This window comes from Shewanella sp. K8 (assembly GCF_028823715.1).
GTDB classification, from domain to species: domain Bacteria; phylum Pseudomonadota; class Gammaproteobacteria; order Enterobacterales; family Shewanellaceae; genus Shewanella; species Shewanella algae.
This window is the reverse complement of sequence record NZ_JAPEHY010000005.1, coordinates 57,672-115,342: the sequence shown is the minus strand read 5'-3', so window position 1 is coordinate 115,342 and position 57,671 is coordinate 57,672. Positions and strand designations below refer to the sequence as shown.

52 protein-coding genes (2 of these 52 cut by a window edge) are annotated in these 57,671 nt (G+C 52.1%); 22 read left to right on the top strand and 30 right to left on the bottom strand.

Features of this window, described 5'->3' with window-relative positions:
- The 6 genes from ON072_RS04490 to ON072_RS04465 all read left to right on the top strand — a co-directional run.
- A protein-coding gene (locus ON072_RS04490) for a VRR-NUC domain-containing protein (RefSeq protein ID WP_261752544.1) crosses the window boundary here: on the top strand, positions 1-735 show its 3' portion. It extends 1,149 nt beyond the left edge of the window; 735 of the gene's 1,884 nt are visible here — the last part of the coding sequence; its start codon lies beyond the left edge, outside the window; it ends in the stop codon at positions 733-735.
- A 165-nt stretch (positions 736-900) separates the two neighbouring features.
- Positions 901-1,434 carry a PepSY-associated TM helix domain-containing protein gene (locus ON072_RS04485; protein ID WP_371873716.1) on the top strand — a complete coding sequence of 178 codons (534 nt, stop codon included), beginning with the start codon at positions 901-903 and terminating at the stop codon, positions 1,432-1,434.
- A gap of 70 nt (positions 1,435-1,504) precedes the next feature.
- Positions 1,505-2,038 (top strand): DUF2271 domain-containing protein, encoded by a 534-nt coding sequence (locus ON072_RS04480; RefSeq protein ID WP_025010275.1) that lies wholly within the window; start codon positions 1,505-1,507, stop codon positions 2,036-2,038.
- Positions 2,039-2,041: 3 nt separating this feature from the next.
- Positions 2,042-2,866 carry a DUF4198 domain-containing protein gene (locus ON072_RS04475; RefSeq protein WP_261752542.1) on the top strand — a complete coding sequence of 275 codons (825 nt, stop codon included), beginning with the start codon at positions 2,042-2,044 and terminating at the stop codon, positions 2,864-2,866.
- A 192-nt stretch (positions 2,867-3,058) separates the two neighbouring features.
- Positions 3,059-4,132, top strand: coding sequence for a hypothetical protein (locus ON072_RS04470; protein ID WP_261752541.1), 1,074 nt, complete (start codon positions 3,059-3,061; stop codon positions 4,130-4,132).
- 190 nt (positions 4,133-4,322) lie between these two features.
- Positions 4,323-4,634, top strand: a complete 312-nt coding sequence (locus tag ON072_RS04465) for a hypothetical protein (protein ID WP_025887295.1) — start codon at positions 4,323-4,325, stop codon at positions 4,632-4,634.
- Positions 4,635-4,754: 120 nt separating this feature from the next.
- Here the strand turns inward: ON072_RS04465 and ON072_RS04460 are convergent, their stop codons facing one another.
- The 18 genes from ON072_RS04460 to hyaA all read right to left on the bottom strand — a co-directional run bounded on the left by ON072_RS04460 (position 4,755) and on the right by hyaA (position 24,058).
- The gene (locus ON072_RS04460) at positions 4,755-5,219 is read right to left on the bottom strand and encodes a hypothetical protein (protein WP_025887297.1); all 465 of its coding nucleotides are present in this window, start codon (positions 5,217-5,219) and stop codon (positions 4,755-4,757) included.
- A gap of 89 nt (positions 5,220-5,308) precedes the next feature.
- Positions 5,309-6,160: a hypothetical protein gene (locus tag ON072_RS04455; protein ID WP_261752538.1), complete on the bottom strand. Its 852-nt coding sequence runs from the start codon at positions 6,158-6,160 to the stop codon at positions 5,309-5,311.
- 301 nt (positions 6,161-6,461) lie between these two features.
- Positions 6,462-7,475: a suppressor of fused domain protein gene (locus ON072_RS04450; RefSeq protein WP_051472707.1), complete on the bottom strand. Its 1,014-nt coding sequence runs from the start codon at positions 7,473-7,475 to the stop codon at positions 6,462-6,464.
- 379 nt (positions 7,476-7,854) lie between these two features.
- On the bottom strand, positions 7,855-8,298 hold the full coding sequence (locus ON072_RS04445; RefSeq protein ID WP_261752537.1) for a DUF2000 domain-containing protein: 444 nt from the start codon (positions 8,296-8,298) through the stop codon (positions 7,855-7,857).
- A gap of 36 nt (positions 8,299-8,334) precedes the next feature.
- Positions 8,335-8,850: an SF0329 family protein gene (locus tag ON072_RS04440; RefSeq protein ID WP_261752536.1), complete on the bottom strand. Its 516-nt coding sequence runs from the start codon at positions 8,848-8,850 to the stop codon at positions 8,335-8,337.
- Positions 8,851-9,208: 358 nt separating this feature from the next.
- The gene (locus ON072_RS04435) at positions 9,209-9,586 is read right to left on the bottom strand and encodes a hypothetical protein (RefSeq protein WP_071238206.1); all 378 of its coding nucleotides are present in this window, start codon (positions 9,584-9,586) and stop codon (positions 9,209-9,211) included.
- A 323-nt stretch (positions 9,587-9,909) separates the two neighbouring features.
- Positions 9,910-10,776 (bottom strand): hypothetical protein, encoded by an 867-nt coding sequence (locus ON072_RS04430; protein ID WP_107004866.1) that lies wholly within the window; start codon positions 10,774-10,776, stop codon positions 9,910-9,912.
- 1,148 nt (positions 10,777-11,924) lie between these two features.
- Positions 11,925-12,272, bottom strand: a complete 348-nt coding sequence (gene hypA, locus ON072_RS04425) for a hydrogenase maturation nickel metallochaperone HypA (RefSeq protein ID WP_025010284.1) — start codon at positions 12,270-12,272, stop codon at positions 11,925-11,927.
- Positions 12,272-13,276: a hydrogenase expression/formation protein HypE gene (gene hypE, locus ON072_RS04420; RefSeq protein WP_096141919.1), complete on the bottom strand. Its 1,005-nt coding sequence runs from the start codon at positions 13,274-13,276 to the stop codon at positions 12,272-12,274. Before hypE ends, hypA begins: the two co-directional genes overlap by 1 nt.
- A complete protein-coding gene (gene hypD / locus ON072_RS04415) occupies positions 13,276-14,400 on the bottom strand; it encodes a hydrogenase formation protein HypD (RefSeq protein ID WP_261752534.1) in 1,125 nt (374 codons plus the stop codon). Before hypD ends, hypE begins: the two co-directional genes overlap by 1 nt.
- A complete protein-coding gene (locus ON072_RS04410; protein WP_025010286.1) occupies positions 14,387-14,635 on the bottom strand; it encodes a HypC/HybG/HupF family hydrogenase formation chaperone in 249 nt (82 codons plus the stop codon). Before ON072_RS04410 ends, hypD begins: the two co-directional genes overlap by 14 nt.
- Positions 14,635-15,510: a hydrogenase nickel incorporation protein HypB gene (gene hypB, locus ON072_RS04405; RefSeq protein WP_274625977.1), complete on the bottom strand. Its 876-nt coding sequence runs from the start codon at positions 15,508-15,510 to the stop codon at positions 14,635-14,637. Before hypB ends, ON072_RS04410 begins: the two co-directional genes overlap by 1 nt.
- A gap of 75 nt (positions 15,511-15,585) precedes the next feature.
- Positions 15,586-18,054: a carbamoyltransferase HypF gene (hypF, locus tag ON072_RS04400; RefSeq protein WP_261752531.1), complete on the bottom strand. Its 2,469-nt coding sequence runs from the start codon at positions 18,052-18,054 to the stop codon at positions 15,586-15,588.
- The gene (locus tag ON072_RS04395) at positions 18,054-19,937 is read right to left on the bottom strand and encodes a NiFe hydrogenase (protein WP_261752530.1); all 1,884 of its coding nucleotides are present in this window, start codon (positions 19,935-19,937) and stop codon (positions 18,054-18,056) included. Before ON072_RS04395 ends, hypF begins: the two co-directional genes overlap by 1 nt.
- Positions 19,924-20,523, bottom strand: a complete 600-nt coding sequence (locus ON072_RS04390) for a HyaD/HybD family hydrogenase maturation endopeptidase (protein ID WP_025887315.1) — start codon at positions 20,521-20,523, stop codon at positions 19,924-19,926. The genes ON072_RS04395 and ON072_RS04390 overlap by 14 nt, the downstream gene beginning before the upstream one ends.
- Positions 20,524-20,530: 7 nt before the next feature.
- Positions 20,531-21,202 carry a Ni/Fe-hydrogenase, b-type cytochrome subunit gene (gene cybH / locus ON072_RS04385; RefSeq protein WP_044734539.1) on the bottom strand — a complete coding sequence of 224 codons (672 nt, stop codon included), beginning with the start codon at positions 21,200-21,202 and terminating at the stop codon, positions 20,531-20,533.
- A gap of 12 nt (positions 21,203-21,214) precedes the next feature.
- Positions 21,215-22,918: a nickel-dependent hydrogenase large subunit gene (gene hyaB / locus ON072_RS04380; RefSeq protein ID WP_044734538.1), complete on the bottom strand. Its 1,704-nt coding sequence runs from the start codon at positions 22,916-22,918 to the stop codon at positions 21,215-21,217.
- A 3-nt stretch (positions 22,919-22,921) separates the two neighbouring features.
- A complete protein-coding gene (gene hyaA / locus ON072_RS04375; protein WP_062793451.1) occupies positions 22,922-24,058 on the bottom strand; it encodes a nickel-dependent hydrogenase small subunit in 1,137 nt (378 codons plus the stop codon).
- A 320-nt stretch (positions 24,059-24,378) separates the two neighbouring features.
- On the opposite strand from hyaA, the gene ON072_RS04370 reads away from it, so the two are divergent.
- The 6 genes from ON072_RS04370 to ON072_RS04345 all read left to right on the top strand — a co-directional run bounded on the left by ON072_RS04370 (position 24,379) and on the right by ON072_RS04345 (position 29,646).
- The gene (locus ON072_RS04370; protein WP_261752529.1) at positions 24,379-24,876 is read left to right on the top strand and encodes a TlpA disulfide reductase family protein; all 498 of its coding nucleotides are present in this window, start codon (positions 24,379-24,381) and stop codon (positions 24,874-24,876) included.
- A gap of 3 nt (positions 24,877-24,879) precedes the next feature.
- Positions 24,880-25,104: a DUF4266 domain-containing protein gene (locus ON072_RS04365; protein WP_037436894.1), complete on the top strand. Its 225-nt coding sequence runs from the start codon at positions 24,880-24,882 to the stop codon at positions 25,102-25,104.
- Positions 25,095-26,444 (top strand): DUF3570 domain-containing protein, encoded by a 1,350-nt coding sequence (locus ON072_RS04360; protein ID WP_261752527.1) that lies wholly within the window; start codon positions 25,095-25,097, stop codon positions 26,442-26,444. The genes ON072_RS04365 and ON072_RS04360 overlap by 10 nt, the downstream gene beginning before the upstream one ends.
- A 57-nt stretch (positions 26,445-26,501) precedes the next feature.
- Entirely contained in the window at positions 26,502-27,434 is a 933-nt protein-coding gene (locus tag ON072_RS04355) for an FAD:protein FMN transferase (RefSeq protein ID WP_243881632.1), read from the top strand.
- A 164-nt stretch (positions 27,435-27,598) separates the two neighbouring features.
- Positions 27,599-28,258 (top strand): response regulator, encoded by a 660-nt coding sequence (locus tag ON072_RS04350; RefSeq protein ID WP_025887320.1) that lies wholly within the window; start codon positions 27,599-27,601, stop codon positions 28,256-28,258.
- The gene (locus ON072_RS04345) at positions 28,255-29,646 is read left to right on the top strand and encodes an ATP-binding protein (protein ID WP_071238197.1); all 1,392 of its coding nucleotides are present in this window, start codon (positions 28,255-28,257) and stop codon (positions 29,644-29,646) included. Before ON072_RS04350 ends, ON072_RS04345 begins: the two co-directional genes overlap by 4 nt.
- 95 nt (positions 29,647-29,741) lie before the next feature.
- Here the strand turns inward: ON072_RS04345 and ON072_RS04340 are convergent, their stop codons facing one another.
- The 3 genes from ON072_RS04340 to ON072_RS04330 form a co-directional block, all read right to left on the bottom strand.
- Positions 29,742-31,691: a TonB-dependent receptor plug domain-containing protein gene (locus tag ON072_RS04340; RefSeq protein WP_082813096.1), complete on the bottom strand. Its 1,950-nt coding sequence runs from the start codon at positions 31,689-31,691 to the stop codon at positions 29,742-29,744.
- Between the two features lie 385 nt (positions 31,692-32,076).
- On the bottom strand, positions 32,077-32,487 hold the full coding sequence (gene nikR / locus ON072_RS04335; RefSeq protein WP_025010297.1) for a nickel-responsive transcriptional regulator NikR: 411 nt from the start codon (positions 32,485-32,487) through the stop codon (positions 32,077-32,079).
- Positions 32,488-32,514: 27 nt separating this feature from the next.
- Positions 32,515-32,826 carry a hypothetical protein gene (locus ON072_RS04330; RefSeq protein WP_025010298.1) on the bottom strand — a complete coding sequence of 104 codons (312 nt, stop codon included), beginning with the start codon at positions 32,824-32,826 and terminating at the stop codon, positions 32,515-32,517.
- A 306-nt stretch (positions 32,827-33,132) separates the two neighbouring features.
- Between ON072_RS04330 and ON072_RS04325 the strand changes: the two genes are divergently transcribed.
- Genes ON072_RS04325 through ON072_RS04310 form a run of 4 tightly spaced genes read left to right on the top strand, consistent with a single transcriptional unit; the run spans position 33,133 to position 38,271 of the window.
- Entirely contained in the window at positions 33,133-34,677 is a 1,545-nt protein-coding gene (locus ON072_RS04325) for an ABC transporter substrate-binding protein (protein ID WP_238336453.1), read from the top strand.
- Entirely contained in the window at positions 34,668-35,729 is a 1,062-nt protein-coding gene (locus ON072_RS04320; protein ID WP_146507669.1) for an ABC transporter permease, read from the top strand. Before ON072_RS04325 ends, ON072_RS04320 begins: the two co-directional genes overlap by 10 nt.
- Complete coding sequence (locus tag ON072_RS04315; RefSeq protein WP_261752523.1) at positions 35,726-37,567, top strand: ATP-binding cassette domain-containing protein; 1,842 nt, start codon at positions 35,726-35,728, stop codon at positions 37,565-37,567. The genes ON072_RS04320 and ON072_RS04315 overlap by 4 nt, the downstream gene beginning before the upstream one ends.
- Complete coding sequence (locus ON072_RS04310; RefSeq protein WP_245003262.1) at positions 37,564-38,271, top strand: ATP-binding cassette domain-containing protein; 708 nt, start codon at positions 37,564-37,566, stop codon at positions 38,269-38,271. Before ON072_RS04315 ends, ON072_RS04310 begins: the two co-directional genes overlap by 4 nt.
- A gap of 72 nt (positions 38,272-38,343) precedes the next feature.
- On the opposite strand, the gene asnS is transcribed toward ON072_RS04310, so the two are convergent.
- Complete coding sequence (gene asnS, locus ON072_RS04305) at positions 38,344-39,744, bottom strand: asparagine--tRNA ligase (RefSeq protein ID WP_025010304.1); 1,401 nt, start codon at positions 39,742-39,744, stop codon at positions 38,344-38,346.
- Positions 39,745-39,945: 201 nt separating this feature from the next.
- Between asnS and ON072_RS04300 the strand changes: the two genes are divergently transcribed.
- Positions 39,946-40,281: a hypothetical protein gene (locus ON072_RS04300; RefSeq protein WP_025010305.1), complete on the top strand. Its 336-nt coding sequence runs from the start codon at positions 39,946-39,948 to the stop codon at positions 40,279-40,281.
- 17 nt (positions 40,282-40,298) lie between these two features.
- Here the strand turns inward: ON072_RS04300 and ON072_RS04295 are convergent, their stop codons facing one another.
- Both ON072_RS04295 and pabB read right to left on the bottom strand, forming a co-directional pair.
- Positions 40,299-40,868 carry a CoA pyrophosphatase gene (locus ON072_RS04295; RefSeq protein WP_025010306.1) on the bottom strand — a complete coding sequence of 190 codons (570 nt, stop codon included), beginning with the start codon at positions 40,866-40,868 and terminating at the stop codon, positions 40,299-40,301.
- A gap of 96 nt (positions 40,869-40,964) precedes the next feature.
- The gene (gene pabB, locus ON072_RS04290) at positions 40,965-42,374 is read right to left on the bottom strand and encodes an aminodeoxychorismate synthase component 1 (RefSeq protein WP_025887331.1); all 1,410 of its coding nucleotides are present in this window, start codon (positions 42,372-42,374) and stop codon (positions 40,965-40,967) included.
- Positions 42,375-42,629: 255 nt separating this feature from the next.
- On the opposite strand from pabB, the gene ON072_RS04285 reads away from it, so the two are divergent.
- The 3 genes from ON072_RS04285 (at position 42,630) to ON072_RS04275 (ending at position 48,253) form a co-directional block, all read left to right on the top strand.
- Entirely contained in the window at positions 42,630-44,147 is a 1,518-nt protein-coding gene (locus ON072_RS04285) for a fumarate hydratase (protein WP_144224240.1), read from the top strand.
- A 66-nt stretch (positions 44,148-44,213) separates the two neighbouring features.
- Positions 44,214-46,259 carry a dipeptidyl-peptidase 5 gene (locus ON072_RS04280; protein ID WP_054744402.1) on the top strand — a complete coding sequence of 682 codons (2,046 nt, stop codon included), beginning with the start codon at positions 44,214-44,216 and terminating at the stop codon, positions 46,257-46,259.
- A gap of 224 nt (positions 46,260-46,483) precedes the next feature.
- Positions 46,484-48,253: an acyl-CoA dehydrogenase family protein gene (locus ON072_RS04275; RefSeq protein WP_144224238.1), complete on the top strand. Its 1,770-nt coding sequence runs from the start codon at positions 46,484-46,486 to the stop codon at positions 48,251-48,253.
- Positions 48,254-48,357: 104 nt separating this feature from the next.
- Here ON072_RS04275 and dacB read toward each other — a convergent pair whose 3' ends face one another.
- Together dacB and ON072_RS04265 are read right to left on the bottom strand one after the other, a co-directional pair.
- Positions 48,358-49,896 carry a D-alanyl-D-alanine carboxypeptidase/D-alanyl-D-alanine endopeptidase gene (gene dacB, locus ON072_RS04270; RefSeq protein WP_144224236.1) on the bottom strand — a complete coding sequence of 513 codons (1,539 nt, stop codon included), beginning with the start codon at positions 49,894-49,896 and terminating at the stop codon, positions 48,358-48,360.
- A 51-nt stretch (positions 49,897-49,947) separates the two neighbouring features.
- Positions 49,948-50,112, bottom strand: coding sequence for a hypothetical protein (locus ON072_RS04265; protein ID WP_093982798.1), 165 nt, complete (start codon positions 50,110-50,112; stop codon positions 49,948-49,950).
- 349 nt (positions 50,113-50,461) lie between these two features.
- Here ON072_RS04265 and pssA point away from each other — a divergent pair, with 349 nt between their 5' ends.
- Both pssA and ON072_RS04255 read left to right on the top strand, forming a co-directional pair.
- A complete protein-coding gene (gene pssA, locus ON072_RS04260; RefSeq protein ID WP_144224234.1) occupies positions 50,462-51,775 on the top strand; it encodes a CDP-diacylglycerol--serine O-phosphatidyltransferase in 1,314 nt (437 codons plus the stop codon).
- Positions 51,776-51,895: 120 nt separating this feature from the next.
- Positions 51,896-52,831, top strand: coding sequence for a LysR family transcriptional regulator (locus ON072_RS04255; protein ID WP_144224232.1), 936 nt, complete (start codon positions 51,896-51,898; stop codon positions 52,829-52,831).
- Here the strand turns inward: ON072_RS04255 and ON072_RS04250 are convergent.
- The 4 genes from ON072_RS04250 to ON072_RS04235 form a co-directional block, all read right to left on the bottom strand.
- Positions 52,818-53,888 carry a YjjW family glycine radical enzyme activase gene (locus tag ON072_RS04250; RefSeq protein ID WP_315903424.1) on the bottom strand — a complete coding sequence of 357 codons (1,071 nt, stop codon included), beginning with the start codon at positions 53,886-53,888 and terminating at the stop codon, positions 52,818-52,820. The two genes, ON072_RS04255 and ON072_RS04250, sit on opposite strands and share 14 nt — an antisense overlap.
- A gap of 11 nt (positions 53,889-53,899) precedes the next feature.
- Positions 53,900-55,450 (bottom strand): YjjI family glycine radical enzyme, encoded by a 1,551-nt coding sequence (locus tag ON072_RS04245; RefSeq protein ID WP_208124752.1) that lies wholly within the window; start codon positions 55,448-55,450, stop codon positions 53,900-53,902.
- A gap of 328 nt (positions 55,451-55,778) precedes the next feature.
- Positions 55,779-56,789: a type I glyceraldehyde-3-phosphate dehydrogenase gene (gene gap / locus ON072_RS04240; RefSeq protein WP_025010313.1), complete on the bottom strand. Its 1,011-nt coding sequence runs from the start codon at positions 56,787-56,789 to the stop codon at positions 55,779-55,781.
- Positions 56,790-57,000: 211 nt separating this feature from the next.
- Positions 57,001-57,671, bottom strand: the 3' portion of a protein-coding gene (locus ON072_RS04235; RefSeq protein WP_082050296.1) for a DUF2989 domain-containing protein. Its footprint extends 277 nt past the window's final position; only the last 671 of its 948 coding nucleotides appear in the window; its start codon lies beyond the right edge, outside the window — the gene reads right to left on this strand; it ends in the stop codon at positions 57,001-57,003.

Below are 57,671 nucleotides of genomic sequence, written 5' to 3'. Positions count from 1 at the left end.
AAGTTTGCCTCACCATCATGCCATAGTGAAGCGCCTGATTCCTTGGCGCTTGATTCTTTGATGTTAAGACTGCAAGCGCTGAAAGAAAATGTACCGGGTAGACTGGGTGCGCCGCCAGCGATAGCTCTGCAACTCACTCCCAATGGTGAACGAGTTGAATTGCGTGTCGCTGCGCACTTTGAAGCGCTCGGTTACCGGGCGTTTTTTCTCGAGAATGCCTTGCTTTGTGGCCTCTTTGGACTCGCCTTTTGGGACATTATTTTTGCCCCCGTTAAGGCGGTATTCGATAATCCATTTCAGCGCAGCCCACGGGATATGTTCACCGAGGAGTTTGTTAGTCGGCGTCAAGAGGCCATCACGGCGCGTCTTGATGAAATCGCTCGGGAGCCTGGCGCTGTTATTTGGCGCCATTTTCAGCAAAAGCAAGGACTGGCAAATGATTGGGTTTACTGGGAAAACCTGCCGCAACAGGCGCTGGAACTGACGCTGGCGGCACTTTCCGGCGCCAGGCTCGCTCAGGTATTTGAACGTATGCTTGGCGATCTCAAGCATTACCGCAGTGGCCATCCGGATCTTGTGTTATTTGACGCCGAAGGGCGCATTAGTTGGCTTGAAGTGAAAGGCCCGGGCGATAAGCTGGCCGATCATCAAATATACTGGCTCAACTTCCTCAGTGACTTGGGAGAGGCACGGGTTTGCTATGTCGACTGGGCAACAGCCGGCGAGTGTAAATAAGGTAAATAGCATTAAGGCAAGAATGATTGTTATTTAGTATTGGCCAATAACAGTCAATTAACAGGCAGCCCACTGGCGGCCTGCGCTATGTGGAAACCTTAATTGAAGTTCAGAGTCAGCAAGTCATCGCTCCATTTCGCCCGCGTCGTTCATATCTATGTTTCCATGGCACTGCTGCTGTTGATGCTGTTCTTTGCCTTTACCGGTATTACTCTCAATCATCCGGATTGGTTTATCCGCCAGGGCGGAGAAAGCCTGGCATCGGAAGAAGCCCTGCCGGGATTTTTGTTGCCGGTGAATAGTGAAGACCCGGATTGGCGCGAAGCCACTGCGCATTGGCTCAGTAGCCACTGGGGAGTGGATGGTCACAGTGCCGAGTTCAGTGAAGATGAAGTGGCGCTGGTGCACAAGGGGCCGGGGCGCTATCAGAGCATTACCCTGGATCTGCTGGACGGGAAAGCCTATGTCGAGCAGATAGATTATGGTCTTATCGCAGTACTCAATGATCTGCATAAGGGGCGTAACAGTGGCACCCTGTGGGTCTGGCTGCTGGATCTTTGTTCAATTCTCATCATCCTGTTTTCCCTGACCGGTGCTTTCCTGCTGTTGCCTCAGAGCCGTAGATTGAAAAAATCCTTACTGGCCATGGCCGGTGTCAGCAGTGCCTGTGCCCTTATCTATCTGCTGTTTGTTCCTTGAGTTCAAAGTGACAGACGGCAAAGCATGAACTAGTACCCCCTACCTTTGGTGTGTTGTGAATGGAGAATGTATGAGTGGCAAACCTTTGAAAACCAGATTGTCTCTGTCCTTGGCGGTATTACTGAGTAGCAGCTTAACCCTGGGGCAGGCCCAAGCCGATTCGCTGGAGATTAATCTGACGCTGCCGGAAATCACCACGGGCCAATACCACAGGCCTTACACAGCCGTGTGGGTGGAGGATGCCAAAGGGCAGAGCGTGCGAACTTTGAGCCTTTGGGTCATGCAGGAAGGCGAGGGGTACAAGTGGCTGAAAGACATTCGTCGCTGGTGGCGCAAGGCCGGGCGGGATGACATGAACTTTGTCGATGCCATTGCATCGGCAACAAGGCCTGCGGGCAAATATCCCATCAGCTGGGACCTCAAAGATGACCAAGGGGGCCAGGTTGCCAACGGCAAATATACCTTGCTGGTGGAAGTGGTACGTGAGCACGGTGGCCGGGATTTGGTACGACACAAATTTCAGCTCGACGGCAAGCCTTTCAAAGCTGAAATAGCGCCCACCATAGAAACCGGCACGATTAGCCTTCAATACCTAGTGGAGTAAAAGATGATGAAAACAAGCAAACTCTTGTTGGCCCTGGGGGCCTGTCTGTTGGCACAAACGGCGCAGGCCCATGACAGATTTATACTGCCCAGCCAGTTCAATGTCTCTGCCGATCCCGGCAAAGGTATGTGGATCACTTCAGATGTCAGCGCCAGTAACGAAGTATTCCTGTTTGACAAACCTTTTGGCTCTGAAGATGTGCAAATCATCACGCCGTCCGGCACCAAGGAGCGACCATCCTCGAGCTACCGCGGCAGCCGTAAGTCTGTGTTTGACTATCGCCTGACCGAAGACGGTACCTACAGATTCGAGAAAGAGACCCAGCCAAGATATATGTCGCGCTATAAGCTCAAGGGCCAGCAAGACAGCGTCCGTAGCCGTACTGACAAGCAAACCACCAAGGCGATGATGCCAAAAGGGGCGTATGATCTCGAAGGGGCGCTGTATTTCTCACGGGTCGAGTCCTATGTCACTCTCAACAAGCCAAGTGACAAGGCTTTTGAAGTGAAAGGAGAATACCTTGAACTCAAACCCTTGACCCATCCGGCTGACATAGTCGAGCAGGAACCCACTGAGCTGCAATTCTATTTCCAGGGTAAGGTGATTGCCGGTGTGGAAGTCGCGATTGTGAAGGAAGGCACGCTTTACCGTAACCAGAAACAGGAATTGACGCTGACCTCAGACAAAGAAGGTAAGGTGAGTTTTGAACTGCCGAGCGCCGGCCGCTATATGTTGCATGCATCATTCGAGCAACCTAACGCCGACACTCGTCTTGCGGATAAGACCGTCAGTGAAATTTTCCTCACTTTCGAGGCCGGTCTGCAATAACCTAAATAGTCCGAAGCAGGCACTTTCAAGGCCTATCACCTTGTGAGTGCCTGTCAGCACGGGGAGTTAAGCCCAAGCGTGCGCCGCTTGCCCTGGTTCGCATTTTGCTTGAATGCCAGGTGCAAGCCATTGCTTTTCATCGAATCATCACCTAGGCTGCCAGCTTTCGATCATCAGGATAAGGAAACAGGGATGGCAGTCAAAACCTTTGTTTATGCTTCTGCGTTGTTAATGGCCAGCACCTGCGCCTATGCCAGTCAAGATGGCATGACCAAGCAAGAAAGCAGGCTTATGGCCGGTGTATGGCAGGGCACTTTGGGAAAGACGCAGATCCGCGCCTGCATTAACGAATATGGCGATTCAGGTAGCTATTATTATTTGAAATACTTGACGCCTATCAGCCTGGAATTCAAAGACAACCATTTCCAGGAGCAAGATGACAGCGGTCGTTGGCGACTCTCTCTTCAAGATGATCAGTTACGGGGTACTTGGTATCTGGCGCAAAGGGATAAAACCTTACCTATCAACCTCAGCCGAGTCACTGCCGCCGATGGCGCAACAGACTGCAGCAGCGAAGCCTATAATCAGGCCTTGGAAACCCGGCCCCAAATAAAGCGCGGTGCCTGGCAAAGTTTCAATAACGCCTTGGAATTTCGTGAGCTTACCTACGGTGGTGAGGTGGGGCTTGAGCTTCGGGGCGCGCAAGCCGGGCTGAATAAAATCAATCATTGGCTTAAACAACGCCTTACCAGCGCTGAGTTGCTTGAACTCTATTACGAAACTCGCAGAGACTTTCTCGGGCGCATGGGCACAGCTTTCAGCGACGAAACCGGTGTAGAGCTGAGTTTTGCTAACGACACCTGGCTCAGTGTCAGATTCTACCGTTGGGCCGCAGGGCATGGCGCCAGCGGAATATCGATTAACTTTACCAATTTTGATCTTAATACAGGTGAGCGTTTTCACCCTTGGCAATGGTTTTACGATACTGACCCCGATAAGCAGACACATCAGTTGCCATCTGGGCTGCAGGCCAAATGGTTCCCAACTGGTGAACAAGAGGAAGATCCCGAGTTCGATTGTGGTAGTACAGAATATGGTGCAAAGGGCTATTACCACTTAACTCTGGAAACCCAGGATGGACTGGATGGGCTCAGATTCTGGGAATATCCTCGCGGTAACGGCTGCGAAAATGAATTCTTTTTACCTTTGAGTGACGTGGCGCCTTATCTCAATCAAACTGGTCGCCAGCAACTGGGATTGAAGTAACTGCGTGAGTCAAAGCGTAATTTCTCTGATGTTTTTTCAGGTATTGTTCAGACCAGCTTTTCCATAGGCGGGCAAACTGTGCTGAGGTTTAACGTCGTCACTCACCTTGACTCTCACCATAAGGGATAGATAAAAAATAGTAAAGGTTTACGGGTAGGGAAGCCATTTCATCGAAAACAAGGAGAGTGTGATGCAAGGATTAAAGGGATTTTTATTATCTTCTCTGTTGGCATTGCTGGTGGGTTGCAGTTGGGCTGCCTTGGCGGGCATTGTTGGATTACTCCTGTTGCCTTCCATGTTTCCATCCAAGGGTTGGTTGGATCTGACCTATATGGTGGTGGGGACTATTTTAATGCTACAAGCACTGATAGCCGGTTGCTGGGCAGGTTGGCTGAGGGGGAGTGGTGTACTGATTAGGCACACTCTTGCCAAAGACTCGTTCTGGAAAACCAATCTATTTAGTGCCGGAGCTATATTATTGTTGTTCCTGGTGTTGCATTAGAAGAGGTTAGAATCTCAGCAGCAATAGGTTGGCTTGATAGGATAGCTAGTAAGCACAACCTTTGACTTGATTTATCTTTATTAACTTACTGTTACGGCCAAAGAAACCCTGAAAGCAGGGTTATTGCCAGACGCAAGTATCGTCCAACTGGGATTCAGGGTCCATGTTGAATTCATAAACCTTATTTTTATTTTTCGGTTTATATTCAAAACGGTAAAAATTTGCCCCTTGAACAACAATGGTATAGTTTCCAGATGTCATTCCATCGACCTTTTCCAGGTATTTATAGGTATATTCATAGGGTCTCCCTTCGGTGATTTCTATGCCTTCAAGACTCGTTTGCTCAAGCTTGATGACATCTGAGCCATTTTTATACCAAACCAGGGACTCTTTGCTCTCTTCATCGCCAAAGGAAAAAGCCAAGTATATTGGATGGGCTTCATCTTGAGACACGAAGCAATACCAATCAGTGGCATGTGCTTTGGTACAGAGAGTCGATATAAGGAGCATAAAAGGAACTAGCAGCTTCAGACCTTTGGGGAAACCATTGCACTTGCTCGCTGGAGCTCTATACTTGTTGTTCATGTTGAGTTCGTTTCCAAGATGGATCTAATTGAGCCAAATAAACAATGGCTCTCTGCTTACTGATATGAACGCGCTTCTTTGACAATTGTCTAATGAGAAAATATTTGCGCCGCAGCCGGCATGTTCAAATCGATGAATATAGCTTGCATCTGCTCAAAATCTATATCCAGGTTACTGTTTTTTATATCATCAAGAGCTGCAAGGTAGAGGCTTTCATAGTCTTCATCTTCCAGGTAGTTTTCAGAGATATATTCCCAATACTCTTGATCATAAAGAATTGCTATATCAAAATCATCAGTGTAGAAGTATTTAGCTGCAGGAGGAACATTTTCGAAGCACTCTTGATATAACCAATCATGGTCGGAGGTTCCTGGTAGATTGCAATTTACATTCAACATTTCTAGCAGGTACTTTATCAAGTAAATTTGAGTTGCATCTGTGCTGGATTCACCCAAAGAATCTGAGTTTATGATCTGATCTAGCGCTTGCTCCAAGGTCTCATCAGTTACAGTAAAATGCTGAGTAATAAATTCTAGATACTCTTTCTGATTATTTCGGCAGCCCATAAGTAGGAACATGTTGTGATCTAGCGGAAATTTATTCTCAACGAGATTTTTGAAAACATAAAAACTGTTCTCATACTGTGTTATTGTGAATATCCCTTCAGGGAAATCAACTTTGAGCTGTTCAGGGGGGAAATGATTCAGGAATGCTATAATGCAGTCTTCCTTTAAATAATGTTCTATATCACTCATCAATAGTTGAAGAAAGATAACCTTCTTTTCTTCATTGTTTTTAAACGGGTAGTTGTTTAGTAAATACTCAAAGTCAGCTGGTATTTGCGTGGAAATAACATCGTACCACATGTCATCATAGCTATAGCACTTTAATTTATCAGCTTCTTTATTTCTTATAGCGTTAATTAATTGTTCGTTATTCATGGTTTTTCTTTCTGAGATATGGATAGTGAAATATAGCAGCGTCTTTAACTTGGCAACTATTGGTGGCAATGCTAAATTATTCTAACTTTGGATTTCAATGATACAGTCATCTGTGCTTCTGAAAGCGCCTCGGGGCTCAAGGCTCAAGCTTCATTCGCGGTAGGTACACTGACAACAAGCACAGGCTGTTAATAAGGTGTCCTCAATGCATCTCAATGAGAACACCTTAATTACTTTCAGTGCGGGTAGCTGTGCTGTTAACCGACTTGTGTCAAGAGTCAAATAAAGCCAGAGCTACCTATTACCACACTTCAATTCTAGTTGATATCCCGGCTTCGCCATCAGCTACAATGTCGATACTTTCCGGTATAAAACTATCTGCTTGATAATTCGGTGAGGCCGAGTAGTTACTTATGTTTCCTTGCTGGGCCAGTTCCATGACCTGTTGATCGAACACTTTTTTGCTCAGTGAGGCCGTCTTTGGTAGATAGACCACATTCATTGGATCGTCCTGACCACCAAACTCCAATGGGAAGAGATAGGTTTTTCGTAACATACCTTGAGCTGCGAGCTCTTCTGCCTGTTCTCGATTGTCGATGTCCGAGTAGTTAATGGAAGCGGGATTTAACACCGAAGGTCTGTTAATGACACTGACTTGCTTATCGTTCGATGCAAGGAGTTTGGCTAACAGCTTGTCTCGACCGTTTTTCATTGACCAGGCCATCTCATCGTCAGTAATCACAGTCGCTATCAGTAGTTGGCCTTCACCATTAGGTAATGTGAAGCTACCTGGCAGCGGACTGTGTGCCTGGGTAATAAGTACATTGACGTAATCGCCGTCTCCCACCATGACATCTTCAATAGTTAGGCCGTTGTACTTTTTGACTCTTCCCAAAAGGTCTGCATCGTTAAGCATTTCCGCATTGACGGCCCATTGCAACAAACCTAGTGGCCAATCTGCCTCACCTTGGGTAAGTACTATAATTTCGTATCCATAACCCGGCCGCTCAGGATAGACAGGAACTGTTTCTTTCTTTGTCAGAGTCAGCTCAATGTTACCATCTGTTTGATTAATGTTTTGGGGCAAGTACTGGGTTGGCATATCCGGATTGGTTAAACCAAAAGTGGTGTAAAGCCATAGGTCGTCACCCAATTCGCTGGCTTTAGACTTAAACAAGCCACCACCTGGCCATACACCTGTCATATGACCCAGTTTAAGGATCTCATCTGGGAACAGGCCAAATTTCTTTTCGAATACAGCCGTTCTAGCATCATATACGTTATCCCATAATATCTCTTGGTTTACTTCTGTCACTATATTACTTCCTTTTAATAAATTTGGACTTGATTCGCTATCGAAAATATCAGTCCAAAAAATGTTTTTACTATTAGATTTTCAAATGGTTGTTTATATCTAACCTGCCATCTGAATTTGAACATCGATTTGCAATCGATTACTATCCAAAATGGTTCAATCGGGTTGTGGGGGGTGAAGGCTCATCTCTTAGATGCAATACTAAACTTAGCAGAAATATATTGCTTTTTGTTTTCAATGCTCTCGCTTGCGGCCTCATATAGGGCAATCCAAACACAGTATTCCCGATGAAAGTTGCCCTCGTTGTCGGCTAATTCATTGATTTTATCTGCCTCAGAATCTGAAGATTGTAGTATAGCGCTCCGTATCTGCTGTCCTACTATTTGAATAAACTGAACTTACCGGTAAACTCTTTAAGCACAGTCGTATCGCCGAACATACAAATACCAAAATATTCCAGATCTTGCTCGGATGTCTCAGCCGTTGCTTTTACCTGCTCGGCGGATGTTCCTACTATCATGGTGTTTGTAAAGTCAGTGAATGGGATATTTCGTTGCAGGAGTTCTTCACGGACTTTTCTGATCTTGTTCGAATTGTCAGCTTTAAGAACAATAAATGGATAATGGGATATTGATGGATGAATACCTTCTTCCTTATCCCGATATTGCAGAAAACAGAGTCTGTCTAAGTCATTTACTTCAGCGACCAGTCCGGCCGTCATATGACCCAGGGTATTGTACAGGCGCCCCATATCAACTTTTTTATTTAGTACGGCGACAAATCGTTTTGTGTTTTCATCTGGTAGAGAGGTGAAATCTATCATGAAATTTCCTGGTTTTTAAGGGCGGTATCTAGCTTGTTATCGGGAAATGGTTTTAAATTTTTGGGAAAGGTCAGCTGCCTCTGCCTTTATACGAAAATCTGCAAAGTAAACAACCATTGGATGAGGGTCATTTAGCATTTCATTGACCTTAGCCTTACCTAGTTTACGATGAAGAACACCTATGACACGCAATAGCGGATGTTCAGATTTAATACAATCATGAGCGGATAGGCTCAATGACTCGAAACATATAATTTTGAAGTCATAACTGCTGAACTCACCAGCTTCATATAAACTCCTTACAGTTCTTTCTGAGCCATCTACTGATTTATGTTTCAGGCAATCTGTTGGGGTTAACTCATGAAAATATGCCCCTTGTTCCGACCAAGACTCATAATCAGTAAGACTTATGCCTTGCTTGCCATCAATGACAACCCAACTTCGAGCAACTTCACCTTGTCGTCGATAAGAAGTTGTAAATATTTCAATTCTGCCTTTGATGGATTCAGCAAAATTTTCTTCAACTCGCTTTTTAAGTTTTGACCATTGCATAATTTCTACTTTTGGCAGTTGAAAGGTGTATACGCGCTTTAAATATATTGTTTGCTAATTCAGTAAATAACGGTTTTAAGGTGTCGACTATATACTCAAAAATTTCCTTAATAGCAATAAATATAATGATTCCCTATGAAAGCAAGTGTCGGTTGCCGTGTTTCTCACGGATGAATTAAGTCAGAGTCATACTATTTGTTGACCCAATAGGCGAACAATTATAGGAGGCCGACATGTCTAAAGCTAACACGCTTTCTTATCGAGTTTTACGTACAGAAGGATATTATAATCACGCTGTTAAAAAATAAACACTTAGAAACACCGGCGGCTAGAACCTTCATTCTGCTATTGATGAGATTTAGCTATCGTTTGGAACTACTACAAGCTGAATGTTGTCACTATAAATAATCTTACCAGGTTTAATTGACAGTCTAATCGTTACAGTTATACCATACTTTTTAAGTAACTCGGCTACTTCATTTGATTTTTCAAGGTACAGTGAAGGGACGTTAAAAAACCAACTTTGTGCAACGAATCGTACATCAGGCGCTATCGGTTCTTTAAAACATTTCGGATTTTCCAAATTGTTGTTAAACCAAGCTGCTGTAGATTTATACCAATAGTATTCCTGTTCTGACATTACCTTCATGCGTTTAAGGTCACCCATAGCTGCAAAAATACCTTTCCTGTGCTGAGTACCACGAAACGTAAGGTTAGTTTCATATCGTACGAACATATTTTAGCCTAATTGCTGTATAGTGCGCATGTGCGACTCTCAAAACTCTTATTTACCTGAACTTGCTTAAAAGCATGATTTAATTGTTTTCTTACGCTAAAATGATAAGAAAAATTAATGTCATGGTCTTAAATTCGGGGGAAAGGTCAGCATAGTGCAAACTGATGAGTAGTTTCTTAATGGTTTTTTAAGACAGTGTGAGGTTGGGTAGCGACAATGTCTACCCATAGTTCGACTTGAACAAACCAACATGCTGACATCAAGTTACAGAAACCATATGATATCAGTACTTAAATGTCATAAAGTCACATAAAAAATTAAAATCAAACAGATATATTTTCAACAGACTCAGCAAAGTCTTCTTCATCTTTATCTCTTAAGAATGTAGCGATTTCTTGCAGGGGTAACTCATAACCTTTTTGAATTAAAGACCGAATAGCCTCCACATGTTCTTCATTTATATCATGTTCAAAAATTATAAATTCCCAAGGAAAGTCGGATATAGTACTTTGCGACGGAGTACCATCCAACCAAGAAATAAAAATAATGGGTTGCTCTGAAAAAACAAGACTCAGTAAAGAGTCATATTCGGAAAGCTCACTTTCATTTGAAAATTTTTGATTGATATCCAAGCCTTTATCTACAATCTTTTTAAATGCAGCTTTACCCAACTCTTCTTCATAGTGCTCGTTGTATACAAGCCATGCAGCCGCCTCGGATAAAGCAGAAGAATCAAAATCAAAATTACCAAGCAAATAATCAAAGATCTTATATTCCTCTTTATAGCCAGAAAAAGCACTAGTCAAGAACTTATTTTGATCTATTTTACCGCCGACATCCAAAATCCCCTTTATAAAATTAAAATGAGCATCAAGACATAAGTAATGAATTTCACTTTGATCAGATATCAATAAAGTTCCATCAGAACCTTGCTCTGCAATAAGTTTAAACAATGGATTTTCAGATTGTAAAGGGTTAAATGAGCTTATTTTATAGTATGCAAGCTTATACAAATCATAATCAGAAATGATTTTTTGACTTCTAAGAGAACGTAATCTCTCTATATTGTCCTTATCATTCCATATTTTTCTGATGTAATGGTCCTTGTTTTTAAAAAACAAGGAATTTATATCGTCGGTAGCTTTACCATGCACTAAAGAATCAATATCTTCGTAAGTTAATAAACTCATGTTAAACCTTATATTCAATATCTACTATGTCAGAACTATCTATTTTTCTTGAAAAATTTATTTTTAAATACATAAAGCCCCATGGTTATAGAACGATAATGGCAATTTGCTTTTATTGCCCATATCAATCAAATCAAACCTTCAGTATGCGTACAAAGAAAAGACAAAAAATTATCATCAGATGATTTATATAATCCACATCGGCTAAAAATTAACAAATTCTCCAAAAACACTTTTATATAAATCTAATCTTATAAAGACTCTCGGTATAACAAGAGTAAAGTCTATAACTAGGTCCAGTTTCACACCAATTAACTTGTGAGCTAGTTTTTCAGGCGCTGGAAATTTAGAAAAATTATCTTTATTGAGTAAATAGTCTCTACCAACTACCATAAAATCTCATATTCATATTCATATTCATCTTCAACTTTTAACCGTATATCATCATTTCTTGGCTTGTGTACGAGATGTCACATTCGAATATTGAAGGGTAGAACATATAGGAGCATCTAGATTCTCGTTAATCGATTCAAATTTCCTTTGTATAAGTCTTGTTTATCCTTTTTGACATAATTAAGTGCCTTATGGTTTACAGATGGCAACCCTGATTGTGCCTACACATAATGATTTCCCGTGCAGGTATTGACCACCGTGTCGTCTCGTGGATTAGTTAAGCCAGAGCCACACTGTTTGTTGTGTATTGGTCAAGTTAAGTTGGCCGACACAGGATGAGTTTAATCGTGTAGATTAAGGGCGTCGCGTCTGCGCTTAAATAACTATCTGCTATAAAGTTTCCGCCATAGCTACCGCACGGGCACGAAACTGACTTCGTCCCTGAATTTGCCTGAAGGCGAAATGATGCCAGCCATCCCTGTATTGGCTGTTTTTATAACTAATTGAATTATCATTAGAATAACCAAGTTGGCTTGGCGAAACAAGCCGCAAGTGCAGCCATGGTTTAGAAATGAGACTCTAAAGGCTTTTACTGACGGTAAGACAGTAATGGGGAAGGAGTGATGAAAAGGCCAAAGATATATGGCCAAAGGCATTACCGAACGCGATAGCCTTTGGCCCTAAGTTTTACAGCGTGTAGCTCAATACAGATAGCGGCGTCACACAGATAGTGGCGCCGCTTTGCCTGAGCAGGCTTAATCTGTGATTAACTCGAGTTGCATCAATAGCATATCTTCACCGTCTATGACCCGGGTATCCTGGCTGTGGCAGTGGGGGCAGATGACGGTACGTTCCTCTGGGGTACTTTGCTGCTGGCACCGATTGCAGGAGAGCGTCAGCGGCGCTATGTCGATATCAAGCACGGCTTGGTGGCAGACGCTGTGCTCACGAAAGGTGTTGAAGGCGGTGCGAACCAACTCAGGTTCAACGCCGCTCATGGCGCCTATCTTGATGGCGACCCGAGCAATGCCCTTGGCGCCGTGCTCGGCGGCGAGTTGCTGGCACTGCTCCATCAGGGCGCTGACGATAGAATACTCGTGCATCAACAGATCCTCGGCAACAGCTCGCCCTGTGGCAGATCCAAATAGCGGCGACTGCCCCAGGCCGATTCCAGTACCACTTTACCCGGATGTTGTTCGCCTACTTCGCCTATGATGCAGGCCTGGTCGCAATGACCGAAGCGGCGCATGATTTCGACCGCGCCTTCGGCGAGTTCGCGGGGCAGGGCGACGACAAAGCTGCCTTCGTTGGCGAGATCCCAGGGCTCAAAACCGTAGAGTTCACAGACGCCGCGTACCTCATCACAGACGGGAATGGCGGTTTCTCTGAGGGTAATGCCCTTGTTAGAGGCCTTGGCCCACTCGTTGAGCACGGCCGACAAGCCGCCGCGGGTGGCGTCACGCATGGCGTGGATCTCCAGATTGGCGGCGATCAGTTGCTCCACCACATTCCAGAGCACGGCGCAGTCGGAGCTGAGTTCAGACTCCAGCTCCAGCCCTTCACGGGCACTCAGGATGGCGGCGCCGTGACGCCCTATGTCCCGCGAAAGCAAGATGGCATCGCCGTTTCTTAGCGCATGAGCCGAAATGCCCGGCTTGAGAATGCGGCCTACCCCTGAGGTATTGATGAAAATGCCGTCGGCGCAGCCTTTGGGCACTACCTTGGTATCGCCGCAGACGATGCGGGCTCCGCATTGAGACAGTGCATCGGCCATGCTGGCGACTATCTGTTTCAGACGGCTGATTTCAAAGCCTTCTTCTATGATAAAACCGCAGCTTAAATATTGCGGCTCGGCGCCCATCATAGCTAAGTCGTTGACTGTGCCGGCAATGGCCAGCTTGCCGATGTCGCCGCCTTTGAAGAACAGCGGCGCTACGGTAAATGAGTCTGTGGTAAAGGCGCAATCGCCGCCAAGAGGTAGACAGGCGGCGTCTTCTTCGCGTCTGAGAATGGGGTTGTCGAAGGCATCGAAAAACAGCTTGTTGATAAGCTCGGCCATTTCCCGGCCACCGCCGCCATGGCTCAGTTGTACTCGTTTATCGGACATCAGTTTACTCCGGCATATCTGTAATAGGCATTGCAGGCGCCTTCAGAGCTGACCATGCAACTGCCGAGCGGTGTTTGTGGGGTGCAGCCGCGGCCAAATACTTTGCAATCCTTGGGATTGGCCATGCCGCGCAGAATATCGCCGCATTGGCAGGCTTTGTGATCGTCTATCTGTTTCACCGGCAAGCGCTCGGCAAAGCGGCGTTCGGCATCCCTGTGGCCGTATTCGGGTTTCAGCATCAGTGCCGAGTCGGCAATGGGGCCAAGGCCGCGCCAACGAAAACTGGGGCGTACCTTAAAGAACTGCTCTACCTTTTGCTGCGCTAATAGATTGCCCTGTTCGCTGACGGCGCGTTGATACTGGTTTTCCAGTTCACAGCGGCCGCTGACTTTCTGTTTGACCAGCGCGAGAATGGATTGCATGACATCCACCGGCTCGAAGCCCGAGACCACCACAGGGGTGCGATAACGTTCCACCGTCGGGCGATAGATGCGGGCGCCGCTGATAACGCTGACGTGGGCCGGGCCGATAAAGGCGTTGACCTTGGTCTCGGGGTGGCTCATTACCGCATCTATTGCCGGTGGTACCAGCACATGGTTGATATGAAACAAGAGGTTACTAAGGCCCTTGGCTTCGGCTTGCTCCAGCAGTATCGCCGTCATCGGCGTGGAGGTTTCAAAGCCGATGGCAAAATAGACTATGGTCTTGTCCGGGTTTTCTGCGGCGATTTTCAGCGCATCGAGCGGGGCGTAGACGGCGCGGATATCATGGCCTTCGGCGCGCACAGAGGCGAGTGAACCCTTGGAGCCGGGAACCCGGATCATATCCCCCAGGGTCACCAAGATCACATCATCGAGGCGGGCGAGGGCGGCGGCCTGATCTATCCGCTCTTTGGGCATGACACATACCGGGCAACCCGGGCCATGAATGAAATGGATATTTTCCGGCAGCAGCTGCAGCAGGCCATATTTCATTATGGTGTGGGTGTGGCCGCCGCAGACCTCCATGATATTGAGCGGCTCGGCCAGCTTGGGAGCCAGTGCGGTGATTTCCTCGGCCAGATTACGGATAGTGGCCGGGCAGCGAAAGCCGTCGTACAGTTGCCTGAGTTCAAGCTCTGCCATCTTCCGCCTCCAGTTTGGCCGCTATCTCACGGTACAGCGCCAGGCTCTCGGCGGCAGATTCGGCATCTATCTTGTTCATCACAAAGCCGATATGGATAAGCACATAGTCGCCAATGGCAAGCGGTTCATCCAACAGATGACAGCTCACAGTGCGTTTAACCCCCAGGGTTTCCACGGTAACGCTCTGGCTTTCGGGGTGCAGCTCCACTACCTGGGATGGGATAGACAAACACATCAGCAGGCCTCCGAAGTGCGCTCGGTAAAGGCGGCGAGCTGCTTATCCAGCCACTGGGCGACCCGGGTCAAACTGGCGGGATCTTTGGTAGAGACTTCCAATACCTCGGCCTTGGGGTTGAGTTTACTCACCTGGGCGCGGGCCTCGGCGACATCAAAGTCAAAGTAGGGCAGCAGATCGCACTTGGTCAGCAGCACCAGATCGGCGCGGTGGAACATCACAGGATATTTTTCAATCTTGTCGTCGCCCTCGGGGATGGAAACCAGCACAATATTCATGTGGGTACCGACATCATAACTGGCCGGGCACACCAGGTTGCCGACGTTCTCGACAAAGCAGATATCCATGTTGTCGAGCGCTTGCTGGTGCAGGGCACCGTGCACCATAAAGGCATCCAGGTGGCAGGCGCTGCCGGTTTGGATCTGAATCGCTTCTATGCCCTTGGCCTTGAGGCGGTCGGCATCCCGCGAGGTTTCCAGATCGCCTTCAATGACGCAGTATTTTTTGTCTGTATAGGCACCGAGATGCTCCAGCAGGCTGGTTTTGCCACTGCCGGGGCTACTCATGATATTGAAGGCCATCACCTTGTGGGATTCGAAGTGTTCCCGGTTGTGCTGGGCTTCGATATCGTTTTTGTCGAGGATCTTGTGGATCACCGACAGTGTCTTGCTGTCGTTCAGCTGTGGGTTGGTGTGTACTGTGCCATGGCTGTGAGAATGGCTATGAGAATGGCTGTGAGAGTGCTCATGGGAATGGTCATGAGAGTGATCGTGACTGTGACCGTGCTTGTGATCGTGTCCGTGAGAATGACCATGCTCGTGAGAATGATGCCCGCCGTTGCCCCTGGGCAGTGAACATCCGCAATCTTTACACATAATGAACTCCCTTTGGTTCCTTAATCTGAGCATGCGCCGCTTTGGCGGCAGATGCTTTGATATCAATCAGTAATTTCAACGTTCGGCCAGGCTCTGTGTGAGCCCGGGTTGATGCAATCCATACCAGAGCTGCCCGAGGGCGATACCGCCATCATTGACCGGCACCAGGCCGGGTTTCAAGCGGTGAAATTCAAGCCGGGCGAGTTCCCGGTGGCAGTATTCACTGAGAAGCCTACTTTGAAACACGCCGCCGCTCAGTACCAGCGGCAGCTCGTCTATTCCTTCGGCCTTGAGCCAGTTACGGGCCTTGAGCGCCGCGGCGAAAATCCCTTTGCCTATGGCCTGAATAAAGGCCAGCGCCAGCAGTTCACTGTCCGGCTCGGTGCGCCAGGCTCGCAGCAGCGCCGAAAATAACGGCGCGCTTTGCCACTGCCCAAACACCAGCTCGGTGCGAGAGTTTGTTGGTTCGAGCTCATGTTCGAGCTCATGTTCAAGCTTCAGCTCTAAGCCAAGCTTCTCGGCGCTTTGCTGTTTCCCGGCGGCAATGGCTCGGCGGGCAAGGGTTTCCAGGATAATCCCGGCCTGGCCTTCATATTGGCTGAGTCTCAAGTTCGCCAGCAGCGCGGCGGCGGCATCGAATAAACGGCCGATGGAGTGGCTCTTGGGGCCTATGCCACTGCTGGCGAGCTTGCCAAGGTTGGCCAGCTTGGCTGCAGGCTCGGCAGCAAAGACCGCCAATTGCTGCAACTCTTCAATGCCATGGTTTTGCAACAGCAGGCTATAGAGCAGGCGCCAAGGCTCGCGAATGGCCTGCTCGCCTCCGAGCAGCATCATCGGGCTCAGGGTTGCCAGGCGCTGAAAGCCCTGACAGTCGGCCAGCAGCAGTTCGCCGCCCCAGAGCTGGTTGTCATCTCCAAGCCCTGTGCCATCAAAGCTGAAGCCCAGCACCTTGCCGCTGTAATCATTGGCTGCCATCACCGCCAGCAGATGGGCGAAGTGATGCTGCACCTCAAGCTGCCGACCCCCTTGACGCTCGGCCCAGCGGCTGGACGCATAGTCGGGGTGTTTATCGCGGATGATGGCCTCGGGCTCAAAGTGGTACAGGCGATGGAAATTCTGCAAAGTGCGCTCGAAATAGCCCTCGGCCTCAACACTGAAAAGATCGCCGATATGGGGGCTGAGATAGAGCTGATTACCGATATTGAGCGCCATGGTGTTTTTCTGTTGTGGGCCCACGGCCAATAGCGACGGCAGCTTGTTGGAGCTGTTGTCTCTAGAGTCCTTACTCGTCAAGCTTTTGCTTACTATGTTCATGCTCGCCAAGCTCTTGCTTGGCAGGCTCAGCGGTGCATAACCGCGGGCGAGACGCAGTACCTGCAGTTCATCATCCAGCATCTGCACTACAGAGTCATCACAGCCGTTGATGATGGGGCGGTTATGATCCAGTACAGCATCGACCACAGCCAGAGGCGGTTTGCCGAGTTGCTGCAGCACCTCGTCGCCGTCTGTGATAATCGGCTCGCCGGAGCGGTTGGCACTGGTGGCCACCAGCGGCCGCTGCAGGCCATCGAGCAGCAGAGTATGCAGCGGCGTATAAGGCAGGAACAAACCCAGCCGATCGATATCCGGCGCTATGGCGCTGCTGAGTGCCGGAGCGTCAGCCTGGTGTTGCTTCTTGGCCATAAGCACTATCGGCCGCTCCTGACTACTGAGCAGTTGCCACTCGGCGCTCGAGCCTTCGGCATACTGTTTGGCGAACTCGATTGAGGGCATCATCAGTGCCAGCGGCTTGGCCGGGCGGCACTTGCGGCGCCTAAGTTCAGTGACTGCGTCATGATTACCGGCATCGCAGATCAGATGAAAGCCCCCTAGGCCCTTGATGGCGAGGATTTTGCCCTGTTCGATAAGGGCAATGGTTTGCGCCAGCGCTTGCTCTCTCTTGGCGAGGATTTCGCCGCCTGCGCCACGCAGTGTCAGCTCGGGGCCACATTTGGGGCAACTGACCGGCTGGGCGTGATAGCGCCTGTCCATAGGGTCTTCATAGGCTTGGCGGCAGGCATCACAAAGGGCAAAGCCCGCCATGGCGGTATTGTGTCTGTCGTAGGGCAGGTTGCGGATAATGGTGTATCTGGGGCCGCAGTGGGTGCAGTTGGTGAAGGGGTAACCGAAGTGGCGATTGTTGGGATCGCGAATCTCGGCCAAGCAGGCATCGCAGCTGCTCTTGTCGCTGCCCACAGTGACTATGGCCGCCGCTTGCCCCGCACTGCTGTGCGCTATGGTGAAATCTTGCAAGTCCTGCACTTGGGCATGGCTGACGGTGAGCTCATCAATGCGGCACAGCGGCGGGCGCTCGGTATCGAGCGCGGCTCGAAATCCTGCCAGCGCCATCTCCGGACCTTGCACCAATATGCTGACGCCCTGGCCATCGTTGAGCACATGGCCCGTGAGCTGAAAGCGTTTTGCCAACTGGAAAATCCAGGGGCGAAAACCCACCCCCTGGACTATGCCTTTGATATTGAAGCTTTGGGCAACAAGCGCTGTCATCAGCGCCTCCTTTGCCTGAGCCAAAGTGCGCCGGCGGCGAGCAGGGCGCCATCGAGATCGAGCAGTTGACTGGCCGCCAGCGGGAAGTTTTTGCCGATGCGGATGGCGATTCTCTTGCTCAGAACCGGGTTGGCCATGGCGCTGCCGGCCAGAAACACACAATCTATACCAACGCTGAGATCCAGATGCTCGACCCAGTTGGCCAGATAGTCAGCCAGAGAGTCCTGGGCGGCGAAGCAGAGCTTGGCGGCATCTGTGTCACCGGCGAGGCGGAAACTCATGACAGTGCCCAGCGTTTTGCACCAGTTAAGGCCGCGCACCGCTTCGCCCTTGGCCAAGGGGTAATCTATTCGCGGTGCGTTGGCGCCCTTGTAACTCATGGCGGCGGCGATAAAGGCATCTTTAAGCTCAGTGGCCGACTGACCCTGCTGACCCAGCCCACTGATGATGGCGATAACGGCCCATAGCGCATCCAACCCGGGGAAGGCGGATGGCTGCTGACTGCCAAAATCCAGCAGGCGGTTATAACACTCGGGGAATTGGCTTTTGAATTTTTGCACCACAGTGCGCTGCGGGCTTTGCTCCAGTGCGTGTACTATCTCATAGCCGCTGGCGGGCAGTTGAGTCAGCTCAAAGAAGCACTCTTGTTTGCCGTCCTTATCCAGATAGCGTATTTGTGAGGGATTCGAGCCACTGAAATAGAGCAGTGCGGCTTTTTTTATACCTGAGAATTCGGCCAGCAGCGCGTTGAAGGCGCATTCGGCGCCGTGATCGGTGGCCACTTGCCAGATATTCGCGTCATTCTCCGTGGCCGCTCTCAATACAATTTGCGGCTCTTTTGGGATGCCTAGGCTTTGAACGGTCGCCACTGATTTGCCGAACCTTGCCTCATCGTGCAGGGTTTCCGGCAAGGCATGGCCTGAGCTTGCCTTACTCAGCCGCGCCTGGTGAGCATAGAGCGGCAGATAGTGACCGGCTATCCAGCATAGCTCCACACGGGATGGCTGGGATAACTCGACCGCAAACAGATAATCGCAGCCCTTGATACGCAAATACTCGCAGATGATCAGCAGCAGTCTGCTATCGGCAAACGCCACTGAGTACAAGGGTTGTGTGAGCCTGGGGTGCTGCGAGCAGGGTCTTAATTGCAGCGCAGGTTTTTCCATCGAAGAAAGCGCCAGCACTTCGGCATCGGTCAGCAGGAAGTGGGCGTTGAGGCTATTGGGATTGCAGCAGATAAGTGTTTGGCCGCTGGGTATGCCCTGAGGCATATCATCTTGTTTGCGACTCAGTTTTAGGCGCCGATTGCCGCTGTCGGTGAGCGTGAGCGATTTGCCCTCAAGCAGTTGCTCGGCCATGGCGCGGATATCGCTTGGTTGCAGGGCGCAGAGTTCCGGCTCAGCCAATACCGCCTCTTCGCCAAGGCAGTGGGGGCAGGGCAAACGGATATTGGCAAAATCAGGGTGTTGGTTATCGCCCAAACGAGGCTGGCAGTACTGACAAAACGCCAGGTTCGGCCGAGTGGTTGAATTGGGAAGTACGTCGGCTAAAGCCAGTGGCGTGGCGGCGCCGAGTCTTTCCTCTGCCAGTAAAATACGTGAGTCCAGCAAGCTGGTGCTCAAGAGAAAATCACCCGCAATCTCATCGGCGAGCTGCTCAAGCTCACTCTGGCTCCCCTCGGCTTCGAGAATATATCGCCAGAGGATCCTGGGCGCCTGATGATTGTGCTCTAGGGCGGCAGCAGTGCTTTGCTTGGCCGCGGATTTCAACGGCAACAGGGCGACAGTGATATTCAGCTTATCGTAATTAAGATATTGGTTACATAAATGCCCATACCAAGGCTGCTGCGAGGCGCAGTCAAATTCGAATCTAACGAGTTTCATGGGATGTTTCCGGCAGTTTGTCTTCTTCATCGACCTTTGCTGCTACAGATAGCTTTGGGCGATAGGAGTGGGGAATAAGGGCTTCTATGTCAGTGTTACCGGTTTTTTGGCATTGCCAGCCAAGGTGCTGCAGATAGTTGATAAGCGTGGTTTCCATCAAGGGCACGGCGGCGGCAATTTGCGGTGTGAGCCCAAGCGTCATGGGTTCAATCACGGTTGGGGTGATGCCAAGCACCATGGTGTGGGGCCTGTCGCCAAGCATCTCCATCATGATCAGGGTTTGCAGCATTTCCACTTCATGGGCGCTGCCTTGCCAATCGATTTCAGGCGGAGCCTTATCGAAGTCGAAGAAATAGACTTCGCCGGGTTTGGCGCCTGCGGCATTGACTGTATCGACCAAGAGCAAAGCGTCGTACTTGGCAATGATGGGGGTAAGCCCCTGTGCCAAGGTGCCGCCGTCGAGGAGATCGAGCTGGTCGCTTGGGTGAGTAAATTGATAGTTTTCATTGAGGTAATTGACAAAATGTACGCCGATACCTTCATCGGCGTACAGGACATTGCCAATACCCAGCAGCAATATCTTCATCTGACCTCTAGTGCTTGTCCGGGTGATAGTCATAACCTGAGACAATAGAGTCCACTGAGTTATGTTTGAAGCGGATACCTGTCCAGACTGCCATATAAACGTGGATAACCACGAAGATGACAAAGGCCCAGGTCAGATAATGGTGCCAGATCCTGACCATGGCCAGGCCACCCATCTGCGCCGTGATCCAGCCGGAGATATCCCACAGCCAGCCGCCCATACCTTGATGGTAGACGTTGGCATAGAGTACCAGCCCGGTAATACAGATCACCGCAGCCATTACAGACACTGCCAGATACGTCATAAACTGCAGTGGGCCATAGACACCGGCCTTGTTCAGCTTACCCATCCACAGATAGGACTTGAGCTGAACTATCCAACTCTTCAAGCTCATCACATCCCGAAACGAGCGCCGCTCAATATCGCTCTTGCTGAAGAAGAACAGATAAGCTCGGGCCAGAGTAATGGCACAGAGGATAAAGCCGAAGATCAGGTGGGCAAAGCGGATCCAGCCTTGCACCAACACATCACTGGACTCGGGCGCCACCAGAAATGGCCAGGCGATATAAAAGCCTGTCATCACAAGTACCAAAATCGCCAACGCTCTGAGCCAGTGAAATATCCGGATCGCGGCGCTGAATACTATCTCCTGTTTATAGGAAACACTCGATGTAGCCATGACGCTTCCTCCTTAGCGGGCATTGGGATCGATACGGAATTCGCCCAAGGATTGCCCCTTGTAATCCATCACGTGTACGGCGCAGGCCATACAGGGATCGAAAGAGTGAATAATGCGGATCACTTCCAGCGGCTTGGCGGGATCTTCAAGTTTCAAGCCTATCAGTGATGCCTCATAAGGTCCCATCTGTCCCTTGGCATCCACTGGCCCTGCGTTCCAGGTGGTGGGCACCACGGCCTGATAGTTTTCCACCAGTCCCCCCTTGATGCGGATCCAGTGACTCAGCATACCGCGGGGAGCTTCAATCATGGCGTGGCCGACATACTCTTTGTTGCTGTCGAGCTCAGGCTTGATATAAGTGCTGTCGTCACTCTGGATATTGGTCAGCAGGGCGTCGAAGGTGCGCAATCCCTCTTTGGCCACAATCGAGGTTTGCAACATACGCGCCGCGGTGCGGCCAAGGGTGGTGAACAGGGCTTCAATCGGCAAGCCGGTACGTTGCAGCAAACCATTGACGGCATCGACTACCACTTGATTGCCTCTGGCATAGTTCACCAGCAGGCAGGCGAGTGGGCCCACTTCCACAGGTTCACCTTGGTAACGGGGGGATTTCACCCAGCTGTATTTGTTGTCACCATCCAGGGTCGGCAGTTTGCCGTAAACCGTGTCGCGCTCTACAAAGCCGGTGTAATCAGGAATTGTGGTGCCATCGTAAGGGTGTTGCGGCTTGTCGGCCTTGTACCAGGCGTGGGTGACATCTTCGGCGATCAGATCCGGGTTGATATCGCTGACACCGGCCAGGTCGCCCTTGAGGATAACCCCTTGTTCAAACAGATACTCACCATCGGCTGTGACAAAGTCGTTCGTAGCCATAAAGCTCTTGATGTTAACGCCGCCCAGTACCGAGGCTTCGCCGCCGAAGGCTTCGGCCGCCATCACGATATCGGCCTTGTAACCACGCTCGATAAAGTCAGCCACAATGGCATGTTTTTGTTTCCACTCCTGTAATCTTGCCGGGCTTAGCATATCACGCACCGAGGTAACACCGCCGACCACCAGAGACTGAGGGTGAGGCTGCTTGCCGCCGAAAATCGCCATCATCTCTGCCGCAACCCGCTGTACTTCCAGTGCCTTGAGATAGTGCGACAGGGCAATCAGGTTCTGCTCTGGGGTGAATTTATAAGTACCGTTACCCCAATAGGCGTTGGCGAAAGGCCCAAGCTTGCCGGTTTCGACAAAGCCTTTGACTCTCTCCTGAACGGCCCTGAGTTCACCTTCACCGGCGGCAATCGGCTTGTCTGTGTACTTGAGTGCCACCTGAGCCGCCTTGGCGGGATCGGCACTAAGAGCGGAAACCACATCCACCCAGTCCAGACCATGCAGATGATAGAAATGCACTATATGGTCGTGCATAAACAGTGAAGTGTGCATCAAGGAGCGCAGATAGCGGGCGTTGAGCGGAATTTTCATCCCGAGAGCGTTTTCCACCGCTTCGGTGCCGCAGCGATAGTGGGAATAGGTACACACACCGCAGATCCGCTGCACGATAAGGCCCACATCCATAGGCGTACGGCCCTTGAGGATCACCTCAATACCGCGCCACAGGGTGGAGGAAGACCAGGCTTTTTGCACCACATTGTTTTCATCGACTTCCACCTCAACACGCAGGTGGCCTTCGATACGGGTAATGGGATCTATGACTACACGTTGGTTCATTGATTAATCCTCCTTCGAACCGGCAAACAGACTGGCAACCGCATGGGCGCCGATACCCACCACAGTGGCACCGAGAATGACAGCGCCTATGGTATCGGCGGTAGCATCCAGGCCATGCAGCAGTTGTCTGCCAAGAGGTTTTTCAAAGTCAGCCATGTCATCCCAGAAGTTGGGCTCGGAGCAGCCCATGCAGCCATGACCGGCCAGCACAGGCCAACTGGTATGGTGATTGAAGCGCTCGGTCGGGCAGTTGTTGTAGGTGTAAGGGCCCTTACAGCCTACCTTGTAGAGGCAATAGCCCTCTTTGGCACCGGTATCGCCGAATTCCTCGACAAATTCACCGGCGTCGAAACGGCCACGGCGCTCGCAATTGTCGTGCACCCTGGCACCATAGGCCCACTTGGGCCGATTGAACATGTCCAGGGCAGGGAGCTTGCCAAACATGATGAAGTACATCAGGGTGCCGACAATATTCTTTTCACTCGGTGGGCAGCCACCCAGGTTGATGACCGTCTTGTTGACCACTTCATGGACGCCCTTGGCACCGGTTGGGTTGGGCGCTGCCGCCTGAACCCCGCCGAAGGAGGCACAGGTACCCACAGAAATTATCGCGGCAGCACCTTCGGCGGCGTGCTTGATGATTTCAAGCCCGGTGTGGCCCTTACAGCCGACCGTTAAGAAGGCGCCGTTGTTGGCCGTTGGCACAGCCCCTTCAACCGCCAGCAGGTAGTTGCCTTTGTAGGCTTCAAGGGCGTGCTCCAGATTCTCTTCTGCTTGCCAGCCGGCGGCAGCCATCAGGGTCTCGTGGTATTCCAGCGAGATATGATCGAAGATCAACGAATCCAGATTCGGCGTGTCGGCACGCACCAGAGATTCGGAGCAACCTGTGCACTCGGCCAGATGCAACCAAATCAGAGGTACCCGATCGGCCAGTTCGGCAGCTTCGGCCACCAGGTTGGAGAAGGGCAAGGGCAACGCCAGCATGGCGGTAACCGATGCACTCCACTTCATAAAGTCACGGCGGGTCAGGCCGTGATCCAGCATACGTTCCTGTAAAGATTTGTCCTGGCGGGCGGGCAGCTGACGCAATTTCTCCAGCCGTTGCCGTCCTTGCTCGTAAAGGGCTGCATGTGTGTCCATGGTTGAACCTTTTATTTATAAGAATGTAATAGCTTTTAACTCACACAAATCACGCCTATGAGTGTAGGTCGCAACTGACTCATTAAAGTTGATATGCATCAAGATTTCTGTCTGGGTGTGATTTTTGATATGTTTACTTTTTCATTACATGATCGGGATCAAAATGGCTATTGTTAATAGTGGACAAATTGTCCAACTATCTCTTTTTGGGCATTTAAGATTTACTGATTGGCAAACTTAAAATCCTTATCTATCCGTTTTATGGCTGTTTTTTTAAAGTAGCAGCCACAGACTGCAAGTTTACGTCGAGGAACCAACTGATGAAGGCCAAAAAATTGTCGCAACTGTCATTTGTGATACTCATGTTGCTTATTTGTGGTTTGGGACAGGCAGAAACGCTGCAGTCCCCATTGGCGCTGGCGTTAAGCCGTGATGATGGAACTCAAGTCAGCCTCAATGACTACAAGGGTAAGGTGATTTATTTGGACTTCTGGGCCTCGTGGTGTGCGCCATGTCGCAAGTCGTTCCCATGGATGCAGCAGATGCATCACAAATACCGAGATACGGACCTCGCCATAATCGCGGTGAATCTGGACACTGACTCCCAATTAGGTAGAGAGTTTCTCCAGCAACTGGATGCCGACTTTGATGTGCTTTATGACCCTGAAGGGCGACTGGCGCGCAGACTGGATTTACAGGGGATGCCCTCAAGTTTTCTATTTGACCGGGATGGAAAACTGCTCGGTAGCCATGTTGGTTTTTTCACCGAGCGACAAAGCCAGTATGAGGCTGAACTCAAGCGTGCGTTAAAGGAGTAACAGATGCGTAGGATGCGTTTATTGGGCTTATCGCTTATTGCCACTCTTGGGTTGACAGCTTGTGCTCAACTCGGGGTTGAACCTTGGGAGCGGGATCAGTTGGCGAGAGAGGATATGTCGCTGGCACACGAAAGGCTGGACTTGGCGCTGGACGATCATATCTACTTCAGTAAAGAGGGAGCCAGTGGCGGCCGCGCATTCGCCGGAGGAGGCTGCGGATGCAATTGAAGCGGCAAAAGGGTGAAACCAATATTGCCGCAGCGCTGACACTGGCCAGCAGCTCACTGCTAGCCAGTGGTGCGACGTATGCCGCAGGCAATAACCTCAGCTTCCCGGAGAACAGTGCCGACAAGGCTACCGATTGGCAGTTGGAAGCCGCGTTGATGTTTTACGGCGAGCAGGACAGGGTGACGACTCTTGAAGGGGTACTGCTGGCCAAAGGCGAATTTGATGATAGCAGCGGCCTGGATATCAAACTGGTGTTCGACAGCCTGAGCGGCGCATCGGCCACGGGCGCTGTGGTGCAGCAACAGAGCCAAACCCTGACCCGGCCTTCCGGCAACGGCGAATATCAGATAGCCGCCGGTGAGCAGGTGTTGGATGACAGCTTTGATGATAAGCGGCTGCAACTGAGTGCCGCTTGGTACAAGCTCTTGGAAAATAACTGGCAGCTGGCCGGCGGCGTTTATGGCTCACGGGAATATGATTACACTTCGCTCGGCGTCAATGGCGCGCTGGAGCATAGCTTCAACAAGAACAACAGTACCGCATCCCTGGCGTTGGCTTATGGCCTGGATACCATAGATGCGGTCGGCGGCCGACCTTTGCCGCTTGCAACCATGGCAAGAAGAGTGGACTACGACTCGGAAACGGCCTTCAGACAAGCCTTTGAGGCCAGTAGAGAAGGCGGCTCGGATCATAAGCAAACCCTGGATCTGCTGCTGGGTTTTACCCAGGTGCTCAACCGTCGCTGGCTACTGCAGGGCAACTATGGTTTTTCCCTGGTTAAGGGGTACCAGACTGACCCCTACAAGGTGCTGAGCCTGGTGGACAATCTGGGTGTCACCCAGAGTTACCTTTATGAATCCAGGCCGGACTCACGGCAAAAGCAGAGCCTGTTTTTGCTGCTCAAGGGAGCGCTCAATAGGGGCGTGCTGGACCTTTCCTGGCGCTACACTTTTGATGATTGGCAGCTGGATTCCCATACGCTGGAGAGTCACTTCAGGCACTATTTCTCTGATGGCTTCTATGGCCAATTGCATCTGCGCTATTACCGCCAGAGTGCGGCATCCTTTTATCGGCCCTTGTTGCTCCAGAATGAGGGCTCAATCTCCGGCTATTCAGCTGAATTCGCCAGCGCAGACCACCGCCTTGGTGAGCTGCAAGCCTATACGGTCGGAGTTAAGCTCGGACATAAGCTCGGCGAGGGTCGCGAGCTCAGCTACCGCCTGGAATATTATCAGCAGCAGAGTGAAAACAACGGCACCTTATTGCCCGGTGAGCTTGGCAATATGCAGCTGTTTCCAAGGCTCAGGGCGGTGATTGCCCAGCTCAGCTACCGCTTTTAATCAACAGAAAGTAGAGGGAAGCAGCCTTTGACCAAGAGTCACTCCTCAGCGCCAGAGATGAGCCTTAGCCGTACCGACTTTGGTTTCCGTGGCCGTTTTCGCGCCATGGCCAGCCCCTGCGAGCTGCTTATTGCAAGCGGTGACGAGCGTTTGGCGCTCAGCCTCACTCAAGCCGCTATCAAGGAATGCCAAAGGCTTGAGCAGAAGTACAGCCGTTTTTTAGCGGGCAACTGGCTATGGCGGCTCAATCATTCAGCCGGAGCGCCTTTTATGCTGGACCGCGAGGCGGCGGCGTTGCTGCAGTTTGCCAAACGCTGCTGGCAACTGAGTGAGGGCTTATTTGATATCACCGCCGGCCCCCTGCTCGCGCTCTGGTGTTTTGAAAAGGGAAATAGGTCAGAAACTTTGTTGCCGAGCTCGACTGATATCAAAAATGCCTTGTCCCGGGTGGGCTTTCAACACCTCAAGTTCAGTCCCCATTTTGATGACAAGGTCGAAGACAAAAGCGTCCAAGAAATAACAGAGCCGCCCTGGGTTATGCTGCCAGAGGCAATGGCGTTGGACTTCGGCGGCCTGGTAAAAGAATATGCCGCCGATAGGGTTGCCGGGCTGTGTATGACCAGGGCCGCAACCACCGAGGTGCTGGTCAATCTCGGTGGCGATATCGCCGTCAGTGGTAACAGATGTTGGCAGGTGGGGATTGAAGACCCTGCCAATCTTGACCGGGCAGCGGAGCTGATATCGCTCAACATGGGCGCATTGGCCACCAGTGGTGACAGTCGCCGCTTTATTGAACATCAGGGGCGCCGCTATGGTCATATTCTGGATCCCCGCAGCGGTTACCCTGTGCAGGGCGCGCCCCGTAGTGTGACGGTTCAGGCCGCGAGCTGCATCACGGCAGGCATGTTGGCGACCCTTGCCATGTTAAAGGGCGCGGCGGCAGAAGATTTTCTCAAGGCGCAGCAACTGGAGTACAGCGTCATCAGATAACCGCTTCAATGAGGCGCGATTGCCGAAATCAGCAGCCTCCTCTTTGACTATTTGTAACTATGCTGCCATTTGGGCTTTTTCGGGCCGCTTGATTCTTGCCTTCAGCTTGACAGAGGCGCGCCGCTGCTGCGAAATAGGGGCAACCTAAACCGGATGTTATACCCATGAGAATATTGCTGATAGAAGACAATGAGTTGTTGGCTCAGGGGATATTGCTTAGCCTTGCCAAGTTGGATATGCAGGTGGATCACGTCACCAGTATCAAACAAGCCGAGGCGGCTGTGATTAATGAAACCTTCAGTGCCATAGTACTGGATTTGGGCTTGCCTGATGGCAATGGCCGCCAACTACTGACCCAATGGCGCCGCCGTGGCATAGATACCCCGACCATAGTGTTGACCGCCAACACCGACTTTGATACCAAGCTTGCCTGCTTGGATCTCGGCGCCGATGACTATCTGGCCAAACCCTTCGATGTGCGGGAACTGGTGGCCAGAATCAAGGCGATTGTCAGGCGGCAACATGGTCTGAATCAAAACCGTTTGGAAGTGGGGGCACTGGTTATCGATATGGATGCTCATCAGGTGCTGTTTCGCGGCCATCATATTCAGGTGTCGCGGCGCGAATATCAATTACTGCTTGAACTGGCCCAGTCCAGTGGCAGGGTGCTCAGCCGTAATCAGCTTGAGCAGCTGACTTATGGTTGGGACGAGGTTGGCAGTAATTCCATCGAGGTGCATATTCATCACCTGCGTAAAAAAACCGCCAATGAGCTTATCAAGACAGTGCGCGGCATAGGTTATACCTTGGTGGCAGTAGAATGAGCCGGGTATCCCTGCGTCTGGTGATGATGGCATTGATGCTGCTTGGCATCTGTCTCTCGGTAGGCATCAGCAGTTACCTCAACACCCAGGACTCTCGCCGTCAGATAGAAGAGCTGTTCGATGCCCAGATGCTGCAAAGTGCCAAGATGCTGGAGATGTTCTATGGTGCCCAGGGGCGGGATCATCGCCTGGACATGTTGGAAAACCCACTGATCCTGAGTGTAAACCCGGGCAAGGTTAATACCTTTACTGAGCAGGCCGATGCCACTGAGCTGAGTTATGAGCTGAAACTCGCCTATCAGATGTGGACCCCGGCCAAACAACTGATGGCAAGGTCGGATAACAGCGACATTGAGCCCATGGCGCCATTTGAGCGTGGTTACCACAAGCGTTATTACCAGGGTGAGCTTTGGCATCTGCTCAGCTATTTCTCCGATGATCTTGGCGTATGGATCATTACCGGCCAAAGAGACGATGTGCGCGGTGAGCTGGTGGAGCAGATCATGGGCAACAGCTTTATCGGCCCGGCGTTGGTGGTACCTGCAGTGGCGTTGCTGATGGTGTTTCTCTCCTATTGGTTGCTGCAACCGCTTGAGAGCCTGGCGGCCCGGCTCAAACTCCGCAGCCCTGCGGATATGCGGCCGCTGGCGTTGCAACTGCCCAAAGAGTTGGTACCTGTGCAGGACGCGCTCAATACCTATATCACCCGCATCAGCGATAATCTGGCGCGGGAGCGGCGTTTCAGCGCTGATGCGGCGCATGAACTCAAAACCCCGCTGGCGGTCATTAAACTGCACCGTCAGGGCTGGCAACAGGCCAAGACTGAGGCCGAGCAGCAGCTGCACCTCAATGCCATAGACACAGGCATTGGCCAGATGACCCATATGGTAGAGCAGTTGCTGTTGCTGTCTCGGGTGGAATCCCTGTCCGAGCTGGAAGTGGCGCAAACGCCGGTGGCGGTAATGGTGCAGGAAGTGCTGGATCAACTGCTGCCGCTGATTGCCGATTACAGTTGGCAGCTGGAATTGCCGGAAGAGGTGAGTGTCAGTGTCGACCCCTTCTATATGAAACTGGTGCTGAAAAACCTGCTGGAAAATGCCTGTAAGTATTCGGGCAAAGATCAGCCAATCAAAGTCAGTTGCTGGCAAGAGGGGCGCCAAGAGAGCAAACAAGTGGTTATCCAGGTGCTGGACTCAGGACCAGGCCTACCATTGGAGCAGTGTCGGCAGTTGACTGAGCGCTTTTTCCGGATTGCCGATGAGTCAGTTCCTGGCGCGGGTCTTGGCCTGTCTATCAGTGCTCAAATTGTCGAGTTGCATAAGGGTAAGTTGAGTATTCAACCGGGCACTGAACGTGGCTTGGATGTGCGGATCATTTTGCCTGGCTAAGAGTTAGTCGAGCAAAAACAAGTAATAAGCCGAGCAGAAAGAAAAAGCCGCAGCCTCCAACGGGGCTGCGGCTCGCTTTTAAAGAAGGCAACACATCAGAACAGATAACGGTAGATTAGCTGCGCCGTACGCGGTGCGCCCAGAGTGGGGATAGGGTACTCGGCCTTGTGCCCATGTTTGAAAATAGCGCTGGTGTTGTCCTCATCAAACAGGTTATCTATCCGCAGTGTTAACTGCTGGTTTTGGCTGGCGGTCAACCACCAGTCGGCGCCTATGCCTGTCAGCAGATAGTCGCCGGCCTTGAGGCCATAATCGGTAAACTCGCCGACATAACGTCCCTGCAGATAAAGATTCAGTGAATCAGTGGCATCCCAACTGAGGCGGGCAAAGCCCATGTATTGCGGGATCCGCTCTATCTGCTGATCCTTGCCGCGCTCGCGGGCACGGTTATAACTGCCGGATAGCTCAAGTTGCCAGCCCTGTGCCGGGTTCATGATGTATTGAATATCCACCCCCTGACCCCGAACCTTGCCATCCAGGTTGGCGTACTGCCAGACATTGGTGGCGATTTCCCGTTTATCCACCAGGTTGTCGGTTTCGCGCCAGTAAGCCTCGACACTGAAAGTAAAGTTGCCTTGATAGACCAAGGTCAGATTGGTGTTGATACTCTCTTCACTCTCAAGTTCAGGGTTGCCCAGGGTACCGACCTTGGCCCAGAGCTCAGATGAAGTGGGTTGCCGAAAACCATTGCCCACGGCGGCTTTCAGTTGCCAATTTTGTCCAAGCTCCTGTTCAAGTCCCAGTGAAGCCACCCATTTATCTTCATTGTTGGCCAGGCGGTTATACCTGAGCCCCAACGCCAGCACTGTGCCGGGCAGGGCGGAAAAATGCGGCTTGTATTGCAAAAAGGCGGCCTTGGTATCGTCGGTGGGCGCTTGCAGCTCCATCACTTCATCGGCGCCATAATAGCTTTGCCACTCGATGCCGCCGAGCCAGCTGTCCCCCGAATCTGCCTGATAACGACCGCTGACCTTGGCGCCCTTGTCGGTAAAGCCCCAGTAGGCATCCCGGTAAGGGATAGTCATGCTGCCATCCGGCTCCAGGGTGATTTCAGAGTAATAGGAGTCCCAGTTTTGATAGTGAAGCCGGGTCTCCAGGCTCAGCTTATCAGTTGCCTGATATTGCCAACCGAGCCAGGCCAGTGTCTGTTTGCGCTCGTTCTCCGAGACGATGGCACTGTAGGCCAAAGGCCGCTCCAGCACGCCATTATTGTATTGGCCGAACAGGGTGATTTTGTGCTGGGCAGAAGGTTGCCAATTGAGCTTGCCGCCTATATTCATCATGCGATAACCCCGGTCTTTATCCTCTGCGGCTACCGGCGAGTACTCGTCATCTTCCCAGAATGCGTAACCGTCCGATTGACTGGAGCTGCCGCTGAGGCTGTAGCTTAGAGTATCGCTGCCGCCACTGACATAAGCGCCGAGATCATAGCTGGTGAGGGTATCGGCGCTCAAGTTGACTTCGCCACCTTGCTCGCCATGACTGTCGCGGGTGATGATGTTGACCACTCCGGCGATGGCATCCGAGCCGTAGATCAAACCCTGAGCGCCTTTGATCACCTCAATACGTTCTATCATCATGGGGTTAATGCTGTCGGTATAGGTGGAGCCATAGAGGCGGTTATTGAGGCGGTTGCCGTCCAATAGCCAGAGTATATCCACAGGGCGACTGCCCTGAAGCGAGTAGTCGGTATCCGTATGGCGGCCATTACGGCCATTGGCAAAGAGCCCTGGCACAAACTGGTTGAGGATTTCGTTGATGTCCACCGCACCGGCCGACACTATCATGTCGCGGCTGATAACCGTCAGACTCTGGCCTGTATGGCTTAGAGCCAACACAGAATCATCCTGATAGCGGGTGCCGTTGACGGCGATGATCTCCATGGCTTCATCGGCCTGGCCAACCGGCACCAGCAGTGTATTGGCGGCAATAATACCAAAGGGCAACCAAGGCAGTGCCCGCTTAAAAGAGTAACTTATAAACATCTCAATAGTCCTTAAAAAGACTGAGTGAAGATTTGGCAACAGTTAACAGGGTTAACTTTCCATTGCCGCGCATTCAAAAAGGTGTGATTTGTATGAGTGCGCTAAGTTACATCACTTATTAATACGGCGATGATTATAGAAACTCAGCCAAGGGATTTGTTGAGGCAGATCAAATTCTCAACAATGAGTATGAAAAATTTTATATTCGTAATACTCAGACCTTGCCGTCAGCGTTGCAAGATTCGGTTGCAAGTTGCTGCCATGTCAGACTTATGGTTTAACGGCTGGAAAGGACTGTGTTTTCAGTGTCGCTGACGTTTCTGCCGGGCAAGAAGGTTTGCCCGGCGTTAGGGAAAAGTGTCTGGAGAAGGTCCAAGAGCTGAAACTAGATGATACCCGCGCGGCTCAAACGGGCAAGGTTAACGCCTTTCAGGGCGGCGATTTGATTGACCAGTTTATTCACCTCAGAGGCTTGCCCTTTGAGGATAATGGTTTCCAAACATCTGTGGTGATCTATATGGACATGGGTGCTGCAGAGCACATGCACCAGATGGTGGTGTTGGATCTCAATCAGTTTTTCAGTCAGGCCTCTTTGGTGATGGTCAAACACCAGAGTCAGTACGCCGACAACGTCTTCCACGCTGTTGTTCCACTGCTTATCGACTATCCTGTCGCGAAACAGATCGCGGATATACTCGGAGCGGGATTGATAGCCACGCTCGCGGCTGTCAGTTTCTATCTCTTCAAATAACGACTGGGGGAGGGAAACGGTAAAGCGTTGGGTTTCATCTGTCATGGCTGTCTCTTTGAAAAACACCTTTAATCAATAGAGCTTACACAAGCTTTGCCACAAAATGTCTTTTTCCTTCTCGGCGGGTGTGATCTGAAGCAAACTTTTTGCTTTTGGCGTTTTTTTATGCTGTTGCACCGGGGGGAATGGGAGTAGTGTTACGAAAAAATTATTCGTAATATTTGGCCGGATCCAGACCGTAATCTCCAGATCCTGATAGCCAAAAGCCCATGGTACCCGGAGTTGAAGTTGCACATAACCCGCACAGTCACCGGCTGTCTTGTATGTGAGCAAACCTTCTTGATAAAGAGACTCTAATAAAAAGGTACTTTTGAGCAAGGTCATCGCAGCTTATCCAACTTACGGTCGTGCAAATTCGGCTTGGGCCGTGTCCAGGCTGCCAGCCTTAACCTTTGTTACACCTATATGATTGAGTAACAACAAGCCGGTTTTACCGGTTTGGGTGATAACAACAAACCAAGGCTCCAGCCAATCAACAAGCGTCACTGGCAGGGTTTCACCATTTTCGGGGAGTCTCAGGTGTTGTTTTCATCTCTTTCAAGCAATTCCCAACGCAATCAAGGCAAGCCTCCTCTATGGCACGGGCAGCCATTGTCAAAGCCTGGTCGTTTACTTGGTTTGGGCGCTTTATTGTGCACTTCGCTGCTTGCTGTATTGCCTTCCTCTGTAGATGCTTCCAATAGCCCAAAGCCTTTGGTTATGGTGCTGGGCGCCGAGCCCGATGGTGGCTTTGACCCCATCCTTGGCTGGGGGCGTTACAATAATCCGCTTATTCAATCTGCCTTGCTGCGCCGCGCCGGCGGTGGTGAGTTTATCGGCGATCTCGCCAGTGATTGGACCCTGAGCCCGGACAGGCTCAAATGGACAGTGACGCTGAGGCCCAATCTGGTGTTCAGTGACGGCAGTCCGCTTAATGCAGAGGATGTCGCCTTTACCTTTGAGCTCGCCAGAAAAGGGGCCGGCATGCAGGACTTGTCCAATCTTGCCTGGGTGGAGCAAAAGTCTGAACTGCAAGTCGAATTCACCCTCAAGCAGGCAGATATTGGCTTTATCGATACCTTGGCAGAGTTGGCGATAGTGCCAAGCGACAGTTACGGCCCGGATTATGGTCAGCATCCCATAGGCTCGGGGCCCTATAAAATGCGCCGCTGGGATAAGGGGCAGCAGTTGATCCTGGAAGCCAACCCCAAATATCAGAGTGCCGATCCCGACAACCCGTTGCTGAAAAAGCCCTTTTTCGACAAATTGGTCATCGTCTTTGCCGACGAAGACAGCCGCTTTGCTATGCTCAGAACCGGACAGTTGCAACTCTCGGCACTGGCACCCAGATATGCCGATGCCCTGATGGAGCAGGGCAATTATCGCCTGTGGTCACAAACCAGCGTCGATAACCGCGGCATTGCCTGGCCGATGCGAGCAGAAGATAACCCTGTCACCAGTGAATTGGCGGTGCGCCAAGCCTTCGATATGGTGATCGACCGCCAGCAACTTGTCGATGGCTTGCTGGGAGGGTATGCAAGACCTGCCTGGTCAATTGCCGATGACTTGCCATGGGGCGGCGCGGTTCCAGGTTGGGCCGACTGGGACTTGAAACAGCGTTTACTCAAAGCGTCTGAACTCTTGGCCAATGCCGGTTGGTTACCGGGAGCAGACGGCATTCGCGAAAAGAATGGGCGACGGCTGACATTCCCGCTCTACTATCTGGCCGGTGACAGCATACGTGAGCAGTTGGCGCTGACCAGTGCCCAGATGGCCAGAATGGCCGGGTTCGAGGTGGAGCCCAAGGCGGACAGCTGGGAAAACATCTATCGAGTGATGCATCAGGCGCCGGTACTCTTTGGCTTTGGTAGCCTTTCTGCCAATGAGATGGCGCTTATCTACGACAGTCGCAATGCCGGCAAAGGCTATTTCAATTCAGGCTACTATCAAAACCCGCTGGTCGATAAGGCGCTGGAAAAGGCTCGCGAGGCAGATTCTGTTGATAGCGCAATTGCATTCTGGCAGCAGGCGCAGCAGCAGATAAGCCAGGATGTGCCCTGGAGCTGGTTGGTGAATCTGCAGCATCTGTATGCCGCCAATCCGTGTTTGTACCTTGGGCAGCCCTTGGTTGAGCCCCATGGCCATGGCTGGCCGATCACCAATAATATCAACCAGTGGCGCTGGCAATGTCCGTGAAATCACCAGCGTCAGCCTGCAAGCCGATAGCGCCTCAAAAGTGGTCGTCAGTCTGCTGTTGTGGCGCCTTACTGCGTTCAATACGGCTTGCGCTGCTGTTACTGTTTGCTTGTTTGTTGGCGTTTGTGCTCTTGTCATTATCGCCGCTCGATCCCTTAATCCACTACCTTGGCGGTAACCTGCTGGCGGTATCCGATGCCCAGCGCACCCAGATGATCCGCGAGCTGGGGTTGGACACCGGACTCTGGCAGCAGATCACCAGCTACTTTTCCGCGCTGCTGAGTGGCGATATGGGCCAGAGCCTGGTGTTTCGCCAGAGCGTTTCCGAGGTGATTGCCGAGCGCTTGCCGCTGTCCCTGCTGTTGATGGCGCTTTCCTGGGGATTGGCTCTGCTGCTCGGTTATGGCTTGGGGCTGCTGTGTGCAATCACCGAAGGGAGTCTCTGCGATCGCTGGCTGAGACGCTTTGCCTGGCTGCTTTCGAGCATTCCGTCATTTTGGTTGGCGATGATCATGATAAGCCTGTTCTCTGTCACTCTGGCCTGGACGCCAGTGTGCTGCGCTGCGCCGCTTGGGCTGAGTTTTACCGAGCAGAGCCTTGGCAGCATGTTGTTGCATCTTGCTTTGCCGTTGACTGTCCTGACGCTGAGCCAGCTATCGCCCTTGGTGCTGCACACCCGGGAAAAGGTACTGGATCTCTACCACAGCGAATATGTGGGATATGCCCAAAGTCACGGCAAAGGTCGTCTTGCGATATTCAAGAAGCATATCTTTGCCAATAGTTTGAAACCTGCGATTGTGCTGCACTTTGCTTCTTTTGCCGAGCTTTTCGGCGGATCTATTCTCGCCGAAACCGTGTTCAACTTCCCCGGACTCGGTAGTGCTTTGGTCAAGGCCGGACTCGGCAACGATGCGCCCTTGCTGATGGGGATCACCCTGTTTTCGGCGCTGTTTGTGTTTTGCGGTAACCTGGCCGCCGAGCTTATCAGCGCCAGATTGCAGCGCGGCAGGCTCAGTGGGGGTTCGACTCATGCCGCTGGGGTGCAGGCATGATGGGCGGTTTAACGCTCTATTTGAAAACCCTTCAGGTAAAGGATGGCCGCCGCGTCGCCATCTGGATTTGGCCGGTTTGCGGACTTCTGTTGCTGACGGCACTCTGCGTGCTATTTGGCAACCATGCCAGTGAGCTTAACCTGCTGGCCAAGAGTCAGGGGCCATCCTGGGCTCATCCCATGGGAACGGATTGGCTTGGGCGTGATATGGCCGAACGCAGCGGCGCGGCCATGCTCAAAAGTCTGTGGATAGGCGCGCTGGCGGTATTGCTCAGTAGCTCGCTGGCACTGCTGCTGGCCTTGCTGGCGCAAACCGGATCCAGATGGCGCCAGGCTGTATTGCTCGGTTGCGATCTCTGTATGTCGCTGCCACATCTGTTGCTGCTTATCTTACTGGCGTTGGCCTTTGGCGGCCAGGAATATGGGGTGATAGCGGCCCTGGCTTTGAGCCACTGGCCGAGACTGACCCGTTTACTCTTGTTGGAAATGGATGAAATCCTGGCTCAGCCCTATGTCAGTTTGGCTCTGGGTTTCGGCGGCTCCAGGTTCAGCACCCGCATGCGCCACTTATGGCCTCACATTATGCCACAGTGGCTGATTGGCGGGCTCAACTTGTTTCCGCATGCCTTGCTCCATGTCGCGGCGCTGAGCTTTCTTGGCTTTGGCCTCGACAGCAACGCGCCCTCCATGGGCGAACTGCTGGCTGAGGCCAATCGCTATCTGTTGCTTGGCCAATGGTGGCTGGCGCTGTTCCCCGGGCTCTTGTTGCTGAGCTTTATTCTGCTGCTGTCTAAGCTTGCCGAAAATCTGATCCAGTTTGCCAGAAACGGTGTGGCTGCGCCTAAGTTACCGGGCACCAATGCCATGGAGTCCAAAAGTGATTTATTTTCCTCAAACCATATTAACCCCGCCGCCGCTATTCATACCCAAGTGACAGATTTAACCCTGAAGGATAGCAATGGCAGAACCTTGCTGGATGGGCTCAATATTGAGGTGGTTCCAGGACAGGTTACCGCAGTGCTGGGGGAGAGCGGTGCCGGTAAGAGCTTGCTGGCGCTGGCTATCATGGGCAGTTTGCCAAAGGGGATAGTCATGCAATGCTCTGGCTTGATGCGGCCACAGAAGACGGCGCTTTGCGCTCAAAGCACCCAGGTACTGGACGCCAACATTAAGATAAGCGAATTGCTCGACTGGTACTGTGATGATGCCATGCGTCCTTATCGACAGGCTCTGTACGGTGAGCTGGGTATCACAGCTGAGATCCTGGCGGCTTATCCTCCCATGCTCTCCGGCGGTATGGCCCGGCGGGTGTTGCTGGCGCAGGCCCTGCTGCAGGCGCCGGATCTACTGCTGGCCGATGAGCCTTGTTGCGGCCTGGATGAGCTTGCTGCCACCGAGCTTTACGCCTTGCTCAATGACGTTGCCAGTGGCGCCTTGCAGCTACGACTGGGTTTAGACGCCGGCCCCAAGGCGGTGCTGGTTATCAGTCATAACCTCAGGGCCGTGCTGGCCTTGGATGCCGGGCTGTATCTGCTGCGCCGCGGCCGGCTCGCCGAGGTGACGGATAGTGCCAGTCTGCGGGTGAGTCTTGCCGGGCATAAGTTGGGAGATAAGTGTGAGCGCGAAGGCTGCTACAGCCAAACCTTGCTGGCGGCATTGCCGGAAAACTGGCCTGCCGGCAGCTGTCGCTTGGCTGATGCTGAATCTACTGGCGAGCCCAAGAGTCAACTCAATAGCCAACTCTATAACCAAGCTGCTAGTCAAGCCGCTAGTCAACAAAAGTCTCATGGTGACAGCCTGGAGAGTTTCAGCAACTCGCCTTGTCGGAGGCGCGCATGAGTCTAAATTCTTTGCAAACAAAACCGGCTCAATCCGGCTCTGCTTTGGAGCTTGAAAGCGCACCTTTGCTTTCTGCATCCTTATCGCCGCTGCTTTCACTCAGTGATGGCTTGGCTTACCGGGGCAGTAAGGTGATTGAGCTGCCTGAGATAGCCATTAATCGCGCCGAAATTCTCGGGATCTGGGGTGACAGTGGCTGCGGCAAGTCTACCATGGCGGCGATACTCACAGGCTTGATGCCGCTTGCGGCGGGAAAGCTTGAATGCTGTCGGCAGCTCAGGCAGGTTCGCGGTCGCCCTTCACCCATTCAGTGGGTTATCCAGCAGCCGGAGCAGGCGTTCAACCCCAGATTGACCCTGGCGCAATCCTTGAATGAGAGTTGGCAGGGGCGTGATTATGCTCATCTCTTGCCCATGCTCGGCGTGGCCGAGTCTGAACTCAGACGCTGGTTGGCATCTCGCCCCGGCGGCCTTTCCGGCGGTGAGCTGCAAAGGCTCAATATTTTAAGGGCACTGGTGCCGGAAACCAGGCTGCTTATCTGTGATGAAATCACGGCCCAGCTCGATATGGTGAGTCAGCAAAGGCTTTGGCAGCAACTATTGCAGATAGCCCATGATAGGCAATTGACCTTGCTGGTGATCTCTCACGACAAACCTTTGCTCGGCGCGGTTTGTGACAGAGTGCAGCCCTTTAAGCCGGCGTAAAAATCTGCAGCCGAACTGATATTCAGCCAATAAAAAACGCGCCCTGAAGCGCGTTTTTTGGATAAGAGTTCGTTAGAAGTTGGCGCTTCTTGGGGCGCGAGGGAAGGGGATCACATCGCGGATGTTGGAAACACCGGTAACGTAAGACACCAGACGCTCGAAGCCCAGACCGAAACCTGAGTGAGGCACAGTGCCATAACGGCGCAGATCTCTATACCACCAGTAATCTTCCTTGTTGAGGTTCATCTCGGCCAGGCGCATATCCAGCACATCCAGGCGCTCTTCACGCTGTGAACCACCGATAATTTCACCTATACCGGGGGCCAATACGTCCATCGCCGCCACTGTCTTGCCATCTTCGTTGAGACGCATGTAGAAGGCCTTGATATCTTTAGGATAGTTTTTCACTACCACAGGAGCCTTGAAGTGCTCTTCGGCCAGATAACGCTCATGCTCGGATTGCAGATCTATGCCCCACTCGACATCGTACTCAAACTGCTTACCGCAGTTTTTGAGGATCTCAACGGCATCTGTGTAATCCACCTGGGCAAAGTCACTGCTGACAAAGTTCTCCAGACGCTCAATCACGCCTTTATCGACGCGCTGGGCAAAGAACTGCAGGTCGTCCATCCGCTCTTCCAGCACCGCCTTGAAGGCGTACTTGAGCATGGCTTCGGCCAGACCGGCAATGTCGTTCAGATCGGCAAAGGCCACTTCCGGCTCAACCATCCAGAACTCAGCCAGATGACGGCTGGTGTTGGAGTTTTCGGCGCGGAAAGTAGGGCCAAAGGTGTAAATCTTCGATAGGGCACAGGCGTAGGTTTCGCCGTTGAGCTGGCCGGATACGGTCAGAAACGCCTCTTTGCCGAAGAAGTCTTCGTCATAGTTCACCTTGCCATCGGCAGTGCGTGGCAGGTTTTCCATGTCCAGCGTCGATACCCGGAACATTTCACCGGCGCCTTCACAGTCTGAGGCGGTGATCAGTGGGGTAGAGACCCAGATAAAGCCGTTTTCGTGATAGAAACGGTGAATCGCCTGTGACAGGCAGTTACGTACCCGGGCAACTGCGCCAATGATGTTGGTACGTGGACGCAGATGCGCCAGTTCCCTCAGGTGTTCAACCGAGTGACGCTTGGCGGCCATAGGGTAGGTATCAGGATCTTCCACCCAACCTGTGACTTCCACTTGGGTCACTTGCAGTTCAAAGTCCTGGCCTGAGCCTGGGCTTTCAACCACTTCACCTGTGACAATCACGGAGCAGCCGGCAGTGAGCTTCAGCACTTCGTCATTGTAATTGGGTAAGCTATTTGGCACCACGCCCTGGATAGGATCGAAACAGGAACCATCATAGACGGCAAGAAACGAGATGCCGGCCTTGGAATCACGACGGGTTCTAACCCAGCCACGTACAGTGACCTGTGAACCGACCGCATGCTCACCTTTAAATACAGATGCGACAGATGCAATGCTCATTATTGCTTAGTTCTCCAATGAAACGTTTTATGCTTCAACTCGGCCCCGAAAATAGTTCGAGAGCAGAAATCAGGCAAATCCCTGACTATATTGATGACACAGGAAAAAATTTGGAGGTTTATATTACCTTGCTGGTGGCTTTTCTCAAGCTGAAAAAGGTATTCTGGGGGTAATATCCCCCTTCAGACGGAAGGAGTTCGGATGAAGAAGGTGAAAATCTTTCAATATCTGTTGGCAAGCCTATCGATTATAGGCTGGTCACTGGCAATTTATGCCCTGCTGGTATTCGATAAGGCGAGGCCGGACAGGGCCGTAGGCTACTTCTTCAGCAAAGGGGCGCCGGTGCGTTTGTACTGGGACCCTCAGCAAACCATGCTCTTGGAATACATCATCTGGGCTTGCGCCGCCATCAGTTTCCTCAGTCTGGCTTTTAACTGGTATGTGGCCCATCACAGCCGTTTGGGTTACTGGTTCAATATTCCACTGTTGCTGCTCTCATCCACCGCCGCCGGCTTGTATCTGCGTTTCTTTATCTAAGCCTTCATGTTGTGTTGTCAGCGCAGTTGTCGACAGAGCATATCGATAATCGCCGCGGTGGCGCCCCAAATAAAGTGCCTGCGATAGGGAATAAAGGTGACTGGGTAGAAATGGCCGCGGCGCTCGAACATTGCCGTGTGACGATTTTCCTCTTCGAGTAAAAAAGCCAGCGGCACCCGAAACAGCTCCTGCACTTCGGCCGGGTCAATTTTGGCCTCAAAGGGTGACTTTACCCAGCCAAGTACAGGGGTGATCTCAAAGCCGGTAAAGGTGGGGTGATTGGGAAGTTGACCTATGATTTCGACATTGTCCGGTGCCAAACCTATCTCTTCTTCGGCCTCCCTGAGGGCTGTCATGATAAGGTTCTGATCTTCGGCTTCCGGTTTGCCGCCTGGAAAGCTCACCTGACCGGGATGAGCCTTAAGATGCTTCGGCCTCTGGGTCAGGATAAGCTCCGGTCCCTGCAAACCCGGCTCCAAAGCGATAAGTACCGCCGCGGCTCTGAGTTTGGCCGGGGTCAAAGGGCTAGAATGGTATCGACTCAGGGCTCTGAGTTGAAAACGGGTTAACAGCTCGTCTTTATCCATAGCGTCCTTGAAGTCGATTGAAGTAATCAATAACCAAAGCCATTATTGTCCTGTCTTCGCAAAGAACTCTCAACCAGCTTGAATGCAGGTATCAGGCTAAGGTGAGTCGGGCTCCGGGGCTAATAGCGGCAGTATTCGACTCACTTTATCATAGGTTTCCTGGTATTCGGCATCCACATCTGAGTCGGCTACTATGCCGCCGCCGGCCCAGCAATAGAGCTGCCCGGAATCGGCAACCAGGGTTCGAATGGTGATGCTGCTGTCCATTTTACCATCCTGGCTCAGATACCCGATGGCGCCGCAGTAGAGTGAGCGGCGACTGGGTTCCAGCTCTTCGATAATTTCCATGGCGCGGATCTTGGGCGCGCCTGTGATAGAGCCGCCGGGGAAGGCGGCCCTCAGCAAGTCTGTGGCCTGATAACCCGCTGCCAGTTCGGCGGTTACCGTGCTGACCAGATGGTGCACCGCCGGAAAGCTTTCTATGGCAAATAGATGCGGTACGGCCACACTACCTGGGCTGGCGACCTTGCCAATATCGTTGCGCAGCAGATCCACTATCATCAGGTTTTCGGCTCTGTCTTTTTCCGACCCCGCCAGCTGTTTGGCAAGTTCCCTGTCTTGCTGTTCATCGGCACTTCGGGGCAGGGTACCCTTGATGGGCTTGGTTTCAATATGGCGATTGGAATCCAGGGCAATAAAACGCTCGGGTGAGATGGACAGGATACAGTTATGCTCCAGGCGAATAAAGGCAGAAAAGGGCGCGCCATTGGCTTGTCTGAGCTTACGATAGGCTTGCCACTCATCACCTTGATAGTCGGCCTGGAATCTTTGGGTCAGATTGATCTGATAACAATCGCCGCTGTGAAGATATTGCTGCACTTTGGCAAACTTGTCGCCATATTGCTCGCGGCTGAGCTGCGAGCGCCACTCACCGCTGAGTCGGAACGCTTTCTGGTCAAGGTGCTTATTGGGGCTGTTTGTGACTTTGGACGTTAGCCACGACAGTGTTGCTGTCAGCGCCTTTTCGCCGCGGTAATGCACCAATTGCCAGCACTCTAATTGCTTATCGCGAATAAGAGCCCAGTCATAAAGACCGACATTCATCTCCGGCAGAGCGATATCGGCTGCGGCCAGTTTTGGCAGTTTTTCCAGTCTGCGGCCAAGATCGTAACTGAAGGCGCCCACCGCGCCGCCGCTGAAAGGCAGATTGACCTGCATGGCATTGGGAAAATACTGTTGCAGCAGTTGTTGCAGCAAGGCAAAAGGATCGTCACTTGAGCGTCGTACGCCGCTCGCCTCAGAGATTTGGGTGGTTTCAGCCATGGTCACCAGTCTGGCTATTGGCTCGGCAACTATGATGTCGTATCTGGCGTCATTGTGCTGGGCATCGGCCGAATCCAGCAGCATGGCCCAAGGCTCACTGCTGAAGTGGGAAAACAGCTCTAAGGTTGAGAGTTGCCAGTCAAGAACGCGAATGGCGGGAGGGCAAATAGCCTGCTGGTACATCGAACGACCCTATCTGAAAATGTGATGTAGCCCAAAAAGGAACGAAAGAGTATCATAACGGCCACAAAAAACTAATAAAACCACCCCTGGCCCTTGGTGAAAACGCGTTGTATCACGGCTTTGCTGTCGTTTTGAGCATTTTTGTGTCGCAAAACCGACAAGCGGAGCCTGAAATTCAAGGCTTTGGCTTGAATCTCTGTTGAGCGTTGATCCTGAGCTGAAGGGGCGGATCCTTAGGCTAATGGAGCGCCAAACATGTCTGTAATCAAGCAAGCTGACTTTATCGACAGCATCAGTGATGCCCTGCAATATATCTCCTATTACCATCCCAAAGATTTTATCGATGCCATGGCCGCCGCCTATGAGCGTGAGCAGAACCAGGCTGCCAAGGATGCAATTGCCCAGATTTTGATCAACTCGCGCATGTCTGCCGAAGGACACAGACCCTTATGCCAGGATACCGGTATTGTGACCTGTTATGTCTATCTGGGAATGGGCGTGCAGTGGGACAAGACAGATATGACAGTGCAGCAGATGGTGGATGAAGGCGTGCGCCGCGCTTATACCAATCCTGATAACCCGCTGCGGGCTTCAATAGTGGCCGACCCCGCCGGCAGCCGCAAGAATACCCGCGATAACACACCTTCCGTGGTGCATATTCAGATGGTTCCCGGCGATCATATCGAAGTGGCCATTGCCGCCAAGGGCGGCGGCAGTGAAAACAAGGCCAAGATGGTGATGCTCAATCCATCTGACGATATCGCCGCCTGGGTTGAGAAGACACTGCCAACCATGGGCGCCGGCTGGTGTCCTCCGGGTATGCTTGGAATAGGTATTGGCGGCACCGCCGAGAAAGCCGCTGTGCTTGCCAAGGAAGCCTTGATGGAGAGCGTGGATATTCACGAGTTGATGGAACGCGGCGCCGAAACCACGGAAGAGAAGCTGCGTTTGGATATCTTCGAGCGCGCCAACAACTTAGGCATTGGTGCCCAGGGCCTGGGCGGTTTGACTACTGTACTGGACGTTAAAATCAAGACAGCGCCAACCCACGCTGCCTCCAAGCCTGTGGTGATGATCCCCAACTGCGCCGCCACCCGTCATGTGCATTTCCATCTTGATGGCAGCGGCCCAGCCGAGTTGACTCCGCCAAGCCTTGATGACTGGCCGGAAATCACCTGGGAAGTGGGTGAGAGCGTGCGCAGGGTCAATCTCGATACCGTTACCCAGGAAGAGATTGAAAGCTGGAACAGCGGCGATACTCTGCTGCTCTCGGGTAAGATGCTCACCGGCCGTGACGCGGCTCACAAACGGATCCAGAGCCTGATTGAAAGCGGTGAAGGCTTGCCAGAAGGAGTTGATTTCACTGGTAAATTCATCTATTACGTAGGTCCAGTCGACCCGGTAGGTGATGAAGTGGTTGGCCCGGCCGGCCCGACAACCGCTACCCGTATGGATAAGTTTACCGATCTTATGCTGGATAAGACGGGTCTAATGGGCATGATAGGCAAGGCAGAACGTGGTCCGGCCACAGTCGAATCTATCCGCAAGCACAAGGCTGTATATTTGATGGCCGTCGGCGGCGCCGCTTATCTGGTGTCCAAGGCGATTAAGCAATCTCGCGTGGTAGCGTTTGAAGATCTCGGGATGGAAGCCATCTATGAGTTTGACGTCAAGGATATGCCTGTTACTGTAGCGGTTGACTCCAACGGGGTGAATGCGCACGAAACCGGCCCGGCAATCTGGAAGGTGAATATCCAGAACGCCAAGGCTTAAGCTGAACCTTGAGGGGCCTGTTGGCCCCTTTTGCATTGCAATCAACAACCAATAAGAAGATTTATAATGAAAACCAACCCACTATTGATGGCGCTGGTGGCCGCAGGTCTGGCTCTGCCGGCGCTGGCTGCCGATAAGGCACCTTTTACTGTCCAGGATCTGGTCAAGCTCAACAAACTCCATTCTGCCGCTGTATCCAATGACGGCACCAAGCTTATCTACGGCCTGAAGAAGGTCACCGACGATGGCAGCAGCTCAGATCTCTATCTTTTGGATCTCAGTGACAAGAACGCGGCGCCCAAACAGCTGACTTCTGCACCGGGTACCGAGCACGATGTGGCCTTCAGCAGCGACGACAAGCAAGTCTATTTTATTGCCGCCCGTGATGGCAGCAGCCAACTGTATCGCTTGCCGCTGGATGGTGGTGAAGCCCAGGCCGTATCTGATTTGCCTCTGGGGATCGACGGCTACAAATTATCGGCCGATGGCAAGCAGGTAGTGATGAGCATTCGTGTTTTTCCCGAGTGCGACACCTTGGAATGTTCAAAAGCTAAGTTTGATAAAGAAGCCGAGCGCAAGAGTACAGGTCGTGAATACGATCAGTTGATGGTGCGTCACTGGGACACCTGGTCTGACCATGCCCGTAATCACCTGTTTGTGGCGCAGCTTGAAAACGGCAAGCTGGGTAAGCCGGTGGATGTGACCAAGGGCCTGGATACCGAAACCCCACCCAAGCCATTTTCCGGCATGGAAGAGGTGACATTCAGCCCGGATGGCAAATATATTGTCTACAGTGCCAAGGCACCGAGTAAAGATCAGGCCTGGACCACCAACTACGATCTCTGGCAGGTGCCGGTCACAGGTGGCAAGGCCAAGAATCTCACCGAAGATAACCAGGCCTGGGATGCTCAGCCGGTGTTTTCCGCCGATGGCCGCTATCTGGCCTATCTGGCGATGAAAAAGCCCGGATTCGAGGCCGACAGATACCGCATCATGCTCAAAGACACAGTCACGGGTCAGAGCAAGGAAGTGGCGCCCATGTGGGACAGAAGCCCGGCCTCGCTGAGCTTTGGTAAAGATAACAACACCCTGTATGTGACCGCTCAGGATCTGGGGCAGGTGTCTGTATTTGCCATCAACACCCAGTTTGGTGATGTGCGCGCCATTTACAACGATGGCAGCAACAGCCTGGTGGGTCTGGCGGGCGATCGTTTGATCATCAATCATAAGTCTTTGGTGGAACCGGGCGATCTCTACTCCATCAACATGGAAGGGCAAAACCTGACCCGTTTGACTGAAGTCAACAAGGCCAAGCTGGACAAGGTCAAGTTCGGTGAGTTCGAGCAGTTCAGCTTCAAGGGCTGGAACAACGAAGAGGTTTATGGTTACTGGCTCAAGCCGGCCAACTTCAAGAAAGGCAAGCAGTATCCGGTGGCCTTCCTGGTACACGGCGGCCCACAAGGTTCATTCGGCAACAGTTTCAGCTTCCGCTGGAATCCTCAGCTGTGGGCCGGTGCCGGATATGCTGTGGTGATGGTGGATTTCCACGGCTCTACCGGCTATGGTCAGGCCTTTACCGATTCCATCAGCCTGGACTGGGGCGGTAAGCCTTTGGAAGATTTGCAAAAAGGTCTGGCTGCGGTTGCCAAACAGCAGAAGTGGATAGATGCCGATAACGCCTGTGCCCTCGGTGGCTCCTACGGCGGTTACATGATGAACTGGATCCAAGGCAACTGGAACGACGGTTTCAAATGCCTGGTTAACCATGCCGGCTTGTTTGATATGCGCTCCATGTATCATGTGACCGAGGAACTCTGGTTCCCTGAGCATGAGTTTGGCGGCAGCTACGAGCAGGCCAAGGATCTTTATGAGAAGTTCAATCCGGCCAACTATGTGGAAAACTGGAAGACTCCTATGTTGGTGATCCACGGTGAGAAAGACTTCCGGGTACCTTACGGTCAGGGTTTGGCGGCGTTCAGCTATATGCAGCGCAATAATATCCCTTCGGAGTTGCTGATCTATCCGGACGAAAACCACTGGATCCTCAACCCCAATAACCTTGAGCAGTGGTACGCCAAGGTACTGGGCTGGATGGACCGCTGGACCAAATAAAGGTGGCGATAGCGTTTAGTCAACAAAACCGGCCTGATGGCCGGTTTTTTCATGGCTTGAATAAAGGTGTTTTGCAGCCGAAGAGTCCCACTCGTTAATGGGCTGGCTGAAGGCGTTTTTTGTGGTCGCTGTCTTGCTAATTCTACCTTTGGCGCATTGTATTGCGGTGACATCTGGGTTAGATTGAAACAAGTGTTTAAATCTAACGTTTAAAGAGTCTGCTGATGAATCCCTACCAAGCTCCGTTAACCGATATGCGCTTTTTGCTTGAGCACGTCTTTGATGCCGAACAAACCTGGTCTTCATTGCCTGCGATGGCCGATGCGGTCGATCTCGATACTGCCGCTGCCATCCTCGAAGAAGGCGCCAAACTGTGTCGCGACCTTATCCATCCTATAAACCGCAATGGTGATGAACAAGGAGTAAGTTTCGAGGCTGCCAAGGTGATCACACCCGATGGCTATAAAGAGGCCTATGCCGAGTTTGCCGCCGGTGGTTGGGTAGGGCTGTGCGGCGATCCTGAGCTGGGGGGAATGGGGATGCCGAAAATGCTCGGTGTCATGGTCGATGAAATGGGTTACAGCGCCTGTAACGCCTTTACACTTTACAGCGCACTGACCGCAGGTGCTGCACTGTGTATTCATGCCCACGGCAGTGAGGAGCTCAAGGCCAAATATTTGCCAAAACTCTACTCAGGCGAATGGGCCGGCGCCATGGATATGACAGAGCCTCAGGCAGGTTCGGACCTGCGTAATATCCGCACTCGCGCCGAACCGACCGAAAGCGGCAGTTTCCTTATCAGTGGTTCAAAAATTTTCATCACAGGTGGCGATCAGGACTTGACTGAGAACCTGGTGCATCTGGTGCTGGCCAAAATCAGCGGCAGCAAAGGCATCTCGCTGTTCCTGGTACCTAAGTTCAAGGTGGCCGATGACGGCAGTTTGGGCGAAGCCAACGGTGTAACCGTCGGTGCCATAGAGCACAAGATGGGCCTCAAGGGCTCGGCTACTTGTGTGATGAATTTTGATGATGCCGAGGGTTATCTTATCGGCGAGCCCAATCGTGGCCTGGTGTGCATGTTCACCATGATGAATTATGAACGTCTGTCCATAGGTATTCAGGGGCTTGGCAGTGCTCAGGGCGCATATCAAATGGCGGCCGACTATGCCAAAGAGCGCCTCCAGGGCGTTGCTGCCGGCGGCTCACCAACCGGCAGCGATTCCGATCCTATATTGGTACACGGCGACGTGCGGCGCATGCTGCTGAATATTCGCGCCATGACAGAAGCGGGTAGGGCCTTAGCCATGCTCACAGGTAAACAGCTGGATCTGGCCAAGTTTGCCGAAGATGAAGCGGTTAAAGCCAAAGCCAGTCGTTACGTGGGCCTCCTGACTCCTGTCGCCAAGGCGTTCCTGACCGATCGCGGTCTGGACGCCACCATATTGGCGCAGCAGGTATTCGGTGGCCACGGCTACATTCGTGAGACAGGCATAGAACAGTTGGTGCGTGATACCCGTATCGCCCAGATTTATGAGGGCACCAATGGTATTCAGGCCATCGACTTTTTGGGACGTAAGCTCACAGGTGACCGCTTGGCGACCTTGAATGAGTTTATCGCCGATATCAAGGCCGATATGGCGAGCTTCGAACAAGTATCAAATGAGCAGAAACAGCGCGTTGAAAGCCTTTTCGACCAGTTTGCCAGCGCGATTGCCGCTATTAACGAGCAAAAAGGCGATAAGCCTGCGCTCATTAACGCCTTGGCGGTTGAAGCCTTGGATGCCTTTGGTTACATACTCTACGGTTACCTGTGGCTGTTGATGGCAGATAAGGCACTTGCTGCAACCGATACGCTCGAGCCGGGCTTTGCCGAGGTCAAGAGCCAACTGAAGGAGTTCTACTTTGCCAAGTTATTGGCCAAAGCCGATTTCCACTTGAGTCAGCTGGCCGGTGGTGATGACAGTGTGATGGCCCTTGCGCCCGAGCTGTTCTGAGAACGCAGAAGTATTCAAGCTAAATTGAAAGAGCCGCGATAAGCGGCTCTTTTCTTATGGCTTTATTGCTGTTTTATGGAGGTAAGAGCTTTGAAGGCGTTTCACTAACGGGCGCTGACATTAAGCTCTGTCTGCGCTTTGTCCTGCTGTGTTGGTTTGGGCTTGTCTTGCTCTTTTGCCGCCAGTTGGCCTTCTGTGCGGCTGTTTGCACGGTAATCTGTCAGCCCCTGCAGCAAAAGTGTGGCAAAGGGCGCGGCTTCAAGCTCCTTACTCTGGGGGCTCAAACCATTTTCCAGTACCACAAACAGGTATCTGGGCACTTGTTTGTCACTGTCATCGGTAACATAACCGGCCAGATTCACCACACCCTGCATACTGCCTGTCTTGGCCCAGACTCTGCCCTTGAGCGGTTTGTTGGCGTAGCGCTTGCGGTACTTCAAGGTGCCGCTGTGGCCGGAAACCGGCAGCTTGTGCATCAACCACTGGTAATCCGGGGTATCGGCAATCAATCGCAGCAACTGCGCCAGTTGTCTGGCATTGAGCAGGTTGTAGCGTGACAGCCCAGAGCCATCTATCAGTTGGGCTCTTTCCAACACTACGCCTTTTTCCGCCAGCACTTCCCTGATGGCCTTGGCACCGGCACTGAAACTGGCGCCATCACCATAATAGTGTTTACCCAGCCGTTTAAGCAGGCTGTCGGCAATCAGGTTGTCAGATTCCAGCAGCATGGTTTCCAAAAGCTCGGGCAGGGCATCCGAGGCATGACTGGCCACCACCCTTGAGCTGGCCGGTAGCTGATTGGAGGTCAGTATCTTGCCTTTGATACTGAGTTTGCCCTTGATAATGCCGGCGACGCTGTCGATGGCATATTGGCCGGGGTCGTTGACCGCCAGCGCCAACGGCAATACCTGGGATCCCGGGAAACAGCCACTGAAATGAAAGTGGTTGCCGGGTAATCGGTCGAGTTGCAGTTCGCAAAAGTCCTGCTTGTGGCCCTTGTCGAAGATGGCGTTGGTGGTCAGTTTGACTGGCAGATAAACCGGCGCGGAAATTTTGGCTTTGTCCGAGGCGAGTGTGGGCTCGAGTTTGCCATGGACACAGTTTTGGTTGATCACATAGCTGGAGACGGGCGCCGCGTAGCAGATCCCCAAATCATCCCATACCCAACCGGGCGCTCGCAGCTGCTCATGGGTTTCTCCTATCAAGATAAGATTGCCCTGCACCTGGCTAATACCGGCTTCGGTGACACGCTTGAACAGCTCAGTCAGATCCCGGCGCGTTAAGGTAGGATCGCCACTGAACAGCAAATAGAGATCGCCTTTAAGCACGCCGCTTTTTGGTGAGCCGGTACTGAGAATACTGGTGTGATAGCGAAACTCTTCTCCCAGCAGCTCGGTGGCTGTTACCGCGGTCAGCAGTTTTTGGGTACTGGCCGGGATCATCAGGGTTTCACTGTTGTGGCTCAGCAGTTGCTCGCCGCTTTGCAAATCTTCTATCCAGACGGCAGTTTGCGATGAGGCCGGGGTAATCAGATTTAAAAGATCATCGAGAGAGGTATTATCGGCCTTCAAAGGGGAAGACAGCGCCATGGCGCTCAATAATAACAGTGGACGTGCCAAGCCCTGCAAGGACAGCTGTGGCATGGAAAAGCCTCCGGTTCCGTGAATGCTTTTGAGAGTATAACCTGCAGGGCCTTAGCTGTCGTCCTTGTCCATCAGCGAATAAAGTTTCAATGTGACTATCAACACCAGACCGATAAACAGTGGCAGTACCAAAGGGCCGAGATAGGTTTTGAAGTGAAACAGGGCCCAGGCCGCGAGCAGGGTGCCAATAAGAGTGAACCAGAATTGTTTGTTCATTGTCGTCCAGTTTGAGTTCAGTAAGTGAGAGGCTCAAGGGCATATTAGTGTATAAGGCTAATGCGCTGATAACAGGGCTGCCATCACAAAAGCGTGATCTGGGTCGGCTTAAGAGTGCAAGCCGCATTATAGAGAGCGCTTTTTGGGTTAAATAGCGCCGAAATCGTGAACCAATAGCGACTGTTGGCGAGAAAAGGCTTGCCCGGGCCGGGACAAGTGGGTAATTTCTATTGCCTTATTCGCCCCGCAGCGGATCTTTGTCGATCTCGCCATACAGGGGAAGGACATTCTTGCCGGGAAACACAGGGAGCGAGTGGATTGCCGGAACATACAGTGACAGGAGGATACCTTGCTGGATAAGCTGGGTGGAATTGCCATAGCGCCGGATGCATTGCACTGGTTGCTGACCCCAAGTAACTTCAAACAGACCTTGATTGAGCGGATCCGTTGCGCCAAAGAGGCTATCTATATTGCGGCACTCTATCTGGAAGACGATGAGGCCGGACGCGAAATACTTGCCGAACTGCTGGCGGCCAAGGCAGCCAGACCCGAACTCGAAATCAAGGTGTTGGTGGATTTTCACCGTGCCCGTCGCGGCCTTATCGGCCACAAGGGTGATGGCGGCAACAACTTGATGTACCGTCAGGTGATGGCGCAAGCACAGCAGCGTTTCAACATTTATGGTGTGCCGGTGAAATCCCGCGAGTTTATGGGAGTACTGCACCTCAAGGGCTTTATTGTCGATGATGCCGTGATATACAGCGGCGCCAGCCTCAATAACATCTACCTGCAGCAGAAAGATAGATACCGTTTCGATCGCTACCATGTGCTGGAGTCGGCCGAGCTGGCTGCCAGCATGCGAGAGATGATTGACAGTGCCATTTTGAGCGACAAAGCGGTCAGTTGCCTGAGCTGTCCGGAAGAAGAGGAAGTACTGCCGGAAAAAATTGATGTCAGAAGCTTTAAACAGCGACTGTCGGCGGCAAGCTATCAATTCAAGGGCGTTGAAGAGGGATTGCGGGTCACGCCGCTTTTGGGCCTCGGACGCAAGCGCAATCCGCTCAACAAGGCGGTACTCGCCATGGTGGAGGAGTCCAAGGAATCGCTTTTTATTTGCACTCCCTATTTTAACCCGCCCTATGCTTTGGTGCGGGCGCTGGTTAAACACCTGCGCAACGGAAAGCGTCTGGATATTCTGGTGGGTGACAAGACGGCCAATGACTTTTATATCCCACCGGAGCAGGATTTTTCCACCATAGGTGCCTTGCCGTATCTCTATGAGCAGTCGCTGCGCAAGTTTGTCAAACGCCAGCAGTGGGCGGTGGATCAGGGGCGACTCAATATCCATCTGTGGAAGCATGACAACAACAGTTATCACCTTAAAGGGGTGAGCATGGATGGTCGCAAACACCTGCTCACCGGCAGCAATCTCAATCCGCGGGCCTGGGCCCTGGATCTGGAAAATGGTTTGCTGCTGCATGATGACAAACAAGTGCTGGCCGAGTCTTTTGTCAAAGAGCAACAACATCTGCTGCTGCACAGCCAGCGTTTGTATCATTACAGCCAGATAGATACCTTGCAGAGTTACCCCAAGCCGGTAAAGAAAATCATGAACCGCATTCGCAGGCTCAAGGCCGACTTTCTGCTGCGGCGTATTCTCTGATAGCGCTTTCCCCAAGCGCTTGGCCGAATGAGAGCATGATTGCAGAACTTCATTCAGTTATGGTTTAACCTTGGCTTATTCAGTCAAGGTTAAATCCAGCCAAGGTTAAACACAGCCAGAATGAGTGATATCGTCCGCTTATCCCGCATCAATTTCCGTCATCTTCTGGTGCTTAGGCAACTGCTGGAAGAGCAAAGCGTCACCCAGGCGGCCACGCGTCTGTGTTTGAGCCCTTCGGCGGTCAGCAAAATACTCTCCCAGCTCAGGGATTGCCTCGACGATGAGCTCTTCTACCGCCAGGGTAACCAGCTGTTGCCGACTGCCAAGGCCAAACGACTCGGGCCGGTTATCAGCGCCATGCTCAGAGAGATGGACAACCTGTTTACCGAAGAGGGCTTTCGCCCGGAAGGATTTCAAGGGCGGATGAATTTGGCGCTGAGGGAAAGCAGCTTCGAACTGCTTGCGAGCGCTATCGCCAGCGTGCAGCAGCAGGCGCCGGGAATGACACTGGCGGTGCATGCCAAAGAGAGCACGGGGTTTCAATCCCTGTGTGAAGGACGGGTGGACTTGCTGGTTCTGCCTCACGATTTGGGACAGCCGCCAACAGGCCGCAATGAACTGATTTGGGAGCGCTTGGCAGAGGACGAGATGTGTTGCCTGATGCGAGCCGAGCACCCGCTGGCAGCAAAAGAGCTGACGCTGGATGCCTATCTGAGCTTCGCCCATGTGGGCATTTTGGATGCCGATCTGCAGCAACCCTTTTTCGAGCAGTCATTGGCACAATTGAGCCGCAGGCGGAATCTGGCGATGGAAGTCGCCGACTTCGGCGCTGCCGCCAGTATCTGTCGTCACTCGGACTTGCTGTTTACCTGCTCGGCGCTGTGGGCTTCAATGGCGGCGCAGGCAAGCGGCATGGTGGTTAAGCGATTGCCCTTTGCCTATGGCAAGGTGGGCTATAGCATGGTGCATCATCAAAGTGGCAGCCGGGATCCGGCGCTGCAATGGCTAAAAGCGACCCTGCTCAGTGGCTTTAAGCAGTCCATCAGCCAAGGTTAACCGGTGGCAGACTGATATTGGCTATGCCGGCACGGCTGAGCGCCTTGGCCAGATCATTAATCTGCTGTTGGCTTGCCTTGGGCCAGCGCAAGGCCTCGCCTTTGACACCATGATGATTGTAACCGTTTAGGCGTAGCCGCATCGGCTCACCCTTCAGCGCTTGCCGGCGTTGCAAGTCCAGCAAAAACGACGCCAGGGCGTCAAAGTGCTGCCAATAATCACTCTTTCCGGGTACTTCCAGTAGCCTGACTTCCGCCAGTTTCCCTGCTTCGGCCAGCAGTTGCAGGCTCTGCTTGACCTTGATGTTGCCACGGCCTGTCAGTCGTCGGTGAGCCGGCTCATCCCAGGCTTTCAGGTCAACCATGGCGCCATCAAGCCAAGGGAGCAGACGTTGCCAACCACTTGCTCCCAGGCTGCCATTGGTATCCAAAAGGCAAGTCAGGTGTTTGAGCTCTGTGCTTTGTTTAATGGCCTTGAACAGGGTACTGACGAACTTCAGCTGCAAGCTGGCTTCTCCGCCACTCAAGGTGATACCGCGGATAAAGGCTTTCTGTCTTTTAATCAGCGCCAACGCTTTTCCGACTGACAGGCGTTGGGTCTTGGGCTGGCTGCTCGAAGGGCAAACATCGAGACAGGTGTCGCAGCCGATGCAGCTTGTACTATCCCAGGCAAGCCTGAGAGACGCTTTGTTATTTGGAACTGTTTGAGTGTCAGCCGCAGTGGCTTTAAGGCTCAAGGCGCCTGCCGGGCAGTGCGCAATACACTCTCGGCAGGCGTCACACAGAGTGATGGTTTCCGGATTATGGCAACCCGGGCAGCGAAAATTGCAACCCTGAAGGAAAAACACCATGCGATTGCCCGGGCCATCTACGGTCGAGAAGGGCAGCACCCTGGCGACTTCGGCACTGGCAACCTCGGAGCCCATAGCCAATGCTGAAGCATCGGTATCGCCGCTACTTAACTCACGGCTATGCGACTCACACCCATTCAGCTTATAGCGATTAAGCTCAGAATGATTGAACGGGCTATCAAACACTCCGGGAGCTTCACTCTTCATAGCTTACGCCCTTACACCGGGGACTTGCCGGCGGCATGGAACTCGGCGCTCACTACCCGCGGTGCCCTTTGGGTCACGGCCGTGGTTTCACTGGCCTCTGTGCCCAGGAAGGTGGTGTTGGTACGTGAGCCTTGTTGCCGGTAACTGGCGATCTGCGACTTTTTCACCATATAACCCGTGATGCGCACCAGATCGGTATCGGCGGTATTGGCGGTAAATTCACGAAAGCCGGCATCCAGCGCGCCGATACACAGCTCAAGCAGGGCTTCAGGATTGGCCTTGATGGTTTCATCCAGAGTCAGGATCTCGCTGATCCCGGAAGGATAGAAAGCGTGTTGCGGCGCCAGCGCCAACACATGAGTGACAGGATCCGGCTCGTGGCCGTAGGCGATTCTGACGCCCGGAGTGGTGCCTTTGTCGATGGAAAGCCCCCCCTGGGCATGAAGTAAGGCGCGGCCATTAAAGCCGAAACTGACTTGGGTCGTGGTCACTCTATCACTGAGCGCGCGGCTAATGGCTAAACCGAGCGCATTGGCCTGCTCACTGTGACCATATTCGCCACTCATACCTGCCAACTGCTGCAGATGATTGACGGCTTCGGCCATGGCATAAACGCCGAACATGGGCGCAAAGCGGGATTCGTCAATGAGGCCTTCTTTTACCAGGAAAGAGTCGAAGAAATGGGACCGGCGGTGTAAAAACTCACAGCGTAGCTCAATCAGTTCATACATAAGGTTGCAGTAATGGGGCAGGGTGCGCTCGAGCATTTCCTCCAGTGTAGCGGCTTCTTCGGCGACGGCTTTGAGGTTAAGTCTGACCAGCGTATTGGCGCCGCCTCGGGTGGGGAGCGCGTTATAACAGCTGACAATGCCGAACGTTTGATTTGGCGCCTCACCGGGAGCACAGGCAAAGGTTTGGGCATGTATCGGCCAGTTGCCGATGTGAGGTTTACTGCAGGCAATGATATTGTCTGTCGCCAGTCGCAGCAGCGCTTTAGGGGTGCGCTTGGGGTCATACATAAAGGTTAGATTGGGGGCCACCTGCTTGAGCTCGGCATCAATGCGTAAAATAGTGCGGCAGACACGGTTGTCCTCTGGGCCTATGTTGGCATGCATAAAGGCGTCCGGCAGGGTGCGATCCAACTGGATCCAGAAGCGTTTCAGTTTCTGATACAGGGCGTCATCACTGACGTTCTGGCAGTAAGGCAACAATAAACTATCGAGATAGCCAAGAAACACCGGGATATTGGTGACTGACGGTACATGGTGATACAGCACCATCAGCTTCATCAGGGCATCATCCAGATCTTCGGCCGGTGTCAACTCCAGATACTCGGAGCCTTGCTCGAGAAAACGTTGGTAATCGGGCAAAACATATCTGGGTTTGAACGGGGCATGACCCTCAAACATATCGCAGATAATGCCTTTATCCATGGCTTGGGTCAGTGCTTCACTGCGAGGCAGATAGGGGATACTGGCATCGGCGGCACCGGCCAGCGCCAGGGTCTTTTGCTTGGGGTCAAGCAGGGGATCGGTAATAAGACTGAGAAATTGATTGTCCATAATGAGACTCCGCTAAAGGCAAGGCGCTAACCGGCGCAATGGCCGAATTAGCTTTCAAACACAATAATTGAAACGGCTTTTAACCTGAGTCTAAGTAGGGGCTTTATTTTCCGGAAGTGAAATGTGCTTGATGGTACTTGTCGAAAATGGAAATCCGCTGCTTTGCATCAAGTATTGCATGGGCAATGGAGAAGCTGGGAGATATCGAGTGAAAGCAGACGGATAAAAACGGGCTATGGTCGCTTGAGAAAGACCTCGGCCTTGGCAAGACAGAGTAACTGGCATAAAAAACGCCTGCACTTGGCAGGCGTTTGGCTTTGAACTCGGATTACTTGGCTGTCATCAAGGCAACGGCGTTGTCCAGCATACGGTTGCTGAAACCCCACTCGTTGTCGTACCAGGCCATGACTTTCACCAGACGTCCCTTGACGCGAGTCTGGGTGGCGTCGAAGTTGGACGAGAAGGCGTTGTGGTTGAAGTCGATGGAAACCAGAGGCTCCTTATTAACCGCCAGCACTTCGTTCATGGGTGAAGTCTTGGCAGCCGCTTCTATGATGGCGTTAACTTCTTCCACTGTGGTGTCGCGGGAAGCGATAAAGGACAGGTCAACCAGAGACACGTTGACAGTCGGAACCCGAACCGCCAGGCCGTCGAATTTGCCCTGAAGCTCAGGTACAACCAAACCAACAGCCGCCGCTGCACCTGTTTTGGTTGGGATCATCGACAGAGCCGCCGCACGGGCACGACGCATATCGCTGTGATACACATCAGACAGACGCTGGTCATTGGTGTAGGCGTGAATGGTGGTCATCAGGCCGGATTCAATGCCGATAGCATCGTTCAATGGCTTGGCCACAGGCGCCAGACAGTTAGTGGTACAGGAAGCATTGGAGATAACAGTCATCTCTTTGGTGATTTCCTGGTTGTTAACCCCGTAAACCACAGTGGCATCAACATTCTTGCCGGGAGCTGAGATGATAACCTTCTTGGCGCCGGCATCCAGGTGTGGTTGTACCGCTTCTTTGGAAGTGAAGATACCGGTACATTCGAAGACTACGTCTACCTGCAGCTCAGCCCATGGCAGCTTGGATGGATCGCGCTCCTGGAAGGTTGGGATCTTGTCGCCGTTGACATAAATAGCTTCGTCGTCGTGTTCTACTTTGGCGTTGAAGCGGCCGTGAACAGAGTCATACTTGGTCAGGTGAGCGTTGATGGAAGCGTCTCCGAGATCGTTGATGGCAACGATTTGAATTGGATAGTCTTTCTCGCTCTCGTATAGAGCACGCAGAACATTGCGTCCGATACGGCCATAACCGTTAATTGCTACGCGGATAGTCATCTCATATCCCTCTGGTGAATGTAAAAACAGTAATTGGTAGTAAAATTACAAAAATGACGCGGGTCGTCAAGTTAAATCACGCTGTAACTGGCTATTCCGTTAACAAATTAGGTGTTTTTATTACAGCGATCGCGAAACAATGCTTTTATTGTGCGACCGGCAGGCGTAAATTACAAACTGGCAAGTAATTTGCCGCCCGGAGAATACATCATCAGTTTTGTTTGGCCCCTTCGGTGCTTTTCTCGAGCTTGCTGTCGCTATCAATGGGTTTGCTATCAGCGGCTTGCTTTGTTACCGGCTCAGTCTCAGCTTGTTTCCCATCATCTTTCCCCTCATTGCCTTGCAGGCGTTTTGGCCAATCACTCTCAAGGTAATCACCGCCTTTCAGAGCGTCCGCCAGACTACTTGCCTGTTGATCCAAATGAGTACTCAACTGACTATTGTTGCCTATCATGGCTTTCAGTTGAACCTCATCGACCGGGTTGTCGGTCAAAAGCAGATTGGTTCTCGAGAGCAGATATGCCTGCTCCATATCCTGCAACTGCCTGGAAGCACTTGCCAGCCCCAACAACCAATCGGGGTCGAAGTTCTCTTTGGTGCTCTTTGCCAACACCTTAAGATAGAGTTGTTTCGCTTTGATGGCATCAAACTTGAGATAATAGCCCGCGAGTCCGGCAAGGATCTCGGGCGAATCTATCTGTTGCTGCTTCTCTGCCTCCAGTAATACCTTGAGTGCTGCATCGTCACCCAAATGTGCCCAGTGATAGAAGGCAATATAGATGTCATTGCTGCCCTTGGTTGAGGCTTGCAGCTCAGACAAGCTTTGCGCGCTCAAACCATAGGCTCTGGCTCTGTCATTGGTGCGTTCAGGATTGAGAATAT

Coding starts and splice junctions, on each gene's coding strand:
- ON072_RS04485 (WP_371873716.1), top strand. CDS start 901: ATGGCACTGCTGCTGTTGATGCTGTTCTTTGCCTTTACCGGTATTACT.
- ON072_RS04480 (WP_025010275.1), top strand. CDS start 1,505: ATGAGTGGCAAACCTTTGAAAACCAGATTGTCTCTGTCCTTGGCGGTA.
- ON072_RS04475 (WP_261752542.1), top strand. CDS start 2,042: ATGATGAAAACAAGCAAACTCTTGTTGGCCCTGGGGGCCTGTCTGTTG.
- ON072_RS04470 (WP_261752541.1), top strand. CDS start 3,059: ATGGCAGTCAAAACCTTTGTTTATGCTTCTGCGTTGTTAATGGCCAGC.
- ON072_RS04465 (WP_025887295.1), top strand. CDS start 4,323: ATGCAAGGATTAAAGGGATTTTTATTATCTTCTCTGTTGGCATTGCTG.
- ON072_RS04460 (WP_025887297.1), bottom strand. CDS start 5,219: ATGAACAACAAGTATAGAGCTCCAGCGAGCAAGTGCAATGGTTTCCCC.
- ON072_RS04455 (WP_261752538.1), bottom strand. CDS start 6,160: ATGAATAACGAACAATTAATTAACGCTATAAGAAATAAAGAAGCTGAT.
- ON072_RS04445 (WP_261752537.1), bottom strand. CDS start 8,298: ATGATAGATTTCACCTCTCTACCAGATGAAAACACAAAACGATTTGTC.
- ON072_RS04440 (WP_261752536.1), bottom strand. CDS start 8,850: ATGCAATGGTCAAAACTTAAAAAGCGAGTTGAAGAAAATTTTGCTGAA.
- ON072_RS04435 (WP_071238206.1), bottom strand. CDS start 9,586: ATGTTCGTACGATATGAAACTAACCTTACGTTTCGTGGTACTCAGCAC.
- ON072_RS04430 (WP_107004866.1), bottom strand. CDS start 10,776: ATGAGTTTATTAACTTACGAAGATATTGATTCTTTAGTGCATGGTAAA.
- hypA (WP_025010284.1), bottom strand. CDS start 12,272: ATGCACGAGTATTCTATCGTCAGCGCCCTGATGGAGCAGTGCCAGCAA.
- hypE (WP_096141919.1), bottom strand. CDS start 13,276: ATGTCCGATAAACGAGTACAACTGAGCCATGGCGGCGGTGGCCGGGAA.
- hypD (WP_261752534.1), bottom strand. CDS start 14,400: ATGGCAGAGCTTGAACTCAGGCAACTGTACGACGGCTTTCGCTGCCCG.
- ON072_RS04410 (WP_025010286.1), bottom strand. CDS start 14,635: ATGTGTTTGTCTATCCCATCCCAGGTAGTGGAGCTGCACCCCGAAAGC.
- hypB (WP_274625977.1), bottom strand. CDS start 15,510: ATGTGTAAAGATTGCGGATGTTCACTGCCCAGGGGCAACGGCGGGCAT.
- hypF (WP_261752531.1), bottom strand. CDS start 18,054: ATGACAGCGCTTGTTGCCCAAAGCTTCAATATCAAAGGCATAGTCCAG.
- ON072_RS04395 (WP_261752530.1), bottom strand. CDS start 19,937: ATGAAACTCGTTAGATTCGAATTTGACTGCGCCTCGCAGCAGCCTTGG.
- ON072_RS04390 (WP_025887315.1), bottom strand. CDS start 20,523: ATGAAGATATTGCTGCTGGGTATTGGCAATGTCCTGTACGCCGATGAA.
- cybH (WP_044734539.1), bottom strand. CDS start 21,202: ATGGCTACATCGAGTGTTTCCTATAAACAGGAGATAGTATTCAGCGCC.
- hyaB (WP_044734538.1), bottom strand. CDS start 22,918: ATGAACCAACGTGTAGTCATAGATCCCATTACCCGTATCGAAGGCCAC.
- hyaA (WP_062793451.1), bottom strand. CDS start 24,058: ATGGACACACATGCAGCCCTTTACGAGCAAGGACGGCAACGGCTGGAG.
- ON072_RS04370 (WP_261752529.1), top strand. CDS start 24,379: ATGAAGGCCAAAAAATTGTCGCAACTGTCATTTGTGATACTCATGTTG.
- ON072_RS04365 (WP_037436894.1), top strand. CDS start 24,880: ATGCGTAGGATGCGTTTATTGGGCTTATCGCTTATTGCCACTCTTGGG.
- ON072_RS04360 (WP_261752527.1), top strand. CDS start 25,095: ATGCAATTGAAGCGGCAAAAGGGTGAAACCAATATTGCCGCAGCGCTG.
- ON072_RS04355 (WP_243881632.1), top strand. CDS start 26,502: ATGAGCCTTAGCCGTACCGACTTTGGTTTCCGTGGCCGTTTTCGCGCC.
- ON072_RS04350 (WP_025887320.1), top strand. CDS start 27,599: ATGAGAATATTGCTGATAGAAGACAATGAGTTGTTGGCTCAGGGGATA.
- ON072_RS04345 (WP_071238197.1), top strand. CDS start 28,255: ATGAGCCGGGTATCCCTGCGTCTGGTGATGATGGCATTGATGCTGCTT.
- ON072_RS04340 (WP_082813096.1), bottom strand. CDS start 31,691: ATGTTTATAAGTTACTCTTTTAAGCGGGCACTGCCTTGGTTGCCCTTT.
- nikR (WP_025010297.1), bottom strand. CDS start 32,487: ATGACAGATGAAACCCAACGCTTTACCGTTTCCCTCCCCCAGTCGTTA.
- ON072_RS04330 (WP_025010298.1), bottom strand. CDS start 32,826: ATGACCTTGCTCAAAAGTACCTTTTTATTAGAGTCTCTTTATCAAGAA.
- ON072_RS04320 (WP_146507669.1), top strand. CDS start 34,668: ATGTCCGTGAAATCACCAGCGTCAGCCTGCAAGCCGATAGCGCCTCAA.
- ON072_RS04315 (WP_261752523.1), top strand. CDS start 35,726: ATGATGGGCGGTTTAACGCTCTATTTGAAAACCCTTCAGGTAAAGGAT.
- ON072_RS04310 (WP_245003262.1), top strand. CDS start 37,564: ATGAGTCTAAATTCTTTGCAAACAAAACCGGCTCAATCCGGCTCTGCT.
- asnS (WP_025010304.1), bottom strand. CDS start 39,744: ATGAGCATTGCATCTGTCGCATCTGTATTTAAAGGTGAGCATGCGGTC.
- ON072_RS04300 (WP_025010305.1), top strand. CDS start 39,946: ATGAAGAAGGTGAAAATCTTTCAATATCTGTTGGCAAGCCTATCGATT.
- ON072_RS04295 (WP_025010306.1), bottom strand. CDS start 40,868: ATGGATAAAGACGAGCTGTTAACCCGTTTTCAACTCAGAGCCCTGAGT.
- pabB (WP_025887331.1), bottom strand. CDS start 42,374: ATGTACCAGCAGGCTATTTGCCCTCCCGCCATTCGCGTTCTTGACTGG.
- ON072_RS04285 (WP_144224240.1), top strand. CDS start 42,630: ATGTCTGTAATCAAGCAAGCTGACTTTATCGACAGCATCAGTGATGCC.
- ON072_RS04280 (WP_054744402.1), top strand. CDS start 44,214: ATGAAAACCAACCCACTATTGATGGCGCTGGTGGCCGCAGGTCTGGCT.
- ON072_RS04275 (WP_144224238.1), top strand. CDS start 46,484: ATGAATCCCTACCAAGCTCCGTTAACCGATATGCGCTTTTTGCTTGAG.
- dacB (WP_144224236.1), bottom strand. CDS start 49,896: ATGCCACAGCTGTCCTTGCAGGGCTTGGCACGTCCACTGTTATTATTG.
- ON072_RS04265 (WP_093982798.1), bottom strand. CDS start 50,112: ATGAACAAACAATTCTGGTTCACTCTTATTGGCACCCTGCTCGCGGCC.
- ON072_RS04255 (WP_144224232.1), top strand. CDS start 51,896: ATGAGTGATATCGTCCGCTTATCCCGCATCAATTTCCGTCATCTTCTG.
- ON072_RS04250 (WP_315903424.1), bottom strand. CDS start 53,888: ATGAAGAGTGAAGCTCCCGGAGTGTTTGATAGCCCGTTCAATCATTCT.
- ON072_RS04245 (WP_208124752.1), bottom strand. CDS start 55,450: ATGGACAATCAATTTCTCAGTCTTATTACCGATCCCCTGCTTGACCCC.
- gap (WP_025010313.1), bottom strand. CDS start 56,789: ATGACTATCCGCGTAGCAATTAACGGTTATGGCCGTATCGGACGCAAT.